This window comes from Comamonas sp. lk (genome assembly GCF_900564145.1).
Lineage (GTDB): Bacteria > Pseudomonadota > Gammaproteobacteria > Burkholderiales > Burkholderiaceae_C > Comamonas.
The window spans coordinates 1-56,755 of sequence record NZ_UOOB01000002.1 but is presented as its reverse complement, the minus strand read 5'-3'; the positions used below and the strand labels follow the sequence as shown (position 1 = coordinate 56,755).

At 60.3% G+C, this 56,755-nt stretch carries 47 protein-coding genes and 2 tRNA genes (1 of these 49 cut by a window edge); 16 read left to right on the top strand and 33 right to left on the bottom strand.

Translation table 11 applies throughout. From position 1 onward, the window contains the following. Positions 1-835, bottom strand: the 5' portion of a protein-coding gene (locus EAO39_RS19030) for an FAD-binding oxidoreductase (protein ID WP_120971295.1). 587 nt of this gene lie to the left of the window's left edge; only the first 835 of its 1,422 coding nucleotides appear in the window; it begins with the start codon at positions 833-835; its stop codon lies off the left edge, out of view. 328 nt (positions 836-1,163) lie between these two features. On the opposite strand from EAO39_RS19030, the gene EAO39_RS19025 reads away from it, so the two are divergent. The 3 genes from EAO39_RS19025 to EAO39_RS19015 all read left to right on the top strand — a co-directional run bounded on the left by EAO39_RS19025 (position 1,164) and on the right by EAO39_RS19015 (position 4,334). After that, a complete protein-coding gene (locus tag EAO39_RS19025; protein ID WP_120971294.1) occupies positions 1,164-1,562 on the top strand; it encodes a nuclear transport factor 2 family protein in 399 nt (132 codons plus the stop codon). A gap of 743 nt (positions 1,563-2,305) precedes the next feature. Then, the gene (locus EAO39_RS19020) at positions 2,306-2,710 is read left to right on the top strand and encodes a nuclear transport factor 2 family protein (RefSeq protein ID WP_120971293.1); all 405 of its coding nucleotides are present in this window, start codon (positions 2,306-2,308) and stop codon (positions 2,708-2,710) included. A 187-nt stretch (positions 2,711-2,897) separates the two neighbouring features. Further along, positions 2,898-4,334 (top strand): amino acid permease, encoded by a 1,437-nt coding sequence (locus EAO39_RS19015; RefSeq protein WP_120971292.1) that lies wholly within the window; start codon positions 2,898-2,900, stop codon positions 4,332-4,334. 54 nt (positions 4,335-4,388) lie between these two features. Here the strand turns inward: EAO39_RS19015 and EAO39_RS19010 are convergent, their stop codons facing one another. Continuing rightward, the gene (locus EAO39_RS19010; RefSeq protein WP_120971291.1) at positions 4,389-5,918 is read right to left on the bottom strand and encodes a PLP-dependent aminotransferase family protein; all 1,530 of its coding nucleotides are present in this window, start codon (positions 5,916-5,918) and stop codon (positions 4,389-4,391) included. A 344-nt stretch (positions 5,919-6,262) separates the two neighbouring features. Between EAO39_RS19010 and EAO39_RS19005 the strand changes: the two genes are divergently transcribed. The 3 genes from EAO39_RS19005 to greB all read left to right on the top strand — a co-directional run bounded on the left by EAO39_RS19005 (position 6,263) and on the right by greB (position 7,262). Next, a tRNA-Arg gene (locus EAO39_RS19005) sits at positions 6,263-6,339 on the top strand. Positions 6,340-6,527: 188 nt separating this feature from the next. After that, positions 6,528-6,604: transfer RNA gene (locus EAO39_RS19000), tRNA-Arg, on the top strand. 91 nt (positions 6,605-6,695) lie between these two features. After that, positions 6,696-7,262: a transcription elongation factor GreB gene (gene greB, locus EAO39_RS18995; RefSeq protein ID WP_120971856.1), complete on the top strand. Its 567-nt coding sequence runs from the start codon at positions 6,696-6,698 to the stop codon at positions 7,260-7,262. Between the two features lie 160 nt (positions 7,263-7,422). Here the strand turns inward: greB and EAO39_RS18990 are convergent, their stop codons facing one another. The 5 genes from EAO39_RS18990 to EAO39_RS18970 form a co-directional block, all read right to left on the bottom strand. Further along, positions 7,423-8,766, bottom strand: a complete 1,344-nt coding sequence (locus tag EAO39_RS18990; RefSeq protein ID WP_120971290.1) for a lytic murein transglycosylase — start codon at positions 8,764-8,766, stop codon at positions 7,423-7,425. Between the two features lie 136 nt (positions 8,767-8,902). Beyond that, entirely contained in the window at positions 8,903-11,158 is a 2,256-nt protein-coding gene (locus EAO39_RS18985; RefSeq protein WP_120971289.1) for a bifunctional (p)ppGpp synthetase/guanosine-3',5'-bis(diphosphate) 3'-pyrophosphohydrolase, read from the bottom strand. 104 nt (positions 11,159-11,262) lie between these two features. Continuing rightward, a complete protein-coding gene (gene rpoZ / locus EAO39_RS18980) occupies positions 11,263-11,466 on the bottom strand; it encodes a DNA-directed RNA polymerase subunit omega (RefSeq protein ID WP_120971288.1) in 204 nt (67 codons plus the stop codon). An 18-nt stretch (positions 11,467-11,484) separates the two neighbouring features. After that, complete coding sequence (gene gmk, locus EAO39_RS18975) at positions 11,485-12,114, bottom strand: guanylate kinase (protein WP_120971287.1); 630 nt, start codon at positions 12,112-12,114, stop codon at positions 11,485-11,487. A 42-nt stretch (positions 12,115-12,156) separates the two neighbouring features. Beyond that, positions 12,157-13,050 (bottom strand): YicC/YloC family endoribonuclease, encoded by an 894-nt coding sequence (locus tag EAO39_RS18970; RefSeq protein WP_120971286.1) that lies wholly within the window; start codon positions 13,048-13,050, stop codon positions 12,157-12,159. 89 nt (positions 13,051-13,139) lie between these two features. Here EAO39_RS18970 and EAO39_RS18965 point away from each other — a divergent pair, with 89 nt between their 5' ends. The 4 genes from EAO39_RS18965 to hemW all read left to right on the top strand — a co-directional run bounded on the left by EAO39_RS18965 (position 13,140) and on the right by hemW (position 17,191). After that, positions 13,140-14,174 carry a serine/threonine-protein kinase gene (locus EAO39_RS18965; protein WP_120971285.1) on the top strand — a complete coding sequence of 345 codons (1,035 nt, stop codon included), beginning with the start codon at positions 13,140-13,142 and terminating at the stop codon, positions 14,172-14,174. After that, a complete protein-coding gene (locus tag EAO39_RS18960; RefSeq protein ID WP_120971284.1) occupies positions 14,171-15,076 on the top strand; it encodes a PP2C family serine/threonine-protein phosphatase in 906 nt (301 codons plus the stop codon). Before EAO39_RS18965 ends, EAO39_RS18960 begins: the two co-directional genes overlap by 4 nt. A gap of 124 nt (positions 15,077-15,200) precedes the next feature. After that, positions 15,201-15,800, top strand: coding sequence for an RdgB/HAM1 family non-canonical purine NTP pyrophosphatase (gene rdgB, locus EAO39_RS18955; RefSeq protein ID WP_120971283.1), 600 nt, complete (start codon positions 15,201-15,203; stop codon positions 15,798-15,800). Between the two features lie 146 nt (positions 15,801-15,946). Continuing rightward, positions 15,947-17,191 (top strand): radical SAM family heme chaperone HemW, encoded by a 1,245-nt coding sequence (gene hemW, locus EAO39_RS18950; RefSeq protein ID WP_120971282.1) that lies wholly within the window; start codon positions 15,947-15,949, stop codon positions 17,189-17,191. Between the two features lie 66 nt (positions 17,192-17,257). Here hemW and EAO39_RS18945 read toward each other — a convergent pair whose 3' ends face one another. The 5 genes from EAO39_RS18945 to EAO39_RS18925 form a co-directional block, all read right to left on the bottom strand. Continuing rightward, complete coding sequence (locus EAO39_RS18945) at positions 17,258-17,602, bottom strand: I78 family peptidase inhibitor (RefSeq protein WP_120971281.1); 345 nt, start codon at positions 17,600-17,602, stop codon at positions 17,258-17,260. Positions 17,603-17,759: 157 nt separating this feature from the next. Next, positions 17,760-18,890: an SPOR domain-containing protein gene (locus EAO39_RS18940; RefSeq protein ID WP_120971280.1), complete on the bottom strand. Its 1,131-nt coding sequence runs from the start codon at positions 18,888-18,890 to the stop codon at positions 17,760-17,762. A gap of 93 nt (positions 18,891-18,983) precedes the next feature. Then, entirely contained in the window at positions 18,984-20,297 is a 1,314-nt protein-coding gene (fahA, locus tag EAO39_RS18935) for a fumarylacetoacetase (protein ID WP_120971279.1), read from the bottom strand. Between the two features lie 108 nt (positions 20,298-20,405). Then, a complete protein-coding gene (locus EAO39_RS18930) occupies positions 20,406-21,212 on the bottom strand; it encodes a 3-hydroxybutyrate dehydrogenase (protein ID WP_120971278.1) in 807 nt (268 codons plus the stop codon). Next, entirely contained in the window at positions 21,209-21,952 is a 744-nt protein-coding gene (locus tag EAO39_RS18925) for a GntR family transcriptional regulator (RefSeq protein ID WP_120971277.1), read from the bottom strand. Before EAO39_RS18925 ends, EAO39_RS18930 begins: the two co-directional genes overlap by 4 nt. A 264-nt stretch (positions 21,953-22,216) precedes the next feature. Between EAO39_RS18925 and EAO39_RS18920 the strand changes: the two genes are divergently transcribed. Further along, the gene (locus EAO39_RS18920) at positions 22,217-24,421 is read left to right on the top strand and encodes a hypothetical protein (RefSeq protein ID WP_120971276.1); all 2,205 of its coding nucleotides are present in this window, start codon (positions 22,217-22,219) and stop codon (positions 24,419-24,421) included. Between the two features lie 76 nt (positions 24,422-24,497). Here EAO39_RS18920 and EAO39_RS18915 read toward each other — a convergent pair whose 3' ends face one another. The 7 genes from EAO39_RS18915 to EAO39_RS18885 form a co-directional block, all read right to left on the bottom strand. After that, the gene (locus tag EAO39_RS18915) at positions 24,498-25,952 is read right to left on the bottom strand and encodes an FAD-binding oxidoreductase (protein WP_120971275.1); all 1,455 of its coding nucleotides are present in this window, start codon (positions 25,950-25,952) and stop codon (positions 24,498-24,500) included. A gap of 2 nt (positions 25,953-25,954) precedes the next feature. Further along, a complete protein-coding gene (gene hpaI, locus EAO39_RS18910; RefSeq protein ID WP_120971274.1) occupies positions 25,955-26,764 on the bottom strand; it encodes a 4-hydroxy-2-oxoheptanedioate aldolase in 810 nt (269 codons plus the stop codon). Between the two features lie 41 nt (positions 26,765-26,805). Next, on the bottom strand, positions 26,806-27,762 hold the full coding sequence (locus EAO39_RS18905; protein WP_120971273.1) for a hydroxyacid dehydrogenase: 957 nt from the start codon (positions 27,760-27,762) through the stop codon (positions 26,806-26,808). Positions 27,763-27,773: 11 nt separating this feature from the next. After that, positions 27,774-28,775 (bottom strand): tripartite tricarboxylate transporter substrate binding protein, encoded by a 1,002-nt coding sequence (locus EAO39_RS18900; protein WP_120971272.1) that lies wholly within the window; start codon positions 28,773-28,775, stop codon positions 27,774-27,776. Positions 28,776-28,933: 158 nt separating this feature from the next. Then, on the bottom strand, positions 28,934-30,409 hold the full coding sequence (locus EAO39_RS18895) for an NAD-dependent succinate-semialdehyde dehydrogenase (protein ID WP_120971271.1): 1,476 nt from the start codon (positions 30,407-30,409) through the stop codon (positions 28,934-28,936). Positions 30,410-30,447: 38 nt separating this feature from the next. Then, on the bottom strand, positions 30,448-31,971 hold the full coding sequence (locus EAO39_RS18890; protein WP_120971270.1) for an altronate dehydratase family protein: 1,524 nt from the start codon (positions 31,969-31,971) through the stop codon (positions 30,448-30,450). A 46-nt stretch (positions 31,972-32,017) separates the two neighbouring features. Continuing rightward, on the bottom strand, positions 32,018-33,013 hold the full coding sequence (locus EAO39_RS18885; protein ID WP_120971269.1) for a tripartite tricarboxylate transporter substrate binding protein: 996 nt from the start codon (positions 33,011-33,013) through the stop codon (positions 32,018-32,020). 131 nt (positions 33,014-33,144) lie between these two features. Between EAO39_RS18885 and EAO39_RS18880 the strand changes: the two genes are divergently transcribed. Beyond that, positions 33,145-34,077 (top strand): LysR substrate-binding domain-containing protein, encoded by a 933-nt coding sequence (locus EAO39_RS18880; protein WP_120971268.1) that lies wholly within the window; start codon positions 33,145-33,147, stop codon positions 34,075-34,077. Positions 34,078-34,254: 177 nt separating this feature from the next. On the opposite strand, the gene EAO39_RS18875 is transcribed toward EAO39_RS18880, so the two are convergent. The 5 genes from EAO39_RS18875 to EAO39_RS18855 form a co-directional block, all read right to left on the bottom strand. Then, positions 34,255-35,262, bottom strand: coding sequence for a DNA/RNA non-specific endonuclease (locus tag EAO39_RS18875; protein WP_120971267.1), 1,008 nt, complete (start codon positions 35,260-35,262; stop codon positions 34,255-34,257). A 106-nt stretch (positions 35,263-35,368) separates the two neighbouring features. Continuing rightward, positions 35,369-36,451 (bottom strand): XdhC family protein, encoded by a 1,083-nt coding sequence (locus EAO39_RS18870; RefSeq protein WP_120971266.1) that lies wholly within the window; start codon positions 36,449-36,451, stop codon positions 35,369-35,371. 160 nt (positions 36,452-36,611) lie between these two features. Next, positions 36,612-37,913: a cytochrome c gene (locus EAO39_RS18865; protein ID WP_120971855.1), complete on the bottom strand. Its 1,302-nt coding sequence runs from the start codon at positions 37,911-37,913 to the stop codon at positions 36,612-36,614. A gap of 23 nt (positions 37,914-37,936) precedes the next feature. Then, a complete protein-coding gene (locus tag EAO39_RS18860; protein WP_120971265.1) occupies positions 37,937-40,225 on the bottom strand; it encodes a molybdopterin cofactor-binding domain-containing protein in 2,289 nt (762 codons plus the stop codon). A 2-nt stretch (positions 40,226-40,227) separates the two neighbouring features. Beyond that, on the bottom strand, positions 40,228-40,839 hold the full coding sequence (locus EAO39_RS18855) for a (2Fe-2S)-binding protein (RefSeq protein ID WP_120971854.1): 612 nt from the start codon (positions 40,837-40,839) through the stop codon (positions 40,228-40,230). Positions 40,840-41,204: 365 nt separating this feature from the next. On the opposite strand from EAO39_RS18855, the gene EAO39_RS18850 reads away from it, so the two are divergent. Continuing rightward, positions 41,205-41,471: a hypothetical protein gene (locus tag EAO39_RS18850; protein ID WP_120971264.1), complete on the top strand. Its 267-nt coding sequence runs from the start codon at positions 41,205-41,207 to the stop codon at positions 41,469-41,471. A 70-nt stretch (positions 41,472-41,541) separates the two neighbouring features. Here the strand turns inward: EAO39_RS18850 and EAO39_RS18845 are convergent, their stop codons facing one another. The 5 genes from EAO39_RS18845 to EAO39_RS18825 all read right to left on the bottom strand — a co-directional run bounded on the left by EAO39_RS18845 (position 41,542) and on the right by EAO39_RS18825 (position 47,648). Then, the gene (locus EAO39_RS18845) at positions 41,542-41,919 is read right to left on the bottom strand and encodes a hypothetical protein (RefSeq protein ID WP_120971263.1); all 378 of its coding nucleotides are present in this window, start codon (positions 41,917-41,919) and stop codon (positions 41,542-41,544) included. A 263-nt stretch (positions 41,920-42,182) separates the two neighbouring features. After that, complete coding sequence (locus EAO39_RS18840) at positions 42,183-42,749, bottom strand: hypothetical protein (protein ID WP_120971262.1); 567 nt, start codon at positions 42,747-42,749, stop codon at positions 42,183-42,185. A gap of 436 nt (positions 42,750-43,185) precedes the next feature. Continuing rightward, positions 43,186-44,670, bottom strand: a complete 1,485-nt coding sequence (locus tag EAO39_RS18835; protein WP_120971261.1) for an MBL fold metallo-hydrolase — start codon at positions 44,668-44,670, stop codon at positions 43,186-43,188. A gap of 86 nt (positions 44,671-44,756) precedes the next feature. After that, positions 44,757-46,145, bottom strand: coding sequence for a DUF1254 domain-containing protein (locus EAO39_RS18830; protein ID WP_120971260.1), 1,389 nt, complete (start codon positions 46,143-46,145; stop codon positions 44,757-44,759). Positions 46,146-46,274: 129 nt separating this feature from the next. Then, on the bottom strand, positions 46,275-47,648 hold the full coding sequence (locus EAO39_RS18825; protein ID WP_240467125.1) for a DUF1329 domain-containing protein: 1,374 nt from the start codon (positions 47,646-47,648) through the stop codon (positions 46,275-46,277). A 554-nt stretch (positions 47,649-48,202) separates the two neighbouring features. Here EAO39_RS18825 and EAO39_RS18820 point away from each other — a divergent pair. After that, positions 48,203-49,465 carry a putative Na+/H+ antiporter gene (locus EAO39_RS18820; protein ID WP_120971258.1) on the top strand — a complete coding sequence of 421 codons (1,263 nt, stop codon included), beginning with the start codon at positions 48,203-48,205 and terminating at the stop codon, positions 49,463-49,465. A gap of 519 nt (positions 49,466-49,984) precedes the next feature. Here EAO39_RS18820 and EAO39_RS18815 read toward each other — a convergent pair. Beyond that, positions 49,985-50,902 carry a LysR family transcriptional regulator gene (locus EAO39_RS18815; protein WP_240467124.1) on the bottom strand — a complete coding sequence of 306 codons (918 nt, stop codon included), beginning with the start codon at positions 50,900-50,902 and terminating at the stop codon, positions 49,985-49,987. Between the two features lie 49 nt (positions 50,903-50,951). Next, positions 50,952-51,965, bottom strand: a complete 1,014-nt coding sequence (locus EAO39_RS18810) for a tripartite tricarboxylate transporter substrate binding protein (protein ID WP_120971257.1) — start codon at positions 51,963-51,965, stop codon at positions 50,952-50,954. Positions 51,966-52,076: 111 nt separating this feature from the next. On the opposite strand from EAO39_RS18810, the gene EAO39_RS18805 reads away from it, so the two are divergent. Together EAO39_RS18805 and EAO39_RS18800 are read left to right on the top strand one after the other, a co-directional pair. After that, positions 52,077-53,834, top strand: coding sequence for an IlvD/Edd family dehydratase (locus tag EAO39_RS18805; protein ID WP_120971256.1), 1,758 nt, complete (start codon positions 52,077-52,079; stop codon positions 53,832-53,834). A gap of 6 nt (positions 53,835-53,840) precedes the next feature. Further along, a complete protein-coding gene (locus EAO39_RS18800) occupies positions 53,841-54,521 on the top strand; it encodes a GntR family transcriptional regulator (protein WP_120971255.1) in 681 nt (226 codons plus the stop codon). 9 nt (positions 54,522-54,530) lie between these two features. On the opposite strand, the gene EAO39_RS18795 is transcribed toward EAO39_RS18800, so the two are convergent. Beyond that, complete coding sequence (locus EAO39_RS18795) at positions 54,531-55,346, bottom strand: 3-keto-5-aminohexanoate cleavage protein (RefSeq protein ID WP_120971254.1); 816 nt, start codon at positions 55,344-55,346, stop codon at positions 54,531-54,533. 12 nt (positions 55,347-55,358) lie between these two features. Next, complete coding sequence (locus tag EAO39_RS18790) at positions 55,359-56,345, bottom strand: 3-hydroxyacyl-CoA dehydrogenase NAD-binding domain-containing protein (RefSeq protein ID WP_276209326.1); 987 nt, start codon at positions 56,343-56,345, stop codon at positions 55,359-55,361. Between the last annotated feature and the right edge of the window lie 410 nt (positions 56,346-56,755).

The following is a 56,755-nucleotide window of genomic DNA, read 5'->3' as shown; positions in this document are numbered from 1 at the left end:
GATTGCGGTGCAGACCGTTGCTGGTGTAGCCGCCGGTGGCAAAGCCGACGGCACGTGCCTTGACGGTGCCGCCCGGTGTTTTGAGGTAGTGCACGCCATTGCGTGATTCCATACCGATGACGGGGCTGGCAGGGTGTACTTTCACACCCAGTTCACGGGCCTTGCGCAGATAGCCGAAGGCCAGCTTGAGCGGGTGAACGCCGATGCCGTCGGGTTCATGCATGGCACCACGGCAATCGGCATCATCGACGTAATCGCGGCGGACTTCGTCAACGCTGAGCATGCGGGCGTCATAGCCGAAGACATCGCGCATGACGCGGGTCTCGTTGCGCAGGAAATCCATTTTTCTGTCGCGATGGGCAATGTACAAATGCCCGCCTGGCTGCGGCTCGCATTCGGGGAATTCCGCAACCAGCTTCTTGAAGGTGTCAAAGCCTTCGCGGATCTCGGCATCCAGCTTCAGGGCCACGTCCTTGCCCCAGCGTTCAACCCACTGTGAGCGGTAGAGACGACCGCTGGCATTCTGGCCCTGGCCGCCGTTGCGGCTGGTGCAGCCCCAGGCGGTCTGGTTGGCATCGAGAACCACGGCGCGGATGCCGTGCTCGCGGGCCAGAAAGAGGGCGGTGGACAAGCCCGTGAAGCCGGAGCCCACGATGACCACATCGGCCTCGATATCCTGGCAGATGGGGCCGTCATCTTCGGGGGGGCGGCCTGCCGTTCCCACCCAATAGGTCGGCGCGTAGTCGGTTCCGTGCCCTGGATTGGGGGCAACCAGAGGGTCGTACTGCGGATCGTAGGGACGCAGGAGGCTGGGGCGAATGTCCTCGGCTTTCATGGCGATTGTCTCCTTGTGTGGCAGCGCTTGAAGCGTCGCTCTATAGCTATGGAATTGAGGGAAGCAAAGCCAGTGCAGATGCCGTTGCAGGCCACTGCATGGAGTGATGAACGCAGCATAGCCAGCCCTTTGCGCTGCTTGTTAGGGCCACGGAACAGGTTTTGATGGAGCCAGAAGTGCGTGCTCTGTCATCTGGACCTAACGATTGGTAGGAACTGGTTCTAACGAGTCTGTGCGGCGGCTGCCTACCATGGGTCATCGATAACTCGATGATGCAGCGCTACACCCCAAGAAGTGCTGCCCTCAGACCCACCATCAGGAGACTCCATTGACCTTCCCCCAGCCTCAACCCGATGCCCAGTTTCTGGCGCGCTTTGCCGACGCCTGGAATCGCCACGATATCGACGCGCTGATGAGCTTCATGGCCGATGAATGCGAGTTCCATGCTGTGGCTGGCCCCGATTTGATGGGGCGCAGCTTTGTCGGGCGAGATGCGGTGCGCGAAGGATTTCAAATGGCCTGGCAGGCCTTTCCCGATGCCGCCTGGGTCGATGGAGAGCATTTTGTGCAAGGCGAACGCGGCGTCTCGGAGTGCACCTTCAAGGGAACCAAAGCCGATGGCCAGCGTGTGGAAGCGCGCATGGTCGATGTCTTCACTTTCCGCGACGGCAAGATTGCCATCAAGAATGCTTTTCGCAAGGACAGGCCAGCGATCGCTGCAAGCTGACTAGCGGCAGCAGAAGCAGCGTCTCGTGCAGCAGGTGTGGGAGAGTTTGAAAGCCGTGCGTCTGGCTTTGCTGCAAGCCTGCGCAGCGCTTTGGGGGCTGGCAAAACAGTACACATAGAAGTGAGCGCGGTGCCTGTTGCAACTGCGCGGCATTGTGCACGCTGCCAGCCTCATCCATGACCCATAGATCACACTCCTATGCTGTGAAAGAAATCGGCAGCCATGGCTGCGCCCTCGTGATATTCGCCGCGTGATGGCTTGCATGCTGTGCAGCCCCCTGGCCAATGCATGAACTTGACAAGCCATGCGTCAAGCCCCGATTGCTTTCTTCAAAACCTGCGCAAGCACCCGGCTGCGGGCACTGATTTTCTGAGCGCGTTCGTCTGCGATGACCGCACTGAGCGTGTTGACTTGCTCCTATCGTTTTCACCTAAATGACGACGAAGAAGCGGCCTTGGAAAATGCCCATACTCGGCTCCAAAAGAGGCTGCGAGAGACGTTGGTTCTCGCAGGAGAAGCAGCCTTTTCTCAAGCCGCTTTTTCGTAGATATTTTTCGCATGTGCTCACCGTGCTGCGCTCTTCATGGTCTGGCCTTGGACTTAACGATAGAGCCAGACTGGTTCTACGAAATATGGCCCGTGCTACCTACCATGGCTTATCGGAATTTCAGGCATTTTTCGATCAGAAGGTGTCGCACTTTCAGTCGCAGACACCCATGACATTGAACCAATCTGGAGAGTACATGAGCACTAAAGAATCCCAACCCGATGCCCAGTTCCTGGCACGTTTTTCTGATGCATGGAATCGTCACGACATCGACGCACTGATGGGTTTCATGGCCGATGAGTGCGAGTTTCACGCCATTGCCGGACCGGACCTGATGGGGCGCAGCTTTGTGGGACGAGACGCCGTGCGTGACGGCTTCCAGCTGGCCTGGCAGGCGTTCCCCGATGCTGCCTGGGTCGATGGCGAGCATTTTGTGCAAGGCGAACGTGGCGTTTCGGAGAGCACCTTCAAAGGCACCAAGGCCGATGGCCTGCGCGTAGAGGCTCGCATGGTCGATGTGTTCACCTTCCGCGACGGCAAGATTGCCGTCAAGAACGCTTATCGCAAGGATCGTCCGCCAGTGGCGCTCGCCAGAGCCTAAGTCAAGGCATGGTGCCGCGCACTTCTGTGCAACAGCAGATTGCGCGGCATACAGAGATTTCAGCAGATATTTTCAAGCACCATAACTGAACGACCACGGCAACAAGCTGCATGAGCGGCAGGACTGAATTACACACACAAAGCCGTGGCGTCTGACATTTTGATGTCAGCAAGACAGGAGACAAAAAATGATTGGAAATCAGCGTTCATCGTCTGATGGGTTGTCACACGGCCTCAAACAGCGGCACATGACCATGATTGCCCTGGGGGGCGTCATCGGAGCCGGGCTTTTCGTTGGCAGCGGCGTGGTCATCAAGTCTGCAGGGCCTGCAGCCATCATCTCATTCCTGATCACCGGGCTGCTGGTGGTTCTGGTCATGCGCATGCTTGGCGAGATGGCTTGCTCCATGACGGGTGGCTCTTTTTATGAGTACGCCCGCGAAGCCTGGATAGACAGGCCTGCCGTGGGGCAGCTGGCGGGCTTTCTGACGGGCTGGATGTACTGGTACTTCTGGGTCATCGTTGTGGCGCTGGAGGCCGTGGCGGGGGCTGAGCTGGTGCGCTACTGGCTGCCCGATGTGCCGACCTGGAGCATCAGCCTGATCCTGCTGATCATGATGACGCTGACCAATCTGGTCTCGGTCAAATCCTTTGGCGAATGCGAGTTCTGGCTGGCCTCCATCAAGGTGGCTGCCATTGTGGTGTTTCTGTTCATTGCCGGCGTCTACGTGCTGGGATTGACGCCGGGAAGCAATGGCATGCATATCGCCAACCTGAGCAATAACGGTGGATTCATGCCCAACGGCATTGTTCCGGTGCTCACCGGTGCTGTGGCGGCCACAGGCTTTTACTTTGGTGCGGAAATCGTGACGATTGCCGCTGCTGAAACTGCAGAGCCTCAGAAGGCCGTGGCCAAGGCAACCAGCTCGGTCATCTTGCGCGTGCTGGTGTTCTATGTAGGCTCGGTATTGCTGGTGGCCTGCCTTGTGCCATGGAGCTCTGCAGGCATGTCCACGCCGTATGTGAGTGCCTTGGAAGCAATGGGTGTGCCGGCCGCAGCCCAGATCATGAATGCCGTGGTGTTGACGGCCGTGCTGTCGGCTCTGAACTCCGGTCTCTATGCCTCCTCGCGCATGCTGTTTGCGTTGACCCGCCGTGGCGACGCACCCAAGGTGCTGGCCCGGGTCAGCCGCAACGGCGTGCCGGTCTACGCGATTCTGGTCGCCACCTTGTTTGGCTATGGCGCCATCGTGATGTCGTACATCTCGCCCGACAAGGTGTTCGCTTTCCTGGTGAACTCCTACGGCACGGTGGCCATCTTTGTCTACATTCTGATTGCCATCTCGCAACTGCGTCTGCGCTATCGTCTGGAGAGTGAGGCACCGCATTTGCTCAAGGTGCGCATGTGGTGCTTCCCCTACCTGACCTGGCTGGCCATTGCAGGCATGGTGTCCATCGTGGTAGCCATGGGCTTTATCCCCGAGCAGCGCATGCCGCTGGCACTGGGTGTGGCCAGCCTATGTATTCTGTTGCTGGCCTATGGCGTGCGCCAAGCCCTGCGCCGCGGCGTGGCACAGGATGGTTTGCTGGGCGACCTGGCGCCACCGAAGCTGCGCAAGAACTGAGCGCTTTAGTTCCAATGCAAAAGGCCCCGGACCTCGAGTCCGGGGCCTTTTTGCTTACATGCTGTGCATTGCGTCGGCCAACGCCTTGATGCCTTGGGCGATCTTGTGGGTGGGGATGGACTGGTAACCCAGGCGTATGAAGTTGCCCGTGTTTCTGGTGGCCGTGAAGAACACATCACCGGGTTCGATCAGCACGCCATGCTCGGCAGCCTGAAGCGCCAGGGCCTGAGCGGGGATATGGTCTGGCAACTGTACCCAGCACGAGCCACCGCCGCGCACCGGGGTGATGCGACATTCGGGCAGATGCAGGGCCATGGCCGCCGTCAACTCAGCATGACGCTCTTTCTGGGCCTGACCCAGGCGGCGCAGCTGGGCTTCGTAGTGGCCCAGCGAGATGAACATGGCCAGTGTTCTCTGGATGAAGGTCGAAGGGTGGCGGATCATGAGGCGACGCAGAGCGCGCAGCTCCTTGATCAGCTCAGGCGGCGCCACGATATAGCCCACGCGCAGGCCCGGTGCCATGCTCTTGGAGAGGCTGCCTATATAGATCACGCGGTTGCTGCGATCCAGACTTTTGAGTGCTGGTATGGGCTGCTCATCAAAGCTGCTTTCGCTTTCGTAATCGTCTTCGATGATGATGAGGTCATGCTTTTGTGCGACGTCCAGCAAAGCTTCGCGCCGCTCCAGCGGCATGGTGACGCCGGTGGGGCACTGGTGGCTGGGCGTGACGTAGAGATACTCCAGCTTGCGCATGGCATTCACGATGGGCAAGCCATCGCCGTCCACGGGAATGGGAATGACTTGCGAGGTGCGGCTGCTGAAAATATTGCGCGCATCGGGGTAGCAGGGGTCTTCGATGCCGATGGACGAGCCTTCGCGCATCAGCAAGTCGGCCACCATGTACAGCGCATGCTGGGCGCCGACGGTGATGATGATTTCATCGGGCGAAGCCCAGACGCCGCGGCGCGGCAAGATCTTGGTCTGCACCTGCTGGATCAGGCTGTCGTCATCGCGGGTGATGTGATCGGGTGCCCACATGTGAATGTCCACCACACCCAGAGCCTTGAGGCAGCACTCCCGCCATGCTGCGATGGGAAACAGTTCCTTGTCGAACTGACCGTAGAGGAAGGGATAGGGAAAGCGCTGCCAATCGTCTTCCTTGACGATGCTGCGCTGCCGGCTGGGCCGCAGCCACAAGCGGCGGGACCAGTCCGTATTCGCTTGGGGATCGGCGTTTTTTCCGGCTGGCGTGTTGCGTTCGGCTCCGTAAGTGCGGCCTTGCAGCACATCGGGGTGAATGAAGTGGCCTTTTCTCTCGCGGCTCAGCAGGAAGGCTTCTTCGGTCAGCTGCTGGTAGGCCATGACCACGGTGATGCGGCCCACACCCAGATGCTTGGCCAGCTCCCGGCTGGAGGGTATAGGTTCGCCCGGTGCCAGCACGCCGGTGAGGATGGCGTCCACCAGCATCTCGCGGATCTGGCCTTGCAAGCCTAGGGCCGGTCTGGCGCTGCGGCGAAACAGTTGTTCCCACATGGCGACCGAGGGCGGTATCCGGGAGGGGGCTTGTTGGATATCTGTTGTCATTTATTGTTGTGCATTCACTGTCTCAGCGCATGCGGGGCATGGTCTGAGTTGTCTCTGGGCGCACGGCACGATACGCATGGTGCGAGTCTTGATCGTGCTGCTGCCTTGTTGATCGGCCACTGCGGGCTGGTCAGCTCTGCCAATATAGGACAGAGTCGATGTGCGTTCAGCAAGTGCGGCTTTCCTGGCGAGAAGCAGGCGCAACCGGCCGCTCACTCGGTTTTTGAAGACGCAGGCTTGAGAGGGTAGGAGCGCTGAGAATCCGGGGCTCTTTGCGCCTCTTTTTTCATTTTCTTGTGCGTTTTCTTCTTGGGTCGAATTTTGTGTATATAATTCGAGTCTTGGCGGCTGTAGCTCAGCTGGATAGAGTACTTGGCTACGAACCAAGGGGTCGTGGGTTCGATTCCTGCCAGCCGCACCAAACGCATACCCTCAGAACTGAAAAGTTCTGAGGGTTTTTCGTTTCTGCAGTGTCCAAAGGAAGCGCTTTGGTTTGCACGTCTGCTGAAGTTGGACTTGCTCCCTAGTCTTCTAAATTTTTTTGTCTATTGGAAGAAATGCTGAGTTTCTTCAAAACGGGCTTCAAAAGCGCGTTACAATAGTGGCTTAGCGGCTGTAGCTCAGCTGGATAGAGTACTTGGCTACGAACCAAGGGGTCGTGGGTTCGATTCCTGCCAGCCGCACCAAACGTCAAGCCTCAGAACTGAAAAGTTCTGAGGCTTTTTCGTTTTTGTCTGCTTGGGCGCCGTCATCGCGGTTCTGTGTGAAGATCGCCCCATGAGCAAGGCATTTACCAAAGAATCAGACGGCGACGAAGACGACGAGGTTGGCGCGCTGCCGCCGTTGCCCGCAGGCGGCAAGAACTACATCACGCCCGCAGGCTATCAAAGCCTCAAGACCGAGTTGCTGGATCTGATCGACAACGAGCGGCCCAAGATCGTGGAAATCGTGCATTGGGCTGCCAGCAATGGCGATCGCTCCGAAAACGGCGACTATCTGTACGGCAAAAAGCGTCTGCGCGAAATCGACAGGCGCATCCGCTTTCTGACCAAACGCATGGAAATTGCCGAAGTCGTGAACCCTGCCGTGCATGCGGGCAGCGATCAGGTCTATTTCGGCGCGACCGTGACCTATGTGGATGATGAAGGCGTGGAGCGCACCATCACCATCATGGGCATTGACGAAGCCGACAGCGCCCAGAACCAGGTCAGCTGGATTGCGCCGGTTTCCCGAGCCTTGCTCAAGGCGCGGGTGGGCGATGAGGTGGCTTTGCCCACGCCTGCCGGTGTGCGCATGCTGGAAATCCTGGAAGTGAGCTATCCGCAGCCGTCCGACCAGGGCTGATCCGCTGCAAGAAAAAAAGCGCTGTCCGGGTTCAAACCCATGCGGCGCTTTCATTTGAGGAGCTGCTAGCGCTAATTATTCATAGGTATCAGCATTGTTCGTGTGTGATATCTATGAATATCAAGCGCAGGCAGCTATTGTTTTTGCTGTCGTGCCTGTCTCAGTTGGCGAATTGAAGACGCTGCAGCAACTCCAGCGTGGGATAGCCATCGGCAACCAGGCCCTGGGCTTGCTGGAAGCGGCGCAGACCGGCGCGAGTGGCTGGACCCATGACGCCATCGGCAGCGCCGGCCGAAAAGCCGCGTGCATTGAGTGCGGTTTGCAGCGCTAATGTCTGATCGCGCGAAAGCGCGGCTAGATCGCGGGGCCAGTCGGCCTGTACGCCGCCGTTGCCAGCCAGCTGCTGAGACAGCAGGCCCACTCCCAGTGCGTAGTTGACCGAGTTGTTGTAGCGCAGGATGGCCTTGAAATTGCTGCCCACCATGAAGCTGGGGCCGCGTGCACCTGCGGGCGCAATGATGCTGGCGCCCGCCATGTTGGGTAGGGCTTGGCTGTTCATGCTTTGTACGCCTTCGGCGGCCCAGTCGCTGCTGTTCTGGCGGGTCGACATATCTGCGCGGGCGTAATCGAAGCCGGCGGGCAGGCGTACTTCCACAGCCCAGGGCTCGTTGCTGTTCCAGCCTGAATGGGCCAGGTAGTTGGCGGTGGAGGCTGCCACATCGGCCATGGAGCCCCAGATGTCCCGGCGGCCATCGCCATCGGCATCCACGGCATATTGCAAAAACACGGAAGGCAGAAACTGCGTGTGGCCCATGGCGCCGGCCCAGGAGCCCAGCATGTGTGCGGCGTCGATGTCGCCCTTGTCTATGATGCGCAGCGCAGCGATCAGCTCTTTTTGTGCCCATTCGGCCCGTCGGCCTTCAAAGGCCAGGGTGGCCAATGCGTCCACCGTGGAGAAGTTGCCGAAGTTGCTGCCGTAGTTGCTCTCCATGCCCCAGATGGCTGCAACCACCGGTGCGGGAATGCCATAGCGCTTGGCGGCGGCTTGCAGGGGGGCGGCATATTCCTGCAGCTTGGCGCGCCCGTTCTTGATGCGCGGCGCAGAGACTGCGCTGTCTAGGTATTGCCAGGGCGTGCGCGTGAATTCGGGCTGGGCGCGATCGAGCCCGACGATGCTGGGCCGCAGCTTTGCCTGGGCCAGCACCGAGTTGACCGTGGCCTGGCTGATGCCTGCAGCAAGTGCTTGGGGCAGAAACTGGGCTTTCCAGCGTTCAAAGTCCTGGGCCCGCAGGCGAGGCTCATCGGTTGGCGAGGTGCTTGCCGCCGACGCCGTGCTCTCGCTCGGTGTAGCGGCCGATGAGGCGCTGGCTGTGCTGGAAGGGGTTGGAGTGGCTTGGGGCTCAGGCCTGCTGGCGCAGCCGGCCAACACGGTAGCGGCCACGGCAGCCGCTAGTGCCAATGAGCGGGTGGAGAAAAGCTGGGGCGGAAAAGCGAGTTGGGGCATGCAAACATTGTCGCCCGCTCGCTGCCTGCCCATGGCTTCGGGCCTGTGGGATGAGGCTGTTCAGTCGCAGAAAATTGTAAAAAAGCCGCTTTGGCTGGCAAAGCGGCTTGTGGCGGATTGTGAAAAACCGCAGCGTTCAGGCAATGATGCGGGAGGCCCGGAGCACGGAGTGCACGCGGCGCAAATTGCGCAGTGCATTTTCCACCTGCTGGGCGTTATTGACCGCAATCACAAAGCACAGATCGGTGGTGCCCATGGCGGCTTCGTCGGTCATTTCCACGCGAACGATGTCGGCTTCGGCGTTGGACAGTTCTGCCGCTACGCGGGCCAGCACACCCTTGTTGTTTTGCACCGTCACCACGATGCCCGACTCAAACAGGCGGGTGACATCGTCGGCCCAGTCCACCGTAATGAAGCGCTCGGCATCTTTTTCACGCAGCTTGATGACATTGTGGCACTGGGCATGGTGAACGATCAGGCCCTGGCCACCCAGATAGCCAAGAATGGGATCGCCGGGCACGGGACGGCAGCAGTGCGAGTAATGGACTGTGCTGCTCTCGTCTCCGTTGAGGGTGACGGCGCCCTGGAAGGGGCGGTTGCTGGTGTTGAAGCGCTCTTGCGTGATCAGCAAGGCATCGGGGCGCACGCCTTGCTTGGTCATGGCGGTGGTCATGCGCGCCGCAACCAGCGAAGCAATGCGGCGGCCCATGCCTATGTCCACCATCAGATCGGCGGGGGTGCGGTTGCCGGTGATGCGCAGGATTTCATCCCAGACTGCGCGGTTGGCATCGTCCTGGAGCGGGATGGCATCAATGCCCTCGGCTCGCAGTGCCTGTGCCAGCAGGGTTTCGCCCAACTGGCCGGCTTCCGTCTGGGCTGCGTTCTTGAGATAGGAGCGAATCTTGGAGCGGGCACGGCCCGTCTTCACAAAGCCCAGCCAGGCCGGATTGGGCGTGGCCGTCTCGGAGGTGATGATCTGCACCACATCGCCGCTCTTGAGCTCGGTGCGCAGCGGCACTTCCTCATCATTGATTTTGGCTGCCGTGGTGCGGTTGCCAATCTTGCTGTGGATGGCGTAGGCAAAGTCCACCACGGTGGCGCCGCGCGGCATGGCCATGATTTCGCTCTTGGGCGTGAACACGTAGACGGCGTCGGGAAACAGATCGACCTTGACGTGGTCCCAGAACTCGGAGGCATCGCGCGTCTCGTTCTGGATATCCAGCAGTGATTGCAGCCATTGGGTGCTCAGCTGTTCGGAGTCGCTGCCCTTCTGGGCTTTGTACAGCCAGTGGGCCGCCACGCCAGCTTCCGCCACGATATTCATTTCTTCCGTGCGGATCTGGAACTCTATGTTCACGCTGGAGGGGCCGACCAGCGTGGTGTGCAGCGACTGGTAGCCATTGCTCTTGGCAATGGCGATGTAGTCCTTGAAACGCCCCGGCATGGGCTTGTATTTCTGGTGCAGCACGCCCAGGGCGGTGTAGCAGTCCAGTGTCTGCGGCACGATGATGCGAAAGCCGTAGATATCGGTGACTTTGGCAAAGCTCAGCTGGCTTTTGAGCATGCGCTGGTACAAGGAGTACAGCGTGCTTTCGCGGCCAATGAGGCGTACATGCATGCCGCGACGGGCAAATTCTGCATTGACTTCTTCCTGCACGCGCTGCACCAGGTCGCGGCGGCGGGTGCGCGAGCGGTTGATGGCTTTTTCCAGCGTGGCGTAGCGCCAGGGATGAAGATGCTTGAACGCCAGATCCTGCAGCTCGCGGTAGGTCTGATTCAGCCCCAGGCGATGGGCGATCGGGGCGTAGATTTCCAGCGTTTCCGACGAGATGCGGCCCCACTTGGCGCGCGGCATATCGCCCATGGTGCGCATATTGTGGGAGCGGTCGGCCAGTTTGATGAGGATGACGCGCACATCCCGTGCCATGGCCAGCAGCATTTTTCTGAAAGACTCGGCCTGGTTTTCCTCGCGGGTATTGAACTGCAGCTTGTCCAGCTTGGTCAGTCCATCGACCAGCTCGGCCACATCCTCGCCAAAGCGCTCTTCCAGATCGGCCTTGGTGACGCCGCAGTCTTCCATGGCGTCATGCAGCAGTGCAGCCATGAGGGCAGGGGCATCGAGCTTCCAGTTGGCGCAGATACTGGTGACTGCAATCGGATGGGTGATGTAGGGGTCGCCGCTGCTGCGCCACTGATCGCTGTGGGCCTTGTCGGCGAACAGATAGGCTTGGTGAACCCGGTTCGCGCTGTCCAGATCCAGATAACCCAATTGCTCCATCAAGCCCGCAAATGCAGCAGCGGACACGCTGGCTGCTTGCTCAGCAGACATGCGCTGAGGTTTGGCTTGTGCCGGGGTAGGAGGAGCAGTGATCGAGTTCTGGGCCGCTGTCATATGCCTTAAATGTAGCGTGCAAGCGGTGAGTGCAAACTTGCAGGTACAAAAAAGCACCGTCAAGCGGTGCTTTATTGTGCGCTGTGGTGCTGCAATGCAACAACTTAGCCTGGTACCTTCTTCAGCATTTCCACGCCGACTTTGCCTTCGGCAATTTCGCGCAGAGCAGTAACGCCAGCCTTGTTCTTCGTCTCAATCTTGGGCGTGTGGCCTTGATTGAGCATGCGGGCGCGATAGGTCGCGGCCAAAACGAGCTGAAAGCGATTGGGGATTTTCTCCAGGCAATCTTCTACAGTGATGCGTGCCATCAAGTTCTCCGGGTACGGTCAGTTGGATTCAGGGATATTGAGCGACTCGAAGGTGTCGGCGCGTACACGCCGCTGGGCCGCATATTTGAGGCGCTGGGCGTGAATAATCGCCTTCAGATCAAAGAGAGCGGCCTCAAACAGTTCGTTGATTATAACGAAGTCGAATTTTGCGACCTGAGCCATCTCCTGCTCGGCATTTCTCAGGCGCAGCTCAATGACTTCAGGGGCGTCCTCGCCGCGGTTTTCCAAGCGGGCGCGCAGTTCATCCCAGCTGGGAGGCAGGATGAAAATCAAAATGGCATTGGGAAAGGCCTGCTTGACCTGCAAGGCGCCCTGGAAGTCGATTTCCAGCAGCACGTCAGTGCCGTCCTTGATGCGTTCTTCCAGAGACTTCTTGGCAGTGCCATAGCGACGCCCGTGCACATTGGCCCACTCCACGAAGGCGCCATTGGCCACCATGGTGTCGAACTCCGAGTCGGGCACGAAATAGTATTCGCGGCCGTGTTTCTCCTGGCCACGCGGCGGGCGCGTGGTGTGGGAGACCGAAGGGTAGACGCGGGCGTCGAATTCGCGCAGGGCGCGCACGAGCGATGATTTGCCGGCACCGCTGGGTGCCGACACGACAAATAGATTTCCGGGATGGTCCATGACTTTTTGCGTAGAGCGGTGGTTACGCAGAGGTAATTGGGCTTATTCGATGTTTTGCACTTGCTCGCGCATTTGCTCGATCAGCACTTTCATGTCCACGCTGATGCGGGTCAACTCCAGTGTGGCGGACTTGGAGCCAAGGGTATTGGCTTCGCGGTGCAGCTCCTGGATCAGGAAATCCAGGCGCTTGCCTATGTCTCCGCCCTTTTTGAGCAGGCGCTCGATCTCGTCCAGGTGCGAACCCAGACGGGTCACTTCCTCTGCCACGTCGATGCGGATGGCAAAGGCGGTGGCTTCGGTCAGCGCACGGTCTTGAGCGACTTCCGGCGATGCCGTACCTTCGCTCAGCGCCATGGCTTCCTTCCAGCGCTCCAGGAACTTCTGGCGCTGCTGCTCGACGAGCAGGGGTACCAGAGGAGTGGCGGTTTTGGCCAGTTCGCGCAGCTGCTTGATGCGATCCAGCAGCATGACGGCCAGGCGTTCGCCTTCGCGTGCCCGGGCTGCAAGCAGCTCGGTCACGGCTTGCTCTGCCAGGGCCGGAGCGATCTCGCTCCAGTCGTTGCTGGGGCCGCTGCTGCCGGAGCACAGACGCAGAGCGTCGGCAACGGAAAGCTCGCGGGCCTTGGGCAACCAGGCCTGGATGGAATCCTGCAGGTTGACCAGGCGTTGCAGCTGGGTCGCCGAAGGAGCGGAAAGGGCTTGGTTGTCGTTGCTGTCTATGGCAGCACGAACTTCGACCTTGCCGCGCTTGAGGCGCGCGGTCAGCAGGCTGCGCAGCGCCGGTTCAAGGGCGCGAAGTTCGTCGGGCAGGCGGAAGGACAAATCCAGGAAGCGGCTGTTGACCGCGCGGATCTCAAGGCCGAGGCGGCTGCTGGCCTGTGGCACTTGACCACCCTCAACGGAGGCGCTGTGCTGGGCACTGGCGTATCCGGTCATGCTGTAAACTGGCATTGGACTTTTGATGGATGCTTGCAATTGCACGATTATCCGGGTTTCGCATCATCCTTGAGGTTTACCGGTAAAAAATGTCTACAAAGATCAAGCCAGCGCCTTTGCCGCCTGGCAGCACAATTGGCGGCTACCGGGTGGTGCGCAGGCTGTCCTCGGGGGGATTCGGCATTGTTTACCTGGCTCTGGATGTCGAGGGCAATCAGGTAGCAATCAAAGAATACCTGCCAGCTTCGCTAGCCACCCGTGCCCCGGGCGAGCTGCAGCCGATAGTGGCCCCTGAAAAACTGTCGCTATACCGCCTCGGGCTCAAGAGCTTTTTCGAGGAAGGGCGCTCGCTCGCCCAGATTTCACATGCCTCCGTGGTGAGCGTGCTGAATTTCTTTCGCGAAAACGAAACCGTCTACATGGTGATGAACTACCTGGAAGGGGCCACCCTGCAGGATTTCATCGTCACGGCCAGAGAGCTCAAGACGGAGAAAGTGTTTCGCGAGTCCACCATCCGTTCGCTGTTCGACGAGGTGTTGCGCGGGCTGCGCATCGTGCACCAGCACAAGATGCTGCATCTGGACATCAAGCCGGCCAATATCTTCATCACCCCGGATGACAAGGCCGTCTTGATCGACTTTGGCGCGGCGCGCGAAGTGCTGTCCAAAGAAGGCAATTTCATCCGTCCCATGTATACCCCCGGCTTTGCTGCGCCCGAGATGTATCGGCGCGACACCACCCTGGGGCCCTGGACAGATATCTATGCCATCGGTGCCTGCATCTACGCCTGCATGCAGGGCATACCGCCCAATGAAGCGCCTCAGCGCCAGGAAAAAGACCGGCTGTCGATGGCTTTCGGCAAGCTGCGCGGTGTCTATTCCGACAACCTCATCGAGGTGGTGGAGTGGTGCATGGCCATGGACCCACTGTCACGGCCGCAATCCGTGTTCACGCTGCAAAAAGAGCTGAGCCGAGAAGGCGAGCGCCGCTTCACCAAGCTCAGCGTGGCCGAGCGCATGCGCCTGCAGCTGGATACCTTGGTGCACGACGCCAAGAAAAACATACAAAAGATCAGCGGCTCCGGCGCTTTGCCGGGGGCTGATGCCAATGGGCGCAAACCATGAAGTTCTCGGTATTCGAGCTCAGCCGCCGTGGCGGACGTGTCATCAACGAAGATCGCATGGGCTACAGCTACACGCGGGATGCCGCGCTGTTTGTGCTGGCCGATGGCATGGGCGGCCACCCCGAAGGGGAGGTCGCGGCCCAGATTGCACTGCAGGTGGTGTCGGTTCATTTTCAGAAAAAAGCCCGGCCCGGTCTGGACGACCCGCGGGCTTTTCTGGAGGAGGCGCTTTTGCAGGCCCATCGCCAGATACTGCGTTACGCCAGCGGCAAGAACATGGTGGATACGCCGCGCACCACGCTGGTGGCTGCCGTGGTGCAAGATGGCGTGGCAACCTGGATTCACTGCGGCGACTCCCGTCTGTACTGGGTGCGCGGCAGCGAATTGCTGGAACGCACGCGTGATCACTCCTATTCCGAGATGCGCGAAGTGTCCAGCCTGGTCAACCAGGCCAACCGCAACGTGCTCTTCACCTGCCTGGGCTCGCCCTCCAAGCCGATTTATGACCTGAGCGATTCCAGGCCGCTGGAGCAGGGCGATCAGCTGCTGCTGTGCTCGGACGGCTTGTGGAGCAGCGTGCAGACGCAGGAGATGCTGCAGTGTCTGGAAAAGCAGCCGGTGGCCAAGTCCGTGCCGGCGCTGGTGGAGGCTGCGCTGCGCCGTGCCGGCGATTCCAGCGACAATGTCACCGTTCTTGCCATGGAGTGGGAAACGCCCAGTGTTTGCGAACCCTCGTCTGTCTCAACCCAGGAGATTGATGTGTCGGGTTTTGAATCCACGATACAGATGGGGCCGCTCGATGCGTGCGAGGATGAGCTCAATGACGAGGCCATTGAACGCTCAATCGCCGAGATCAATGAAGCCATTCGCCGTTCTGCCGAGCGGCAAAAAGTCAGATCCTGAGTCGCAGGCTTGCTGCCCGCAGCCTGCCATCGCTCACCAGTGCTGCCGGTGCGCAGACTGTGATCTGCTACTTAATATATAGCTATATACGCAGCCTTTAATTGGGTTTGCGTGGATTTTTATCATGAAAATTGTATTGGCCTCCAATAATCGCGGCAAGCTGGCCGAACTCCAGGCCATGTTTGCTCCCCTGGGTGTGGAACTGATTTGCCAGGGCGACCTGTTTGAAGGCGAAGCGCCCGAGCCTTATGGCACGTTTGTGGAAAATGCCTTGTCCAAGGCGCGTTTTGCCGCCGAGCACACCGGTCTGCCCGCGATTGCCGACGACGCCGGCCTGTGCGTGGACCACTTCGGTGGCCTGCCCGGCGTGGACACCGCTTACTACTGCACGCAGTTCGGTTACGAGAAAAGCGACGACAACAATGTGCTGGCGATTCTGGAGCAGCTGCAAGGCGTGGAGAACCGCCGCGCCGCCATGGTCAGCACGCTGGTCGCCGTGCGTTCACCCAAGGACCCCGAGCCCCTGATCGCCGTGGGCCGGGTGCAAGGTCTGATCACCACCGAGCGCCGGGGCAACCAGGGTTTTGGCTTTGATCCCGTGATGTATCTGCCTGAAGTGGGCATGACGTTTGCCGAGATGAGCCCCGAGGTCAAGCATGCGCACAGCCATCGCGGCCGTTCTTCGCAGAAAATGCTGGCCATGGTGCGAGAGCGCTGGTTATAAATTAGTCCCCCTGAGCCGCTTTGCGGCTTCCCCCTCTCTCTTCGGGAGGGGGACGATGCCCTCGCTGCGGGGCGGCCCTTGCTTGGCATCTCTGGCTCGGGGCGTGCCAGTTTGAGCTGCATCGGTTCTGTCGAGAACTATTCCCCATGATTCCTATACAGCCCCACACTACCGATGCCGCCGAAGTCGCCGTTCAGCGCGATATTCAGCATTACATGCGCCCCGGCACGCTGCAGCTGGGCAGTTTGCCGCCGCTGTCGCTGTATGTGCACCTGCCCTGGTGCCTCAAAAAATGCCCGTATTGCGATTTCAACTCCCATGAGCATCGCAAGGGCGGTGCGGCGGCCTTGCCTGAAGATCGCTATATCGACGCCCTGATGGCCGACCTGGAAAGCGCGCTGCCGCTGATCTGGGGGCGCACGGTGCACAGCGTGTTCATGGGCGGCGGCACGCCCAGCCTGTTTTCACCCGAAAGCATAGACAAGCTGATTGCCGGTTTGCGGGCACGGCTGCGCATGGAGCCCGATTGCGAAATCACCATGGAGGCCAACCCCGGCACCTTTGAGAAAGACCGCTTCAAGGCTTTCCGGGCAGCGGGGGTGAACCGCCTGTCCGTCGGTGTACAAAGCTTTGATGACCGCTTTCTGCAGTCCGTAGGCCGAGTGCATGACGCGGCCCAGGCTCAGGCTGCGGTGCGCGAGGCGGCCGACAATTTCGAGACCTTCAACATCGATCTGATGTATGCGCTGCCCGGCCAGTCTCTGGCGGATCTGCAGCGCGATGTGGATACCGCGCTCTCGTTTGCGCCGCCGCACCTGTCCATCTACCACCTGACCATCGAGCCTAACACCTACTTTGCCAAGTACCCACCCGTGGTGCCCGAGGACGATACGGCCTACGACATGCTGGATCTGATCACCGCCAGCACCGGCACGGCGGGCATGCAGCGCTATGAGGTCTCGGCCTATGCCAAGCCGGGTCACCAGTGCTTTCACAACAGCAATTACTGGCAGTTTGGTGACTATCTGGGCATCGGCGCCGGCGCGCACAGCAAGCTCAGCTTTGCCCACCGCATAGCTCGCCAGGTGCGTTTCCGTGACCCGAACCGCTATATGGACATGGCGCTGGCCGGCACGCCGCTGGCCCAGGACAGCGAGGTCAAGCGCGCCGATCTGCCGTTTGAATACATGCTCAATGCCTTGCGCCTGCGCGAAGGCTTTGCCCTGCAGACCTTTATGGAGCGCACCGGCCTGCCCATGTCCTCCATTGCCAAGGGACTGGACGCGGCGCATGCCAAAGGCTTGATCACCCGCGATCTGGGGCGTGTCGTGCCCACCGAGCGCGGTTTTGACTTCCTCAATGACCTGCAGGAGCTGTTTCTGGCGGTGTGAGCCTGTCGGCAGGACCCCAAAAAAAGGACGCATCTTGCGTCCTTTTTTGATGGCAGCTTGCGCGCTTTAACCGCAGCGCAGGGCGATGATCTTGCCGGCCTCATTGGTGATGACGTTGAGCCGCTCCTGGTTGTATTCCATGGTGGCGGGCTGATTCTCGCGCAGCACGCGCACCATGTAGGAGCCCGATTTCTTGCGGGCTGTTTCCAGGGTGGAGGCCGCCGTGTTGTGGCCGATGAACGATTGCACCGCCTGCGCATTGCAGATCTGCGTGGGGCGTGGTGCGGGCGTGGCCGCCGTATTGCCGACAGGGCCGCCGGTGCCGGCGCAGGCGGACAGCAGCAGGGCAAGACTGAGCGTGCCAATCGTGCCAAGGCTCAGACGGGAGAAAGGGAGATTTGCAGCGGGCATGGTGAGGGCATCGTCGTTGTTCTGCGCACACCATAGCGCGACTGAGCGCCGCTATCGGCTTGCTTAGGGTAAGCAGGTTGAGCAAAGTGCAAGCTCTTGCAAATGATTTGCTATGAATATAAGAGCTTTCACCGATTATTCAGCAAGGGCTTGATGCTTATTCGTGCTGAAAAATACTGGTTTGCAACTTCAGCGGTTTGAGCTTGCGAACGGCTCTTTCAGCCCGCTTCTGGCTGTTGAACGGGCCTGAGCGAATGCGGCTGACATCGCCTTTGTTGCTGGGCAAGGTCTGCACCAGGGCCGGCAGCTTGGATTTTTCCATCAAGGCCAGGGCCTGGCCCGCTTCGTCCGGATCGGAGAAGGTGCCCACATTCACGTAAAAGCGGCCGGGTTCAAGCCCTGTATTTTCGCTGGCGGCACTGGGAGCAGGCTCGGCAGCCGGGGGCTCTGTAGGCAATGCCTCTTCGCTTGGCTCTGCCGGTGTCGCTGGAACCTCGGGAATGACGGGCGCAGCAGGGACTTCGGGTTGGACAACTGGTGGCGGTGGGGCGATAGCGGGTGCGCGTGCGGCTTCGGGCGCAGGGCTGCTCGTGGTCTGGGGCAGCAGTGCCAGACCTGCTCCGGCAGCCGCAGCCAGCGGCAAGGCCAGTACCAGCAGGGCCAGGGCTTGGTGTCTGGGCGTGATGGCCTGTGCCGCCAGTTGGGCGTGGGCCTGGGCCACGGTGGCGCTGCTGCTCACGGCCTCCAGGGTCTGGGCGCGCACTTTGCGCCAGTACCAGCTATTGCCCATCAAGCCCGGAACAGCCATGGTCAGCAGCCACAGTGCGCCGGCCAGGCCATAGCCCATGGTGGCCGGCATCAAGGGGCGCAAGCCCCAGAACCACAGGGCCGCCGTGGCCAGCACGGCCAGCAGATACCAGGCTGCCTGGCGCCACAGGCCGCGCAGACTGCACCAGGCCAGGGTAAAGCAGGCGGCGGCCATATTCCAGCTGGGCAGGCCCCGGTTCAGTGCATCAAAGCGTTGAAACTGGCGCAGATAGTAATCGGCCGAGTGTTTGCCCAGGCGGCTGGCGTAGAGGCGGGGCAGCAAGCCGGTCTCTGCTGCTGCAGGTTCTGGTTGCGTGTCATCGCCCAGCTGGCTGCGGTTCAACTCGTTTTGCATGGAGTAGGCCGCCGCCGCAAATGCGCCGGCTACCGAGGCCGGCAGGCGGCTGTTGCCATGAGGAGGGGCGGCGGCATCGGCTGGAGCCAGTGCGGGGGCTGAAGATGGGTCCGAGGCGGCAAACATGCCGCAATTGTGGCATGCAGATATCGCCGCAGGTATTGCGGCAAGCCTTGAAAAAACCGGTGTTGCGCCGTTTCTTTCAAGGCTTGAAGGCCGTCAGGCCTGGCGCGCAGGCAGCACGGTGGCGCGGCATTCGCCAAAGCCTATGCGAGCAGCACCGGGCTTTTCGCACCAGCCGGTAAAGACCACGGCATCGCCGTCCAGCAAAAAAGTGCGGGTTTCGCCATTGGGCAGGGTCAGCGGCTTTTTGCCGCCTTCGGTGATTTCCAGCAGCGCGCCGGCTTCGGACGTGGTGGGGCCGGAGAGCGTGCCCGTGCCCAGCAGATCGCCGGGCTGCAGATCACAGCCGTTGACGCTGTGGTGGGCCATCAGCTGGGCCATGGTCCAGTAGGCGTGGCGGTAGCTGGTCTGGGTGATCTGGGCGGCAGGCTGGCCGGCTGCACGCATCTGGGGCGTCTGAATGGCGACGGTGAGCTGCACATCGAGCGCGCCCTGTTCGCGGTTGGCCTGCGAGCTCAGATAGGGCATGGGCTGGGGATCTTCGGCAGGGCGGGTGAAGGCCGTGCGGTAGGGGGCCAGCGCTTCCAGAGTCACGATCCAGGGCGAGATGCTGGTGGCGAAGTTCTTGGACAGAAACGGGCCCAGGGGCTGGTATTCCCAGGCCTGCACGTCGCGGGCCGACCAGTCGTTGAGCAGGCACAGGCCGAAGATGTGGTTCTCGGCCGCTTCAATGGCAATGGCATCGCCCCAATGGTTGCCTTGGCCGGTGTAAATGCCCATCTCCAGCTCATAGTCGAGACGGTTGCAGGGCTTGAGCACGGGGTCGACGTCGGGAGCCTTGAGCTGGCCGTTGGGACGGTGAAAATCCACACCCGAGATGCGGATGCTGGAGGCGCGGCCGTGGTAGCCGATAGGCACCCACTTGTAGTTTTCCATCAGCGGATTGGTGGGGCGAAACAGCTTGCCCACATTGGTGGCGTGATGGACCGAGGTGTAGAAGTCCGTGTAATCGCCGATCCTGGCGGGCACGGTGTATTCGACTTCCGCCTGGGGCACGAGGCAAGCCTGAAGAGCGGCTTGCTGGGCCGAGCCCAGGCGCAGACCGCGCGACAGGGCCAGGCGCAGGGCCGCGCACTGGGCGGGGCTCATGGCCATCAATGCGTTGAGCTGGGCTTGCGCTGCCGCCTCGACCTGGGCTTGCACTTCGGCACCCAGAGCCTGGGCATCGCGCACGGCGGCCATGTCCAGCACCTGATCGCCAATGGCGACGCCGCCACGGAAGGCTTCGTTCTTGCCGCTGCGGCGGAACACGGCAAACGGCAGGTTTTGAATGGAGAAGTCGCTGCTGCCGGTATTGGCAGATGCCACCCAGCTTTGCAGGGCCGGGTCGTGGGTTTCGTTCAAAGCCATTGTTGTCTCCTAGGATTGATATACGTGAAATCGGCTTGAAGCGCTTGTCGCATATGCGCTGTCAGCTATTGATTTGATTGTTGTTGTCGTTGTTGTCGTTGTTGTCGTTCAAGCGGCGGCAAAGCCTCCGTCCATGTTCCAGTGGGCGCCGCGTACCTGGGCTGCGTTGTCGCTGGCCAAGTAGCTGGCCAGCGAGGCCACCTGCTCCACCGTCACAAAAGCCTGTGAGGGTTGCTTGGTTCCCAGCAGCCGGCTGGAGGCGGTGTCGGCATCCAGCACCTCGCGCTGGGCCAGGGCATCGATTTGTGCCTGCACCATCGGGGTCAGCACCCAGCCGGGGCAGATCGCATTGCAGGTCACCGGCGTGGTGGCCAGCTCCAGGGCCACGGATTTGGTCAGTCCTATCAGCCCGTGCTTGGTGGCCACATAGGCGGGCTTGCGCGCCACGCCCACCAGGCCGCTGACCGAGGCCACATTGATGATGCGGCCCCAGCCCTTGGCCAGCATGGCCGGCGCGCAGGCCTGAATGCTGTGAAACGGCGCCGAGAGATTGACGGCCAGCATGGCGTTCCATTGCGCTGGCGGAAACTGCAGCACTGATTCCACATGCTGCATGCCGGCGTTGTTGACCAGAATGTCCACGCTGCCCAGCTCGCTGGCAATGCGCGCCGCCAGCGGGGCAATGTCCTCGCCCTGGCTCAGATCCAGTGCGTAGTAGCGGGCCGGTACGCCCAGGGCTTGCAGCTCGGCCAGCAAGGCATGGGTTTTCTCGTCTGCGGCCGAGCGGCCGTGCAGGGCAATGGCGGCACCGTCGCTGGCCAACTGCTGCGCGATGGCCCAGCCAATGCCGCTGGTGGAGCCGGTGACCCAGGCCACGCGGCCGGTGTGGGGACGAGGTTGCGAGAACTGGGTCATTTGAGCAAGTCCATTTCCATGTGCACGTACTCGCTGATGAAGCGCACCTTGGCCCAGTAGATGATCAGCCCCTGCGGATTGCAGGCCCAGCGCAGCGCCTGCATCAGCGGCGTGCCCAGCTGCACGCTCAGATGCTGGGCAATCAACTCATCGGCCGGGGCCACGCTCAGGTGCTGGCGCGCCGTGGCAATGCGCGAGGGGTGGCTGCCCAAGGCCTGGGCCAGCGTGGCGCGTTGGAGCTGGGGCTGAATCTGGGCGTAAAGCGTTTGCTCCAGGTACAGCTCGGAGAGGCAAAAGCGGTCCTCGCCATGCGTGTGCACGCGCAGCAGATGCACATAGGCGGGGGCCATTTCGCCTGGCAGGGGGAAACCGGACGGAATTGGCGGCACGGAATCCTTGATCGTGCGTAGCGTGGTCTGCTGAATCTGCTCGCCAAAGGCAACCAGCTCCTTCCAGCTGGTGGGCAGCAGAAAGGACGGCGGCTTGTAAGGCTGGCCCATCACCCGGGTGCCGCCGCGCTTGCGCGTTTCCAGCAAGCCTTCATCGACCAGTGCATGCACGGCCATGCGAACCGTGGTGCGCGAGACCTTGTGCAAATCCTCCAGCTCCTCCACCGTGGGAATGCTTTGCCCCACACCCCATTCACCGGTCGTGATCTTGTTGCGAAACAGACGTGCCAGCTGCAAATACAGCTTGTCGCGAGTCTGGGCGCTTGCAACGGGGGGCGTGGGCTGTGACATAGGCAGAGCGAGGATGAAGTGGATGAATAAATAAAGTACTTAAAAAGATACTTTATTTTCGCATGACTACAAGGCCTTCCTGCACACAGGGGACTTCGTGGCAAAGATTAAAGGCCAGTCTGGCTGCATCAATTGACAAATGTCACCATTTTCAGGGTCGCAAAGAATTCTAAACTCTACGTTTTTGATAGCTAAGTATGTAATCTGCACGTGCAGCAACATGTTTTTTCAGTGGCGATACGCGCCCGAGGAGTTGGGGTTTTCATGCAGCAGCAGTACGCGTGGCAGTTTTTCCGCGCCGGTGAGGTGGATCAGGTCGTCATCCGCAACGGGCAGGACATTGCCCATCTTGGTGAGCTGGATCAGAAGTTGTGGGTGGCGCTGGCTTGCCCTACCCGGGGCATTGAGTTCGACAGCGCCACGCTGGACTTGATTGACGAGAGCAAGGATGGTCGTATCCGCCCGCCCGAACTGGTGGCTGCCTGCGAATGGGCCGTGGCTCGCGTGCGCGATCCGCAGGTGCTGGCCGATGGGGGCGATGTGCTGCAACTGTCCAGCATCAACGATCAGACCGAAGCAGGCGTCTTGCTGCTGGCCGAGGCCAGGCGCGTGCTGGCGCTGGCGGGCTGCCCCGAGGCCACGTCGCTGACGCTGGCCCAGGTGCAGCAGCGCCTGGCTTCGTTGCAGGCGCTGCGTTTCAATGGCGATGGCGTGATCTCGGCCGCCACGGCAGACGGTGACGAAGCGCTGGCGGCATTGATTGCCCGGATTCAGGACAGCTATGGTGCCGTGGAGGGTTGCGACGGCGTGCCCGGTATTGACCGCAGCAAGGTCGAGGCTTTTTTTGCCGATGTCCAGGCCTTGCAAGCCTGGTTTGCGCTGGCTGCCGAACTGGGTTGCCAGTTGCAGCCCCGCGCGCTGGCGCTGGCGGCGGCCGAGGCCGTGAACGCCGTACAGGCCAAGGTGGACGATTTTTTTGCCCGCACCCGCCTGGTGGAGTTCGACGCCAATGCCCTGGCAGCGCTGAACCCCACGTCAGAAGGCTATGCAGCCCTGGGTGCCCAGGTGCTGAGCAACACCTCTGCGGGGTTGGCAGCGTTGCCGCTGGCCGCCGTGAGCGGTGAGCGCAGCCTGCCGCTGGTGCATGGCGTGAACCCTGCCTGGGCGACTGCCTTGCAGACCTTGCGCGAGCAGGCCGTGGCCCCGGTGTTTGGCCAAGCGCTGAGCGCGTTGACCGAGGCGCAGTGGGAAGAACTCAAGGCCACGCTGGCCCATTGCCAGCAATGGCTGGCATCTTGCCCGGCCACGCCGCTGGGCACCTTGGCGGAGGCCGAAATCCATGCGCTGCTCCATGGCGGGCTGCAAGCGGCCGTGACGGAGCTGCTTGACCACGATGACGCCGAGAAAGAGCACAGCCTGCAGGCCGTGGCGCTGGAGAAGCTGATTCGCCTGCAGCGTGATCTGCTGCCGCTGCTCAACAACTTTGTCTCCTTCTCCAGCTTTTACCGCCGTGAGGGGGCGGCGTTTCAGGCCGGCACCTTGTTCCTGGATGGCCGCAGCTGCGATTTGACGGTGGAAGTGGCCGATGCCGCTTCCCATTCGGTGCTGGCTGCCATGGCCAAGACCTATCTGGCTTACTGCGAATGCAAGCGTGCAGGGGTGAAGAAAACCATAGTTGCCGCCTTTACGGCCGGCGATGTGGACTTTCTGTTTGTGGGGCGCAACGGCGTGTTCTACGACCGTGCGGGCAATGACTGGGATGCCACCATTATCAAGCTCATTGACAACCCCACCAGCATTGGCCAGGCCTTTTTCTCGCCCTACAAAAAGTTTGTGCGCATGATCGAAGAGCAGGTGGCCAAGCACGCTGCCGCCAAGAACGACGTCGTCAACGCTGGCCTCAGCAACAACGCCGCCAAGCTGGTGACGGCGCCCAAGGATCTGGCTCCGGCCCCCGCTGCTGCGGCTCGCAAAACCGATGTCGGCACGGTGGCCGCCATTGGCGTGGCCTTGGGTTCTTTGAGCGCCGTGATCGTCGGGATTTTTGGCAAATTCATCGAGTTAGGCCCTTGGATTCCCGTTGCCATCCTGGGCATGATTCTGGCCATTTCCGGGCCCAGCATGCTGATCGCCTGGCTCAAGCTGCGCCAGCGCAGCCTGGGGCCGATTCTGGATGCCAGCGGCTGGGCCATCAACGGTCGCATGAACATCAATCTGGGTCTGGGCCGCAGCCTGTCGCAAACGGCCAAGGTGCCGGGCAATGCCAAGCGCAGCTATGCAGATCCCTATGCGGACACACACGGCCTGCGCAACGCTTTGTGCGTGCTAGGACTGGTCGTGATCGCGGCTTTGCTGGCCTGGCGCATGCATTGGCTGGACGGCATGCTTTCGCCAGACTGGCAGCATGCACCAGCCAAGGTGCAGAAGTCTGCCGCGCCAGCTCAGGCTGCGGGTCCGCAGGGGCGATAGCACTCCAGCAGCGGAGTCGGCGGACAGCTGCCGGCTCCGCTTTTGGCCCTGGCCCCAGCGGCCGAGGCCCGCAGCGTTACGACGCAGCGCTTGGTGCCGGCAGCACCTTGGCGGGATTGAGCAAGTTTTTCGGATCCAGTGCCTGCTTGATCTGCCACATCAACTCCAGCTCCACGGGTGTCTTGCACAGCAGCAGGTCGTCGCGCTTGGCCACACCTATGCCATGCTCGGCCGAGATGGAGCCATTTTGCTGGTGCGCCAGTCCGTCCACCATCCGCGAGACGGATACATAGTGTTCGGACAGGAACTGCGCAGCCGAAGCATGCTTGGGGCGCAAGGGGTTGAAGTGCACATTGCCATCGCCCATATGCCCGTAGATCACCATGCGTGCGTCGGGTGCCATCTCCAGCACCTGGGTCGATGCTTGCGCGATGAAGTCCGCCACCTTGGACAAAGGAATGGAGATATCGCATTTGATGCTGCCGCCCTCGCGCGTCTGGGCGTCCGAAATCTCCTCGCGCAGCCGCCAGAAAGCCTGGGCGTCGGCGATGCTGGCAGCGATGGCTGCGTCGTTGATCAGGCCTCCAGCCATGCCTTCCTCGAGGATGCGCATCAACGTGGCATCCAGAGTCTGGGCATCGCCACCCGAGCTCAGCTCGATCAGCACCATCCAGTCGTGCGCTTCGGGCAGGGGAGAGCTCCACTGCGGCATGGACTCCAGCACCAGGCTCAGCGCCGGGCCTGAAATCAGCTCAAAAGCCGTGACCGCCTGGCCGGCAATGCGCTTGGCTTCGGTCAGCAACTGGACGGCCGCATGCGGGTCTTTCACGGCGACCCATGCCACCGCCGTGGCGCTGGGCAGCGGCATCAGCTTGAGCACGGCGGCAGTGATGATGCCCAGCGTGCCTTCGGAGCCAATGAACAGTTGCTTGAGGTCGTAGCCGGTGTTGTCCTTGCGCAGGCCGCGCAGCGAGGAGTAGATGCGTCCATCGGGCAGCACGGCCTCGATGCCCAGGGTCAGGTCGCGCATATTGCCGTAGCGCAGCACGGCCGTACCGCCGGCATTGGTCGAGAGATTGCCGCCGATCTGGCATGAACCTTCGGAGCCTATGCGCAGCGGAAACAGGCGGCCGGCGGTTTCGGCTGCAGCGCGCGCGGCCTGCAGCGTGACGCCGGCCTGCAGCGTCATGGTGTCGTTGACGCTATCGATCTCCTGCACCTGATTCATGCGGCGCAGATTGAGCACCACGGCATCACCGGCGGCGTCTGGCACGGCACCGCCCATGAGCGAGGTGTTGCCACCTTGCGGCACCACAGGGATGTGGTTGCGGGAGCACAGCGCCAGCACTTCGCTGACCTGCTCGGTGGTAGCCGGCAGCACCACCGCCAGGGCCTTGCCGTGGTAGAGCTTGCGGTAGTCGGTGGTGAAGGGCTGCATGTCGGCCGAGGCATCGAGGCAGGCCTTGTCACCGACGATGGCGCGCAGACTTTCGAGGAGTTGTGTGGGGGAGATCTTGGAAATTTCAGTCATTTTCAGTAGGCTCCGCGCGCTTCGGCGGAAATGGCCGGGGCGGCCGGCTTGCCCAGAAAATCGGCAGCCAGTCGGCGGGCGGCATTGGCGTAGAGCAGCAAGTCGACGCCGACCGCGACAAAGGTGCAGCCGAGTTCAAGGTAGCGTCTGGCCAGCGTGGGGTCCGAGGTGAGCGTGCCGGCCGCCTTGCCTGAGGCCTTGATGGTGCGCATCGCCGCTTCGATGGCGGCCTGCACCTCGGGGTGACCGGGGCGTCCGCGATAGCCCATGGACGCGGCTAGGTCGGCCGGGCCAATGAAGACGCCGTCCACGCCGTCCACCGCGCAGATCGCTTCCAGATTGGCCAGCGCCGCTACCGTCTCTACCTGTACCAGCAGGCAGACTTCCTCGTCGGCGACATCGAGATAGTCGCTGCGTGCGCTCCATTGCGAGGCGCGACCAACCGCGCTGCCCACGCCGCGAATGCCCAGCGGCGGATAGCGTGTGGCCGACACCAGGCGCTGGGCCTGCTCTGCGGTATCGACCATGGGCACCAGCAAGGTCTTGGCGCCTATGTCCAGCAACTGCTTGATCAGTGCCGTGTCGCCGTGGAGCACGCGTACCACAGGCTGTGTCTTGTGAGCCGCCACGGCCTGCAGTGCGGCCAGGGTGGAGCGAAAGTCATTGGGTGCGTGTTCGCCGTCAATCAGCAACCAGTCGAAACCCGTGCTGGCGCTGACTTCGGCCATGTAGGGATCTGCCATGGAAAGCCAGAGGCCGACCTGAGGCTGCTGAACGGCCAGTGCGGCCTTGAAGGGGTTGTTTGCGGGCATGTGATAGCTTGGTGGAGGTGAAGGTCGGGCGCAAAAGCGCCTCAGGCGACCCGGTGGAGGGCGGGCAGTGCGGTGTGGGTCAGATGGTCCACGATGTTCTGCGCAGTCATGGTGGCGACCTGCAGGCCTGCATCGCGCGTCACGCCGGCCACATGGGGAGTTAGAAGCACCTGGGCCAGTGTTGCCAGTGGGTGGGTGGCGGGCAGGGGCTCGGTATCGAAGGTGTCCAGGCCGGCGCCGCCGAGTTGGCCGCTGCGTAACGCGTCGATGAGTGCGGCCTCATCCACGACGGGGCCGCGCGCGGTGTTGATGAGAAGGCTGCCGCGTGGCAGCAGGGCCAGCTCGCGTGCGCCGATCAGGCCCCGGCTGCGCTCGGTCAGCGGGCAGTGCAGGCTCAGGATGTCGAGTTGGGGCAGCAGGCGGTGCAGCTCGGCCTCGGTGGCAAAGCCGTCGGCCTGGCCCTGAGGCCGCAGCACCAGCACTCTGGCGCCCAGGGCGCTGGCCAGTTGCGCAGTCGCGCGGCCTATGCTGCCGTAGCCGACGATGCCCACCGTGGCGCCGCGGAAGTCGCGGCCCTGCCAGGTGCTGCCGGCCCATTCGCCGGCGCGCACCATGCGGTCCAGCTGCGGCAGCTGGCGCGTGAGCGCCAGCATCAGGGCCAGGGCATGCTCGGCCACTGCGCCGGCATTGGCACCGGGTGCCACGGCCACGGCAATGCCGTGTGCGCGCGCCGCTTCCAGGTCCACGCTGTCCACGCCGGCGCCGTTCTTGGCCACGATGCGCAGCGCCGGCGACGCTGTCAGCACACGGTCGGTGATGGGGGCAGAGCCGCGCAGCACGATGGCCTGCGCGCCGGTCTCGGCCAGGCGCGCGGCCAGTGCGTCTTCGCTGAGGCTGCCGGGCAGAAAATGCAGTTGGCCGCCGGCCTGCTGGATGATGCGCTGCGCAGGCTCGGCCCAGTGCGACGCGGTGACTAGAACGTGGAAGTGTGGGGACATGGGTGCGAAGCTCAGTCGATGCGAATGCCTGCCGATTGGATCACCTTGCCGTAGCGGCTCCATTCGTCGGTGGTGAAGCTGGCCAGCTCCTGGGGCGAGCCGGGCCGGGTGCGCACGCCGAGCAAGGCGAACTTTTCTTGCACCTCGGGCAGCTTGAGCACCTGGGTGAGCGAGGTGTTCAGGCGCGTCAGCACTTCCTTGCTGGTCTTGGCCGGGGCGTACAGCGCATACCAGGCGTTGACCTCGAAGCCCGGGTAGCCGGCCTCGGCGAAGGTGGGCACATTCTGGAGTTCGGGCAGTCGCGATGCCGAGGCTACGGCCAGGGCGCGCACCTTGCCGCTCTTGAGCAGCGGCGAGGCGCTGGTCAAAGTGTCCAGGATCATGTCCAGGCGCCCGCCCATCAGGTCCATGGTGTGGGCGTTGCCGCCTTTGTAGGGCACATGGTTGATCTGCAGCTGGGCGCGCTGCTTGAACAGCTCGGCGGCCAGGTGCAGGGGCGATCCGTTGCCGGAGGAACCGTAGTTGAGCTGGCCCGGCTGCTTGCGTGCCGCTTCCACCAGGGACTTGAGGTTGGTGTAGGGCGAGTCCTGGGCCACGACCAGGATCATGGGCACCACGCCGATCATGCCTATGGGCGCGAAGTCGGCCACCGCGTCGTAGCCGGGGCGGGCGTACAGGTGGGGGCTGACGGCATGGCTGGCCAGCGAGCCCAGCACCAGGGTATAGCCGTCGGCCTGCGCCTTGGCGGCTGTCGCGGTGCCGATGGTCGTGCCCGCGCCGGGCCGATTGTCTATGACCACGGGTTGTTTGAGGTCCTCGCCCATCTTCAGGCCGATGAGGCGCGCTACCGCATCGTTGGCGCCTCCGGCGGGGTAGGGAACGAGTAGGGTGACCGGCTTGGCGGGGTAGGCGTTTTGGGCATGGGCCAGCGGCGCAGCCAGCGGGCAAGCCAGGGCTGCGGCGCACAGTAGCAGGCCACGGCGGCTGAAGCGGGAAGAGGTGGAAGAATTCATGGTGCTTGTCTCCTGTTGTGATTGCTCTTACGGCATGGGGCAGTACCCCGGGTGCGCAGGGACCCGCTCCATGCTGCGGGCCCTGCGTTGATCTCAGTGCTTTGCTGTGGTCTTGGCTCTCTCGTTGCGTTCAGATGCGGGCGGTCGGGCCGCAGGCTTCAGGCGTCCAGCCCGCCCTGGCAGACGTATTTGGTGTGCAGATAGTCGTCCAGGCCGTGGGTGGAGCCCTCACGGCCGTAGCCAGAATCCTTCACGCCACCAAAGGGTGCGGCCTCGGCGGCAAGCGCGCCTTCGTTGATGCCGACAATGCCGGTTTCCAGTGCATCGGCCAGGCGCCAGATGCGGCGTGTGTCGTTGGAATAGAAATAGGCGGCGAGTCCGAACGGGGTGTCATTGGCCTGGGCGATGACTTCGGCTTCGTCGGAAAAACGTGTCAGTGGTGCAATCGGGCCGAAGGTCTCTTCGCTGGCGCAGGCCATGCTGGCGTCTGCACCCGCCAGCACGGTGGGGGCGAAGTAGTTGGTGCCGAGCGCAGGCAGGCGCGTGCCGCCGGTGAGCACGACTGCGCCGCGCGCCACGGCATCCTGCACATGGCGTTCGATCTTCTCGACGGCGCGCGCATTGATCATGGGGCCGATCTGTGAGCCCGCATCGCTGGCCGGGCCGACCTGCAGCGCGGCCACGCGGGCCACCAGCAATGCGGCGAAGCGGTCGTGTACGGCCTCGTGCACAAACACGCGGTTCGGGCAGACGCAGGTCTGGCCGCCGTTGCGGAACTTGGCCGCCATCAGGCCTTCGACGGCCGCTTCAAGGTCGGCATCTTCGAACACGATGAAGGGCGCATTGCCCCCAAGCTCTAGAGAGAGCTTCTTGAGCGTGTCGGCCGAGCGGCGTGCCAGATGCTTGCCTACCGGCGTCGAGCCGGTGAAGGTGATTTTTCGCACGCGTGCGTCGTCAAGCCAGACGTCAACTACTTGCGGCGTGTGCTCGCGCGATGCCGTCACGATGTTCAAGACTCCGGGTGGCACGCCGGCCTCTTGCGCCAGAGCGACCAGTGCCAGCGAAGTCAAAGGCGTGTCCTCGGCGGGTTTGCAGACCACGGTGCAGCCCGCAGCGAGTGCCGGCGCGATCTTGCGCGCAATCATGGCGGCGGGAAAATTCCAGGGTGTGATGGCGGCGACCACGCCTACCGGTTCTTTGAGCGCGAACATGCGCCGCCCCGGAACCGGCGCCGGAATCACTTCGCCGTTGGCGCGTGTGGCTTCCTCGGCAAACCACTCGATATAGCTGGCCGCATAGCTGACTTCACCGCGTCCTTCGGCCAGGGGCTTGCCCTGTTCGCGCGAGATCAGTCGGCCCAGGTCTTCCTGATGCGCGAGCACCAGATCGTTCCAGCGCTTGAGAATCTGCGCGCGCTGCTTGGCTGGTGTCTTGCGCCATGCAGGAAAGGCGGCATGGGCGGCATCGACGGCAGCACGTGCCACGGCGGCATCGGCGTCGGGAATGGATGCGATCACGGCGCCGGTGGCCGGATCGGTGACATCGAAACTGGGCCCGACTTCAGGACGCTGCCATTGGCCGGCGATGAAATGGGTACTGCGTTGCAGGTCGGAGCGCGAAAGAGTCAAAGGCATGGCGTGGGGAAATTTGAGAATGTGGGGTGGGCGAACAATCAACTCACAATGCCCAGGTGCCAGGGCACGAACTCGTGGTCGCCAAGGCCGAGCAGCTCGCTCTTGGTTGGTTCGCCAGAGGCGTGCCACAGAATCTGCTCGAAAATGCGCTGGCCCAGTTCGGGCACGGACAGCTCGCCGTCAATCACCACGCCGCAGTTGATGTCCATGTCTTCTTCCAGGCGGCGGAACATCGGCGTGTTGCTGGCCAGCTTGATGGTCGGTGCGGGCTTGCTGCCGAACATGGAGCCGCGCCCGGTGGTAAAGCAGATCAGCTGGGCTCCGCTGGCAATCTGGCCTGTCGCTGCCACGGGGTCGTAGCCGGGCGAGTCCATGAAAACGAAGCCGGCTTCCTTGATTGGCTCCGCATATTCGTACACGGCGCGCAGCGGCGTGGTCCCGCCTTTCATGGCCGAACCCAGCGATTTCTCGAAAATATTGGCCAGGCCGCCGGCCTGGTTGCCGTGGCCGACCACGCCGTTGAACTGGGCGTTCTGGCCTGCTGCATAACGCTCCCACCAGGCCAGACGATCGAGCAGTTTTTGCCCGACTTCCGGAGTGGCTGCACGGCGTGTGAGCATGAACTCCACGCCATGGATCTCGGGTGTTTCGGACAGGATGGCCGTGCCGCCGTGGCGCACCAGCAAATCCATCGCGGCGCCTAGCGCGGGGTTGGCGGTAATGCCGGAGAAACCATCGGAGCCACCGCATTCGAGTCCGATTTTCAGGTGCTCAGCGCTGACTTTGGTGCGCCGCGCGGTATTGGCTTCGGGCAGCATCTCTTCGATGGCGCGGATGCCGGCCTCGATGGTCTGGCGCGTGCCTCCGACTTCCTGCATCACCAGCGTGCGCAGCAGGCGACCGGAATCGAGACCCTGAGAGTCGAGCAGCGCATCGACCTGGTTGCGTTCACAGCCCAGGCCCACGATGAGCACACCGGCCAGGTTGGGGTGGCGTGCATAGCCAGCCAGCGTGCGGCGCAGCAGGTCGAAATGCTCGCTGGGGGAGGACATGCCGCAGCCGCTGGACTGCGCAAAGGCGGCTACGCCATCCACGTTGGGAAAGGCCGCCAGACGTTCGGGCGTGAAGTGCGCTGCGATGCGCTTGATCACGGTGGCCGAGCAATTCACCGACGACAGAATGCCGATGAAGTTGCGTGTGCCGACGCCGCCACCGGCTCGCTCGAAGCCCATGAAGGTCGCGCGCTGCGCCTGGGGCACAAAGTCCACCGGGCGCACATCCTGGCAAAAAGCCGGGTCGCGGTAGCTGTCCACCAGGGAGAGGTTGTGACTGTGCACATAGTCGCCGGCTTGCAGGTCGCGCGCGGCCACGCCGATCATGGTGTCGTACTTCAACACCGGTTCGCCGGCCGCAATGGCCCGCGCTGCGATCTTGTGGCCGGCGGGAATCTGCGCCCTGGCGCGCACGCCGAATTCGGCAATCACCTCGCCCAGGGCAATGGCGGTCTTGGCAACCAGTACGTTGTCGTTCGGGTGCAGACGAAGCAGGGAGCTGTGGTTCATAAGTAGGAAAGCTGCAAGCGGATGGGACAGGGCAATGGCTGGGGGATCAGCCCTTGACCATCAGCTCCTTGAGGCTGAGCTTGCGTATCAGCTCGGTCTCTTGCTGGTAGACGGCCTGTACGTATTTGCGATAGTCGGGGCCGTCCTGGTACATGACCGGCGCATCGATGCTCTCGGCCACCTTGCGGAACTCCTCGCTGTTGACGGCCGTGCGGAAGACGTCGCGCAGGCGTTTTTCGATGGCGGCGGGCAAGCCCTTGGGCGCACCGATGCCGTTGGGCGCTTCCACCACCACGTCAAAACCCAGCTCCTTGAGCGTGGGTGTGTCCTTGAAGCGCGGCGTGCGCGCCTCGCCCCAGGTGGCCAGCAGGCGCATCTTGCCGGCTTCGACATGGGGTGCCCAGGAGGAGCTGTCGGCCAGCAGGTCGACCTGGCCGCCCAGCACGTCCTGCAAGGCCGCCGAGCCGCCCTTGTAGGCGATGGCGTTGAAGCGCACGCCGGCCGCCTGTGCGAACTGCTCCATGCCCACATGGGTGGCACCGCCGATGCCGGCATGCGCATAGGTGATGACGCCGGGCTGGGTCTTGGCTTTGGCAACTACGTCGCGCAAAGACTTGAACGGAGAGTTCGCGGGCACGGCAATGCCAAAGGTCTGGCCCGAGGTGCGGGCGAGATAGGTGAAGTCCTTGAGCGGATCGAGCTGCACCGTGCCCAGCTGGGAGAAGCGCGTCACGGAGATCGGTATCTGACCAATGGTGTAGCCGTCCGGGCGTGCGGAAGACAAGGCCTTGGAGCCGATCATGCCGGAGGCGCCGGCGCGGTTTTCCAGTGCAATGGGCTGGCCGAGTTCGCGTGCCGCGATCTGGCAGATGACGCGCATGGAGCGATCTGCGGTGCCGCCTGCCGGCCAGGGACAGATGAAGGTGATGGGGCGCTCGGGATACTCGGCGGCGAGCACACGTGTCGATGTGGTGCTCAAGGCAGCGGCGCCTAGGCTGCCAAGAACGATTTGGCGCCGAGTCATGGGGCGTGGGGTGAGCATTCTTGTCTCCGAATGATTGTTTTAGGGTCAGCCCCGCGGATTATTCTGAAGATAATGATTGCAATCTAATGAAATAGCGGACTCGCTTCATAACTTATAGGTTATGAAGTTCCAGATCCTGCAAACACCCCATGAGCCAGATAGATCGCGTTCTGAGATCCAACCTGAAGCTGCGCCACCTGCAATTGCTGGTGGCGCTGGACGAGTTTCGACACCTGGGACGGGTGTCTGAGTTCCTGTCCATCACCCAGCCCGCGGTATCCAAGATGCTGGCGGAGATCGAGAAGATGTTCGATCTGCAACTGTTCTTGCGTTCCACGCGGGGTACGGAACCCACCTCCCATGGCGTCACCGTGGTGCGCTTTGCCCGCTCGGTGCTTGCTGATTACCAGCGCACGCGCGATGAAATCAGTGCGCAGGCCAGCGGCGGTGTGGGGCGGACCAGCGTCGGTGCCATGGTAGTTGCCTTGCCCAGTCTGCTGATGCCGGCCATCTTGCGGGTCAAGCAGCGCTCTCAGCTGACGACGGTCATGGTGGAGGAGGGCGATCTCACGCGGCTGCTGCCCAGGCTGCGGGTGGGGGAGCTGGACTTGATCGTGGGTCGGCTGGAGCCCGGTTATGCGTCGCCGGATCTTGAAACCGAGTCTCTTTACCCGGAGCCGATGTGCATTGTGGTGAGCCCCGAGCATCCCTTGGCCAACAACTCCCAGCCGAGCTGGGAACGACTGGCGCAACTGCCTTGGGTGGTGCCGCCGCCCTGGGCTTCATCCCGCTCCAAGCTGGCCCAGATGTTCTACAAGCACCAGTTGCTGCCGCCGACGGACATTGTGGAAACCTCGTCCTTTTTGGTCACGCTCTCGAGCATGCAGCAGCGGCCGGCCATCGGTTTTCTTGCGCGCAGCGTTGCCGAGCATTTCGAGCGCCAGGGGCTGCTGTGCATTCTGAACCTCAAGGTGCCGATAGAGCTGCCGCATGTGGGCATCATCACGCTGCGCGGTCGAGCGAAAACGCCGGCCAGCCAGTTATTGGTGGACAGCTTGCGCGAGACGGTGGCATCGCGCTAAGCCCCTGGGGCTGGGCATTGAAAAGCGATGCCGCAAGCGTTGCTGGTTGCGGTGCAGCTTGCTCTTGATTGGTGAGCATATTGCGATTGTAAATAATGGATTTCAGATCGATTCGTTGCTGAAATCAAAATAAATCAAGCGCTATAAGCTCTCTTTTTATTGATTGCGGATTGGAGATCAGGCGCGCGGAACGCGAATGGACGACAGCAGCGGCATGCCGGTGCGCCGCGTGAACTCTTCGTAGCTGATGGGGCTGTCCATCCGGGTGTCGGCGCTATTGGCCTGCCAGTGCGCCCAGCTCTGGCCGGTGCTGGCGTCATACACCAGCTTGAAGATATGGCTGGGTACGGCCACCTTGCCGGGGCCAATCGTGGGCGCATTCCTGGCAAATACCGGGCCGGTAAACACATAGACATCGCCTTTGGCGCGCAGCGCGTATTTGCGCGTGGCCTGCTCGACCTGGCTCCAGGCGCCGCCGTTGTGCACCTGGTTTTGCGGCACCATATTCGCCAGGCTGAAGCTCTGGGCCATGGCCTCGGGCGTGCTCATGTCGGCGGCCGGCGCCATATGGCCGCGTGAGTAGCCCGAGCGTTTGTAATCGTCCAGTTCCGAGCGTTCGGCGCGCGGCAGGCGCGCGTCGGCATAGAACTTGTCGCTACGCTCCAGACCCTGGCCTTGCTGCAGCGTGCTGCGGTTCAGGCGCTCGACCACGAACACCGGGGTCTTGGTCAGCCCGTTGTGCAGCACGGCAAAGCTGCTGAAGCACAGCTCGCGTTCATGGGTTTGCAGCTGCAGGGCTGGCGCTTGGCCGCCAGGAAAAAGCTGCGTGCAGTGGCTGAAGCGGCTGGTCTGGCTGCCCGCTTGCGCAGGGCTGCGCGAGACCGTGCCGCCCACACTGGGAGAATGGGCAGCTCCCGAGGTGGAGTTGCCCGGCAACTGCGGCCAGCCGTTTTTGCGGAAAGCGTCCAGCGTCGGCAGATGCAGCGCCGCCAGCGCCTGGTTGATGAGCTTGTCTGCCGACCAGCCGGGGTTGAAGCCGCAACTGGCAATCTGAAAGCTGGCCAGGGCCGTGGTGGCGCAGGAGATCGCAAAGCGTTTGGTGCGGGAAAAACTGAATAAGGCCGATTTCCTGGAGGCCGCGCCGCGCTTGCGCGCCGGCGTTTTCTTGTTCTTGGCGGTGGTCATGCGGGCGCAATGGTACGCCGCCTTGGTGCTTCCAAAAGCATAGTGCGGCCTTTGGGCCGCACTTTATGGGACGGGCAATGAAACCGGGTGTTTCAGTGCCCGGATTTCAAGGCTTGGGCGCGGCTGCCGCCGGCTCCAGCATCTGGGCCACAGCGCATTGGGTGCTGGCCTCGTTCATGGCCACATCGTGCTCTTGTTTGGCCGTTTCCACCGACATGATTTGGGGCAGGCTGACGCCGTTTTTCACGGCCAGGATTTCGGCCATCACGCTGACGGCAATCTCGGCCGGGGTCTTGCTGCCGATATACAGGCCAATGGGGCCGCGCAGCAGGGCCAGGGAGGCCTCGGTTTCGCCGAAGTGCTCCTTCATGCGCTCGCGCCTGGACTGGTTGTTGCGGCGCGAGCCTATGGCTCCCACATAAAAGGCCGAGCTATGCAAGGCTTCAAGCAGGGCCAGATCATCCAGCTTGGGGTCATGGGTGAGGGCAACGATGCAGCTGCGCGCATCGGGTTTGAAGGCGGTCACCGCGTCGTCCGGCATGTCGCTGACCTTGCGGACCTGAGGCACGGCCCAGCTGCCCATGTATTCCTCGCGCGGATCGCAGACGGTGACGGTAAAACCGTTGAACAAGGCCATGGTGGCCAGATACTCGGCCAGGGCGCCAGCACCGATCAAGAGCATGCGGTAGCCCGGGCCCAGATGGTTGGTCAGGGTATGGCCGTCAAACTCCAGCGTGCCGGGCTGCTGGGTGGGGGTCAGGGCGACGTGGCCGTTGCCGCAATCCACGGCGCGCTGGACCAGCGAGCCGCCTTCGAGCTGCTGGACCAGATCCTGCAGGCTGGCCGCATCCGGGTTGAATTCGAGCAGCAGCTCCAGCGTGCCGCCACAGGGCAGGCCAAAACGGTGGGCTTCGTCGGCACTCACGCCATAGCGTGCCAGCTGCGGCGGGCCGTCGGGAATGCCGGCATTGCGGTTCAGTGCCTGGGTGTAGCGCGCAATCAAATCATCTTCTATGCAGCCGCCCGAGACCGAGCCTATGGCCCGCCCGTCTTCGCGCAGCGCCATCATGGAGCCCACGGGTCTTGGCGAGGAGCCCCAGGTGCGAACGACGGTGGCCAGCAAGGCGCGTTGACCGGCTGAGCGCCAGTCCCGCAATGCCTTGAGCACCATGACATCGATGTTGTCCATTGATCGCTTCCTTGTATCGAACACCTGCTCGCATATTGGCGTTTGGCAGGTGTTATTTCTATGTATGTGAACCCTAAACGGAACCCAAAGTGCATGCATGAAAAAGGCCTTCCCGGGCCTGCAAGCAGACGCCGGGAAGGCCTGGCTTTCAAGCAGCGGGTCAGTGGGTCTGTGCTGCCGTCTGCTTGCGCAGCTTGCCCACCTGGTTTGGCAGGTCGCTCCACTCGCCCATGCCGTATTGGGCACGCATGGTGTTGAGCAGGGTGGCGATCTGCGCATCGCTCAAGGCATGGCGGAAAGCGGGCATGGTGCCCAGGTCCGCATGGGCCGGCTTTTGCACGCCTTCGAGCACGGCCATGATGGCGTTGTCAGGCGAGGCGGCGTGCAGACTGGTGCTCAAAGCCAGTTGCGGGCGTACGCCAAAGGTGCTGGCCGAAGGATCGGCACGGTGGCAGGCCATGCAGGCGCCCTGGTAGAGGCGATAGCCTTCGGCGTCCAGTGCCAGCTTGGGGGTAGCCGTCTTTTCCTTGATCATGGCTTGCGCGTCGCCGGGTGCGGCGTTCGCATCGCGGTAAGACATCAGGTAAGTGGCAACCGCGTCCAGATCCGCATCGGATTGCTGGCTCAGGCCGTGAGCGACCGGCGCCATGGGACCGGCGGCCACGCCGTGGCGTTCCGAGAAGCCGGTCTTCATATAGCTGAGCAGATCGTCCTTGGTCCAGGGCAGGGGCGAGGGCGATTGGCTGGTCAGGGCCGGAGCGTCCCAGCCTTCGGCGCTACCGCCTGTCAGGTGGAACTCTCCGGTCTTTTCCGCAGCCAAGCCGTTGCGCGGCGTATGGCAGGCGCTGCAATGGCCCAGGCCTTCGACCAGATAAGCGCCGCGGTTCCATTCGGGCGGCTGCTTTTCATCGTCCTTGACCACGCCGGGCTTCAGATACAACCAGTTCCAGGCGGCAATGCCACGGCGCACGTTGTAGGGGAAGTTCAGTGCCGTCTTGGGCGGTGCGTACTCCACTGCAGGCTCGCTCATGAGGTAGGCGTAGAGCGATTGCATATCCTCATCCGTCACCCGAGAGAAGGCGGTGTAGGGGAAGGCGGGATAGAGGTAATTGCCTTCGCGGTCCACACCATGGCGCATGGCGCGCTCGAAGGCCTCATAACTCCAGCCGCCAATGCCGGTCTGGACATCGGGCGTGATGTTGCTGGTGTAGATGGTGCCAAAGGGGCTGGGCATGGCCAGACCGCCGGCATTGGTCTTGCCGTTGGGTACGGTGTGGCATACCGCGCAGTCGCCCATGGCCGCCAGCAGCTTGCCCTTGGCAATTTGCTGGGGCGAGAACTCGGCCGTGGGAATGCTGGCCTGCGGCGCAATCTCGCCCTGATGGGTGAGGGCCAGGCCGGCGGCGGCCAGTACCACCACGAGTGCGGCGCCACCCACCACGATTTTTTTGAAAGTGTTCATCTTGATCGTCTCTGCTTTGTGGGTCACTTGGATGCGGTCTTGGCTGCCTTGAGCGCAGCCAGCACGCGGCTGGGCGTGAACGGCACTTCCAGCAGACGGATGCCGGCAGCATCGAAGACGGCGTTGGCCACGGCAGCCGCGCTGGGCACGGAAGCCGATTCGCCGGCGCCCATGGGCGCTTCGTCGGGACGCTCGACCAGCAGGGAGTCGATCTCGGGCAGTTCGTCAAAGCGCAGGATGGGGTAGCCGCCCCATTCCAGCGAAGTCACGCCGCTCTTGTCGAAGGTGACAAATTCCTTGAGCACGCGGCTGGTGGACTGCACCACATTGCCGTGCACCTGATGGCGCACGCCTGCGGGGTTGACCATGGCACCGGTGTCCTGTGCCACAAAGACCTTGTCCACCTTGACTGTGCCGGTTTCACGATCCACGGTCACATCGACCACCCAGGTGGCCCAGGCTGCGCCATAGCCGGGGAATTTGCTATGGATGTAGCGCGCATAGGCAAAACCACGGCCTTTGACCAAGCGTTGATCGTCGGGGGCTGGCGTGCGGTGGGCTGGGCCTGCAACCCAGTTGCACTGCTTCTTGGCTTCGGCAATCAGCGCCACGGCGCGCGGGTCTTTGAGGTAGCGCAGGCGGTACTCGATGGGGTCGGCTTTGGCCAGATAAGCGCACTCATCAATCCAGGATTCATGCGCGAAAACATTGGGCAAGGCGGAAACGCCGCGCATCCAGGAGGCGCGCACGATAGGCACGGCATCCTGCGAAATCATGCGCATCTTCGGATATTCGTACTGCGGAATCGCCGTGCGGTCACCCATTTGCTGGGCATCGATCTTGGCGGAAACCTTGCCCGTCAGGATCAGGGCCAGCGCGGAAGCGTTGTTAGACGGGTAGCAGGTGCGCAGCTCGTAGGCAGTCACATTGTGTTGCTCGTCCATGCCGCCGCGCACGCGGATCAGCTGGCCGGTGCCCTTGGGCTCCCAGCCGGACTCCTGCTCGCGCATCAGCTGCACGCGCACAGGCTTGCCGCCGACAGCGGCAGACATCAGGACGGCATCGGAGCAGACGTCGTCAGCGCAATTGCGGCCGTAGCAGCCGGAGGCTTCCAGGCGGGTCACGTTGACGTTGTCGGCGTTCACGTCCATGAGCTTGGAGATGTCCTTGCACACGTCGTGAGGGTTTTGCGAACCGGTCCAGACCTGAATCTGGCCATTGCCCACTTCCGCAATCGCGCAGGATGGGCCAATGGAGCCGTGGGCGTGATAAGGCCAGACATAGTCGCGTGTCAGCTGAATCTTGGCTTGCTCTACTGCCTGGAGCGAGCCTTCGTCTTCTTGCAGTACGCGATCGGTCTTGCTGTGATCGACCAGGGTTTGGTGCAGGCCGTTCAGGGACAGGTCGGGCAGACCGGCCCATTCCTTCCAGGTGACCTTGAGCTGGTGCATGGCCGCAATGGCCTGCTCTTCGCGCTCGGCGACCACGCCGACGAAGTCGCCCTTGATCACGACCTTGACGATGCCGGGCAGGTGGGCGATGGACTTTTCATCGACCGAGACCAGGCTGGAGCCCAGAGGAGCCGTGGCATCAGCGCCTGTATAGGGGGGGCGAATCACGCGGCCGTGCAGCATGCCGGGCACGCGCAGATCGTGGATGTAGGTGAGCGCGCCCAGCACCTTATTGGGAATGTCCACGCGTTGCACCGACTTGCCTACGTACTCAAAGCCCGACTTGCGCAGCGCGATCTTTTCGTCTACTTCGATCTGCAGATCCTGGCCTTGCACCAGCTCGCCATAGCCAAAGCGCTTGCCGCCGGCGATGACAAAGCCTTTTTGCGTGGTGATGCGCTCGGCAGGAACGCCGGATTTCTCGCTGGCCAGTTTGATCAGCAACTGGCGTACCTGTGCTGCGGCGTGGCGCATGGGCAGGGACGAGACCTGAATGGTGTTGCTGGCAATCGTGGGGCCGAGGTCGGGGGTGCGGGCTGTGTGGCCCAGCACCATGGTCACGGCGGAGAAGTCCACATACAGCTCGTCTGCCACCAGCTGACCCAGCGCCGTGCGTATGCCTGTGCCCAGGTCCACGTGACCGTTGTAGGCGGTGACGGAGCCATCGGCACCAATGGCGATGAAACTGTCCACCAACTTTGCCGAAGGAATCGCAAAAGCGCCCTTGGCGGCTGCTTCGGGGGCAGTCTGGGCCATCAGCAAATGGCCGCCGGCCATGGAGCCGACCATCAGCATGCCGCCGGCCTTGAGCAGTTGACGACGGGTGAGTTGTGCTTGATTGTCTTTGGTAAAGAATTTCATGATCAAGCGGCCTTTTGTTCTTTGGATGCGGCAGCGGCGGGAATGGCTGCACTGCGGCCCTGCGCAATCAGCTCGCGGGCACGGGCTGCGGCCTGCATGATTTCCACATGAGTGCCGCAGCGGCACAGATGACCCGACAAAGCGTGTTTGACTTCGTCATCGCTGGCCTGGGGCTTCTGGTTGAACAGGGCCACCAGAGCCATGATCATGCCGTTGGTGCAGTAGCCGCACTGTGCGGCCTGCGCATCGACAAAGGCCTGCTGAACCACATGCAAAGTGAAAGTGCGCGCTGCAGTTGCAGGCATTGCGCTCTTGTCTGCACTGACATCCAGCACGGCTGCATTGCGCAAGGCTTTGGCTTTGGCGTCCTGGCTGGCTTCGGGAGAGAGGCCTTCCAGCGTGGTGACTTTCTTGCCTTGAACCACGCTCAGAGGCACAGAGCAGGAGCGCGCCACCTTGCCGTCAATCAGCACGGCGCAAGCGCCGCACTCGCCCAGGCCGCAACCAAACTTGGGGCCGTTGAGCTGCATGTCATTGCGCAGCACATAGAGAAGAGGTGTATCGGGAGCTGCGCTAGGCGCGTCCACTTCCTGGCCGTTCAGGGTGAATTTCATGGCATCCATCGTGTTGGGTTTTATGTATAGTCAATTATAAGACTCACATGAATTGCTTGCTTGATGGTGCAATGCGGCGAAGAATTCACGGTGTTTGAATGAAATGCGGCAATACAAAGAAGGCGGCGCTGGGGGCAAGCGCTGCAAACCCTGGAGGGTTTATCTGTTGCGCACGGCTGGGTCGGCTGCCATGAGCTGTGCCGCACTGGGCAGTGCACATAAGCCAAACAGGTTTTAGGTGGAGAAAATCCGTGCGAAGCGGCTTTGCAACAGATTCCTACAACAAGGTTTTCTTTTGAGGTTCATTCTGGGCGCATGGCAGGCAGGCTTTGGCTTGCTGTTCGTCACTCGGAAGTAGTAAAACCATGCAACAGAAAAAAGTCTCAACAGTGGTGCCGATAGCGAAGTTGGCGTCTGAGAGACTGGCAATGACAGCGGCGGTGCAAAAGCGTATAGCCTCTTTAAAAGGCGAGATGCACCCTTTGGCTCAAAAGCAGTACAAGTCTGTGTACTGGCCGCTCCAGATGGGGCAACTTATCAAAAGTCTGAATTTCAGTCAGCAGCAGTGCAAATGTAATAAGCGGCAGCCGGAGGATGAGATGAGTTCCCTGCCAACTATGCAAATGCATTGAGCGTTGAGACTGGCGGACTCACTTGGTACGACCCCACAGCTTGATTGCCCGCCTTGTGCGGGCAATCTTTTTAGCAGCTCTCGGGAATGCTGGCTGCAGCCGCCCCCACCGTAGCAATGCCGGGCTGGGTAAACAGGATTTCCCGATTCTCTGCATCCATTTGCTGCACCACAATCGCTCCGTCGTCATGAAGATAGACGCGCACCGAGGCTTCTTCATCCAGATCCCAGTATGCAACTGCGCTACCCACGCCGTTCCAGCCATGTGCTTGGCTGAAGCTGCGGCGGCGCAATGCCTTGATCAGCGACTCGGGGGCTCCCAGTTCACTGTTCACCGCAATCCATAGATCAATGACCATGTCATGGGCCGTCTGCTGTGAGCTGCAAGGTTGTGCGGCTTGCAGACGGGAAATCCATGTCTGCAGGCGTGCGGCAAAAGGGTAGATCATGGTTCAGGCGTAGGACTGCTGGATTCGGAAATTGGATGTAGTCATTTAACTTACACCAAGAATGTATTTGGCCTGCACCTAAATTACCAGCTAAAACAGAAGATACACAAGCTTATTGTTACTTTTCCAGTTTCTCGGCACCAATTTTTCGCCTGGGTGCTTGAGCATTGTGCGGACGGAAACTTGCTGTATGCGTCATATCTCGCGATGACACGGGCCACAAAAAAAGGGCCTTGCGGCCCTATGAAATCAAGTCGGTGCGCTTACTGTCCGTATTGGCGTTTGGCATCGGTGATGCAGGTTTCCTTGGCATTGCCAGACAGTGCATCGCAGCGCTGCTTGACGGCCTTGTAGTCCGCTTCGCGTGTCTTGTCGCTGGCATCCTTGCGGGCTTGGGCCAGGTCGGAGGGCTTGGCACCGGGGTCATGGCTCACTTGCGCGACCTTGGCTGCTTCCAGGGCCTTGATGTGATTTCCCTTGGCATCCTTCTTGCAGACATCCTTGTCATTGCCGGCCAAGTCGTCGCATTTTTCCTTGGCTACGTCATAGTCTGCATCGGCCTTGGCTTTGGCCAGCTTGTAGCGATTGCTTTCGTTGGCAGCAGCTTTGTAGTCCAGCTCGGCCTGGGCGACTTTCTCATGGCCCTTGGCTTGTTCCGAGCACACATCCTTGGCATTGTCTTTGAGCGCCTTGCATTGTTCCTTGGCTGATTTGTACTCGGCTTCGATCCTGGCCTTCTCCGCCTTGTGTTCAGCTGGCGTCAGAGCAAAAGCTGAGCTGACCATGAAGGCCGCAGTACAAACGGCGAAAAGCTGAGGGCGAATTTTCATAGGATTCTCCTAATGGGTTTTGCGGCCTGAAAAAGCAAGTGGCTATAGAAATTCCATAGCGCCCAAGCCTTATGCACAGACCATTTGATAGACCTTCGCCAGCGAGTGCGACGAATTTTCAGTCTAAGAAGGTCAAGGCAAAACAGCTGTCAGGCATCCAAACGGAGCGCAGTGGGGATGTGCCTACGTTGTTACGTCCTCTCTCTGGCGCAGGTAACAAGCGAGACCTCTTGGCAGACATACGCTTACCTTTTTGGTAGTGTTTTTTTGAGAAGACAGTCTCTTTTCACGTTTTCAGTGTGACGTGGCCCAGTACCAAGGACGTGCCTGGAGCGACCCATAAAACACGAACTATTGCTGTCGCTAGCGAAATTTCCAGAAGCTCAAGAAGGCCTGAGCAAGGTATAAGGGCACCTGGCCCAGGCTTGATGGCGAGCTACCTGACCGCTGCTTTTTGGCTCACGGCGGTAGGCTTAGGCTTGAGGCCGTTGAGCTTGAGTTGCAGGTGCACCATGTGCTCTGCATACACCAAGGCTTCCTGTGTGGGCAGCGGCTTGGCCACACGCTTGGAGTAGACATCCAGCGCCCCTTGCACCACGTCGGGGTCATTGCTGTCGGCATACCAGGCCCAGTCGGCCAGATGGGATGCCAGCTCCGGGTTGCTTGCTGCCAATGCCTGAGCGCGTTTGATCAATTGCTTGGCACCACCGGCCATATGGGCCAGTTCCTGTGCTTCCTTGACCAGCGGCGCAGGGCTCCAGTGCGAGGGAACGTCATCCCACCAGCCGCTGTACTCGCTGACCACCATGCGGCCAATGTTCTTGGCCGAGACATACAGCTCCCGTGCATCGGGGCGCTTGGCCAGCTCGGGCGGCAAGGCCACCTGGTCGATGACCAGATCGCGGCGCTCGCCGCTGTTCAGGCCGGTGACGACCTGGGCTGAAATGGTATCCAGCATCTGTGCCTGGGCGGGCAGTCGGTCCTGAATTTCCTCGGGCGTGGTGATGGCCGGTCCATGGGCTGGCAGCAGCAGCTGGGGCTTGAGGGCAGCCATATCGCGCAATGCCTGCGCCCATTCTTCGGGGTAGCGCTGGCGGCGCTTGCCATTGCCTGCATTGGGTAAAAAGCCCTGGAAGTAGTCGGCGCTGACCACGGTTTGGCGGCGAGGGACTGCGACCCAGATCTGGTCCTCGGTCTCGCCGCGTGCATGGGTCAGAACGAATTCCTCGCCACCGATCTTGAGCGTGGTTTTTTCATGAAAGGTCTGAGTGGGGCGTACTGCGCTGTCCCAACTGCGCGGCACATCGGCCACGCTCTGCTGGTTGTTGCGGGCGATCAGGCCGTTGCTGCGCATGTCCAGCTCCATCTGGCTGATGAAGCGCTCTTCGGCCACGATGCGGGGCTTTTGATCAAGCAGGGCCCAGGCGCCAAAAGCATGATCGGCATGGAAGTGGGTGAGGATCACCGTGTGCAAAGGCTTGCTGCTGATTTTCTTCAGCGTCTCGGCCAAGGCGGGGCCGGCGGGGGCGTAGCCGCTGTCCACCAGCACCAGACCTTCGTCCGTCTCAAAGACCACCACATTGACTATGGGAAAGCGCAGCAGCCAGGTGCGGGGCGCGACGGCCTCGATCTTGAGCTTGGCGCGTGCATCATTTATGGCAGCCTGGTCGGTGCGGCTGTACATGCTGTTGGCCACCGCATAAGAGAGTTCGGAACCAAAGCCCCCGCCTTCCACGATGGAGCGGGCCATCTGAGGGTTGGCTTTGAAGACCTGGGCTCTGGCAGCGACAACCGCTGGATTCTTGGCACCAGAACCTCCGCGGTCATCCTGCTCATGGGCGAACGCATTGCCTGCATATAGCTGGCTCAAGGCCAGGGAGGCAATCAAAATATGTTGGCGCAAATGCTGTGTCATCTTCATTGATTTTTTAGCTAATCAAAAAAACCTGCCTGCATTGCAGGCAGGTCGGATGGGCAGTGTTTTTTTCTGAATCGCTCTTGCCGGAACTAGGGTTGAACCCGTTCGACAGGCTCCAATATCCAGGACGGATCCAGCACCTCGGGCCAGGGCTGGTAGGCGCGGGCCATCAGATAAAAGCGATTCTGGGCGGGTGTGGGCAACCAGTTGGTGCGCTTTTCGGTGCCGGGGTCATTGGGTTGCAGCCAGATGTCCAGACTGCCATCGGCATTGAATTTCATGCCCTTGGTGCGGTCGCCAATCGAATAGCGGTTGATGGGGTTCTCAACCATGTACTGGCCGCCGGTCACAAACTCGTAGAGGGAAATGGACCAGAACGCATCGGCAGGCAAACGACCCTGAGGCAGGTGCAGGCGGTAGCTATTGCCTGTGCCCAGTGGCTGGTTGCTGCCGTCCACGCTGGCAGCAAAGTAGGTGGCTTCTGCGGCTTCCACACCCAGAATGCCGCCAGACATGGCGGCTGACGAGGCGCGCATGGCGTAGTTGTTGCCAAAACCGTCCGGCAGGCGGTAGGGCGTCCAGCCATTGCGGCGATTGGGATCGGCGGTCTTGCGGGCGGCGTTCAGGCGATTCTTGAGTTCGTTTTTTTCTATATCGGGTGCCAATGCCAGCCAGCGTTGCTGTACCGATTTGGGCAGCTTGTCCCAGCTGCAGTTTTGGCCGCAGATGCCAACCTGGGCAAAGCGCTCCAGCAATTTCTGTTCGGTGCCCGGTGGCGGGTTGCGCATCAGAGCTTCGTTGGCCACATCCACAAAGCGGCCCCAGTCCTGTGCCAGGGGCTTGATGCGCGGGCTGTCCTCGGCGGCCTGCAGCACGGGCTTGATGCTGAAGCCGTCCTGCACTGCATGTGCGGCTTTGAGGTCATCCTCTCCGGTCACCAGCACGCGCATATTCATGTAGACGTCGCGGGTGGGCGCGCGCACGATCTGGTCTGCCTGAGGAAGCTTGCCGTTCCAGCGTGGGCCTACCAGAGCAATCTTGCGTGCCGATGTACCGCCATTGCGCTTGCCCACGTAGGCAAAGGTATTGAGGTCGGTACCAATCATGGCAATCACGTAATAGCGACCATGGGTCTCGGGCACCGAGAGAATGACAGGGGATTTTTCCAGGTCCAGCCAGTTGGTGGAGTAGAAGGTGTCACGTATGGGGCCGTTGGCCCAGCGATCCTGCGGGGTAGCGAGCTTGCGCGAGTGGCGGAAGTGGTTGAGCGTGGTGGCCGTGGTCGAGCCTTTGACCTCCAGCGCTTCATGCCGCATTTTCATGAATTCCTGATAGGGGTAGGCATAGAGCATGGCCTCGCGGATCAGGCTGTCCAGCGCTGGGTCGCCGACCTCCTGGGCCTTGGCTGCTACCCCCATCGTCAAGGTCAATGCGGCGGCGGCAAAAGCCAGCAGCCCGCGCTTGCGAAACTGGTGCATGGTGTTTAGTGGACTTTTTGTTTTGATGACCCAGGCAGTGCTTTGCAGCCTGCCTGGGTTTGTCTCTCTTCAAGCGGCTGGCCATCCATCGATGTCAGCCGTATTCAGCCGCGTTGCGGCTCGACCCGATCAGGTGCCGGCGTTGCGCGCAGCTTCGGGTGTGAACATGGAGGGATTCATGTCGCCCTTGTTCAGAATCGGACCCTTGGGGCGTTCCTGGAACAAGTTGTATGCCACATAGCCGCCAGCATTCAGGTCGTGATAGAAGCTGGAGCCTGCATGCCATGCACTGGCATCAAAGGCATAGTAGTAGTTGATGAAGGCATGCTGCCATAGTTGACCGCGTGCATCGTAGTAATCGCTCATCACTGCTTGACCTGTGTCTTCATCGATGAAGAGCACGCGCTTGCCGTAGAGGTGGCGATAACCTTCCTTCAGTGTGGCTTCCAGCACCCAGACGCGACGCAGTTCATAGCGCATGAAGTCAGGGTTGGCATGGCCGGGCTTGAGCAGGTCTGCATACTTCACGGTGTTGGCGTGAATCTTGTACGCATTGGCTGGAACAAAGATTTCCTTTTTGCCCAGGTTTTTCCAGTTGTAGCGTATGGGTGAGCCGTTGAAGAGACGGTCGGAGTCGATGGTCATCTTGGCACCCACACCGCCGCCCATGGGTTGGTCAAAGCCGTACTCGGGAATCTGGCGCACGCGGCGGGTGCCGGGGTCATAGCTCCAGCCCAGACGCTTGTCCTTGCCGAAGTTGACTGGCTCCATGTTCACGCTGACCCCGCCTTTCTCACGTTCGGGGAGCTTGATGGCGTTCATGCCCTGGGCCATGGCACCTTCCAGCGGCTTGCCGGCCACGTCGGGCGAGTTCACCAGGCTCATGCTGCGGTTTTCGGCGCGGCCAAAGACGGCAGAGCCATCCAGCAGCACATAGGCGTTGTCACGCAGGGTCTGCTCGGTAAACGCGCGGGCATTAAACAGATTATTGAAGCCCAGCTCGTTCCCGTTCTTGGGGAATGGGAAGGGAATGCCGCCTTTGACCGCATTTTCCACGCCCATTCCGTCGGCACTCAGCACGGCATCCTGGGCATTTTTCTTGACGGATGCGCAGACATAATCCGGATAGCGGAAGTCACGGTGACCTTGATAGACCGGAATGCGGAAAGTCTTGGGATAACGCTCAAACATGGCCTTCTGGCCGTCGCTCAGTTGAGCGGCGTATTTGGCCAGGTTCTCTGCCGTGATTGAGAACAGCGGCTTTTCATTGGCATAAGGGTCCACCGGGTGCTGGCCCACATGCGGGGTGTACTGAATGCCCGGGGGAGTACCCAGCCATTTGCCGGTGTACTCGGGAACGCCGCTGGCCGTTCCTGCCTTTTCGGCACCCACGCAAGTCAGCGATTTGCCCAGCTTTTCAATTTCTTCGGGAGTAGCCTTGGCAGAGGCCACGCCCGCCATGGTGGCCGTCACGGCAAAGGCCAGCAGTGTACGAAAGCTCATTTTTGTCTCCATCACAGTCTTTCCAACGAAACGAGGTACTAACAACCCAATGAGAAGTCGATCCGCCAGGGGGCTTGCCTAGTCCAAGCTGGCTAGCTCCTGGCTCCGGATCGATAAATTCATTGTTCGAGCAAGTCCTGCTGCTATCCATCGTTCATTGGGACTAGGTTGGATGACTTAAAAAAGTCGCTCCAGAGACAAAAGTCGCTTGACAGGAATCATGACCAAGGGAAAACCTGTGCCGCTAAATCAGAGAAAAACGGGGTGAACCCGGCTGATGTCATGGGCGCGATACGGTGCGGCGGCTTGAGGCGGGGTATGCGGAGCCGATGTGGAGAACGTGATGCGGCGTGGCCGGCCAAAACGGTATCCCTGTCGACTTGCTTGGGCACAGGACTTTTCTCGCATAAGACCAAGGAGCAGCCGGTTCACTTCAGACTCCAGGGGTTTAGGTCTGGCCTTTAAAATTGCGCCCGGGTGGCATGTCATTGGGGCGTACCAGGAAAGTAGCGAAGGTCGGGCCGCCTCGCTGCGTTGCTACGACCACTGATTACATGTTCGATCTGCCTATCGAATGGATTGCTGCATCCATTTTTGCCCTTGCTCTGGCGCACACTTTTGCTGCCAAACAGTTTGAGCGCCTCTCTCACCGTTTTCCTCGCCACTCTGGCTTGTTCCACCTGCTGGGCGAGGTAGAGGTCGTCTTTGGCTTCTGGGCCATTGTGCTGATCGTGCTGATGGCGCTGTCTTCTGGCGGCAGCAGTGCTTTGCAGTACGCAGAGTCACGCAACTACACGGAGCCACTGTTTGTGTTTGTGGTGATGGTGATTGCGGCCTCCAAACCCGTTCTGGCCACGGTCATGTTGCTGGTGAACGCCATTGCGCGTTGGGCCCCGCTGCCTACGCCGCTGGCATCCGCCTGGTTGGGCCTGGCGGCCGTGCCTTTGCTTGGCTCCCTGGTGACGGAGCCGGCTGCCATGACCATTGCGGCGCTGATGTTGGCGCCCCAGATCTTCCGTTCCCATGTGCCCGAGAGCCTGAAGTATCTGGCCTTGGGCGTGCTCTTTGTGAATGTCTCTATCGGCGGAACGCTGACCTCCTATGCCGCGCCGCCCGTGTTGATGGTGGCGACAACCTGGCAGTGGGACAGTGCTTTCATGTTTGCCACCTTTGGCTGGAAGGCCGCATTGGCCGTGCTGGTCAATGCCAGTGTTGCCACGTTCTTGTTGAGAAACCATCTGCGTCCGAGCTTGCCAGGCAATGAAGACTTGCCCACTGACGTGCGCGTACCGCTGTCGGTCGTAGCCGTTCATCTGCTCTTGCTGGCTGGAGTCGTGCTGTTCGCACACCATCCCGTGATCTTTCTGGGCCTGTTCCTGATGTTTCTGGGTTTCACCCAGGCCTATGACAAGCACCAAAGTCCGCTCATCCTCAAGGAGGCCTTGCTGGTCGGCTTCTTTCTGGCGGGACTGGTCGTTCTGGGCGGCATGCAGCAATGGTGGCTGCAGCCGATTGTGTCGAGCTTGAAGCCTTTGGAACTCTTCATCGGAGCAGTGGGCTTGACCGCCATCACGGACAACGCGGCATTGACCTATCTGGGCTCTTTGATTGCCGGCATCTCCGATGAATCCAAGTACATGCTGGTGGCCGGTGCCGTGGCTGGCGGTGGTCTTACCGTCATCGCCAATGCGCCCAACCCCGCCGGTGTGGCCTTGCTCAAACGAGGCTTTGCGGACGAGACGGTAAGCGCTGTGGGGCTGCTGCTTGGCGCCTTGGGGCCTACGGCCGTTGCGGTGGCGGCATTCATGTTTCTTTGAGCCTGCCACAACCAGAGGATGGATTTGCCTGGACTACCTTTGTGCAGCTGGACAAGTCCGGCCTGTCTTTGTGTATTGCGGGTGATCCACCTGATTTTGACCCTGATTGAGGTACCAACAAAAATACCAACCAAAAGCTGGGTTGTCTTGGAATGGGATGCGACTACATGCGACAAAGAAAAACCCGCTTCCCTATGAGAGAAGCGGGTTTTGAAGCGATTGTGCCGTTAAGTATTTGCTGGCCTAAAAATAAAGCATAACTTGGCCGCGCCTATAGGAACAGGGCACAGCTCTCCCGATCGAAATAAACCATAAAGTGGCCAAAGGGAAAGAAATAAAGCATAAGTTGACCAAGCGTGGTATTGAAAAAATTGCTTGTCTGCCAAGGGTTTTTCATTTGAGAGGGCTTAGCTGATCAGCAGGTGTTCACTTAGCATGTCTTGTAAGACACAAGTCGTGAAGCACGCAGGAATGATGGATGGACCGACTTCAGACTTAGCAAGTCAGTGCTGCAGGGGCTCAGCGCTTCAGGAGCATTGACAGACTGGTTTTAAGCATTTGGCTCAATTCTTGTGCAGCAAGGCTTGGAGATGCATGTCTGCGGGTCACGATACCCAGAGGGCGTTGAATACCGGGAGCTGATAAAGGGATGTGTGCGAGCCGTTCTGCCTTTAGCAAAGAGATCGCTGTTTCAGGCAACGCGCTGATACCTAGTCCCTCGCTCACCAGTGCGCCTATGGTCGCAATGTGATCAACCTCGAAAACGGGGGTGAATCGCAATCCTTTGCTGAGCAGATCAGCATCGATGTATTGACGCACGCTCGCTGAGCCGGACATAGAAACGTGTGGGTAGTCGAGTGTGTTTTCGAGGGAGATCGGCGGCTGCTTTGAACAAAGAGGGTGACCTTCAGGGCAAATCAGTAAAAACTCATCCGTGGTGAGTTGTTCATATGCCAGATCTTCTTGTTTTGGGTCTGCTGCTGTGAGCGCGAAGTCCACTTTCCCATCTCGCACCAGATCAAACGCAGGCCCTGACAAAGTATCGAGCAATGAGAGGCGTACTGCTGGATGCAATCTCGAAAATTCAGCAAATACCTTGGGTACCAGAGATGCAGCAAGAGAGGGAAGTGCGGCTACGGTGACGGACCCCGTTTTCAGCTGGATGGAGTCTGATACAGCACGCAATGCTCGCTGAGTGTCGCGCAACAACTCCTGCGCATGAATGATGAAAATCTGTCCGGCGTCAGTAAGCTCAACTGCGCGGGTTGTTCGTTCAAAGAGGCGTGCTCCAATTTGAGATTCAACGCGTGCAATCAAGGCGGACAGCGCAGATTGCGAAAGATGCACTTGAAGTGCAGCCTGGCCAAAGCTTCTGGTTTGGCTTAGAGCAATCACGGCTCTCAGGTCTTTGGTTGATAGGTTGGGTTCCACCAACATGAGTATAGGCAGCAGAGTCACGGCTTTTTTGTGACTCTGCGCTCTGTGCTTACTCAGCCTTAATGTTGCTGTCTTTAATCAGCTTGGCCCATTTGGCATATTCGGCGTTGATGATCTTGGAGGTTTCATCAGATGTGCTGTAAGTGGCAATGGCTCCTTGAGCCAGCATGGAGTCCTTGACGTCTTGTTTCGAGAGGATGGTCTTCAGCGCTTTATTGACCTTCTGAATGACAGCATCCGGGGTGCCTGCAGGGGCCGACAGCGCAAACATGGAGCTAACCTGCATTTCTGGAAGACCTGCATCCACCACAGTCGGGATGTCTGAGACAGAAGGTACGCGCTCCTTGGTTGTTGTAGCCAACGCCCTGAGCTTGCCAGCCTTAATCTGACTTTGTGCCGCAGGTACCGTATCAATCATTGCGTCGACCTGTCCGCCCAACAGGTCGGATAGGGCTGGTCCGCTTCCTTTATATGGAACATGAACTACATCAACCTGTGCCTGGCGCTTGAACATCTCAATAGCGAGGTGCTGAGGCGAGCCGTTACCCGCTGACGCAAAGGTGATGCCGTCAGGTTTGGCCTTTGCAAGCGCAATCAGATCCTTAACGGATTTGGCCTGAACGTTTGGATTGACGACAAAGACGAGCGGGACGGTACCCACTACCGAGATATGAGAAAAGCTCTTATGAATATCGAAGGGCGTCACTGCGGGCGTCAGCGCTGCATTGATGGTGTGACTTGTGAACGCACCCATTAGCAGGGTGTAGCCATCCGCAGTTGATTTGGCAACTTGTCCTGCACCAAGACTGCCACCTGCACCGGCACGGTTGTCGACAACGAACTGCTGGCCCAAGGAGTCAGACAGTTGTTTAGCCAGCACGCGGCCGATGACATCAGTCGCGCCGCCTGGCGCGTAGGGAACAACAAGTCGCACAGGCTTGTTGGGGTAGTCAGTTTGCGCCTGAGAAGTGCCGATGGCGGCAAATGCGAGCAGCACTGTCGCAGAGATGGCCGGCAAGGTTGGGCGACTAGCGCTGTGAGTTTTGTGATTTGAAGGTGTCATAAGGTCTCCTTTAGGGTTTTCAAGTACGCGTTTTCTTATGTGAACGCTCGATTTTTTCTTAAATCAATAATATTATTAATAATCAATGAACCAACCGTGGTTAACCCTCCCATGACGAACAAGCCAGGCCAACAACCAACGATCCATCCAGAAGCTGCCTCTAGCGGTATCTCCAAAGGGCTCACCAACTACGGAGATCGTGGCTTCTCTCTCTTCTTGCGCAAAGCCTTTATCAAGGGCGCTGGCTACACCGACAAGGCTCTTGAGAGGCCGGTCATCGGTATCACGAATACGGGTAGTTCCTACAACCCCTGTCATGGCAACATGCCGCAGTTGATGGAGGCGGTGAAGCGCGGCATCTTGATGGCAGGAGGCCTGCCAATGGACTTTCCGACCATCTCGCTGCACGAGAGCTTTTCTCAGCCGACGAGCATGTACTTGCGTAACCTTATGTCTATGGACACCGAGGAAATGCTGCGTGCTCAGCCAATGGATGCTGTGGTGCTGATTGGTGGATGCGATAAGACCGTGCCTGCGCAACTGATGGGAGCTGCATCGGTGGGCTTGCCTGCGGTCCAGCTGGTTACTGGTTCCATGCTGACGGGGTCCCACCGCAGTGAGCGGGTAGGGGCCTGCACCGACTGCCGTCGCTACTGGGGTAAGTTCCGAGCCGAAGAGATTGATGGTGAAGAAATTGCCGACGTCAATAACCAATTGGTGGCGAGCGTCGGAACATGCTCGGTCGCGGGTACGGCCAGCACCATGGCTTGTATTGCTGAGGCTCTTGGCATCGGCATTCCTGGCAGTGCAACTCCGCCAGCTGTGACAGCCGATCGCATTCGTATTGCAGAGCGCTCTGGGGAAGTTGCGGTACAGATGGCCCGAGCAGGTCTGACGATCGACAAAATCCTGACCCCCGCTGCGTTTGAGAACGCCATGCGTGTTCTGCTGGCAATGGGCGGATCGACCAATGCCATCGTTCATCTGGCCGCCATCGCTGGACGTGTGGGCTATGAACTGGACTTGAAGGCTCTGGATGTGATGAGCCGCAATACTCCCGTGCTGCTTGATCTCAAGCCCTCTGGCGATCACTACATGGAGGATTTCCATGCTGCTGGAGGCATGCATACGCTGCTGCGAGAACTCAAACCTTTGCTGCATCTGGATGCATTGACCGTGACAGGCCGAACTCTGGGTGAGGAGCTGGAAGCGGCAGGCCCGGGTTTCAAACAACATGTCGTGAAGACCTTGGATGCTCCCTTGTTTCCACAGGGTGGAATTGCTGTTTTGCATGGCAACCTCGCTCCGGGTGGCGCCATCATCAAGCAGTCGGCAGCGAACCCAGAGCTCATGGAGCATGAGGGCCGAGCCGTCGTTTTTGAGAATGTTGAAGACCTGGCGGCACGCATTGATTTGCCTGACCTTGACGTCAATGCCAATGACGTGCTCGTTCTTAAAAACATCGGGCCCAAAGGTGCGGCTATGCCTGAGGCCGGTTATCTGCCCATCCCCAAGAAGCTGGCTGCGCAGGGGGTGAAGGACATGGTTCGCGTCTCCGACGGGCGCATGAGTGGAACAGCTTTTGGCACTATCGTTTTGCACGTAACGCCAGAGGCAGCCATTGGCGGGCCCCTGGCATGGGTTCAGACAGGCGACAGAATCCGACTTTCTGTGCGAGACCGCAGCATCGAGTGGCTGGTCAGCGATGAGGAGCTCGCCTTGCGTCAGAATGCCAAGCCAGTTCAAGTGCCTACAGCTGATCGAGGCTATGCGCACTTGTTTAAGAAGACGGTGCTGCAAGCTGACCGTGGTGCCGACTTTGATTTTCTGACCGCCACGGAACGCAAGGGTTCCATTCCAAGGAGTTAAGTCCATATGCCGACGGGCGTCCATGCCAATGAGCGCCGTCCTTCCGGGGACGGTGCATCTGCCATTGCAGCGACATTGGAAGAAGATATTGTTCTGGGCCTTCTGGCGCCCAAGGTGCGTCTTGTTGAAGACGAATTGATGGAGAGATTTGAGGCCAAGCGTCACGTTGTGCGTGAGGCTTTGAATCAGCTGGAGAGTGCTGGGCTGGTTGAGCGCAAGCGAAATATCGGCGCTTTGGTGAAGGCTTTCAGCAAGGCTGAAGTCGTTCACCTCTATGAAATGCGCGAGCTGCTCGAAGCTGAGTCGATGCGGAAAATTCCGCTGCCCTTGAACAAGGATGCATTGCAACAGTTGCACAGAATTCAGGCTGGGCACGATGCTGCCATCCAGAATCAGGAGCCGCGCAACATCTTCCGGACCAATCAAGAATTTCATCGGCTTCTGTTTGCCCAATGCGGCAATGCTTTTCTTTCTCAATCCATTGAGGACTTCGCACGCAAAACGCATGCGATTCGCTTTGGTGCCTTGATGTCGAGAGAGCGCCAATTGCAATCTCAGAAGGAACACCATGAGTTGTTGGCGGTTTTGGCTGAAGGTGATCGAGAACGACTGATCAACCTGACCATTGCGCATCTCGTACCTCCAAGAGACCATTACTTGAAGGCACAAGAAATGCTTTTTGCTTGAAGCCGTGGCTCAATTCAAAAAAATGCTGCGAAGGTCCTGAGCCGTCGCGAGCGGCCGGCCCAATGCAGCAGCGCCTTGGGAAACCTGGGCCACTAAGGCCGCGTTATTGGGTGCTTGGGTTCCATTCTTGAGAAACAGGTTGTTCTCGAAGCCAACTCGCGCATGCCCCCCAAGGCTGGCTGCAGCAATGGCGCATGCATTCTCCTGAGGTCCGAATGCACACATGGCCCAGGGATAGCTACCGTCGTCGGCTTCAAGAAAAGGCAGCAAGTCTGTTGGGGATGAGGTTTGACCGGCGGAATAGCGGCCCAGAACAAAAAACAAAAACCATTTGTTTTCTGGAATGACACCGTTTGCGCGCAGACGTTGCCAGGCTTGCAGGTCGGCCACGTCGTACAGAATCACCTGCGTCATGACATTGCTGTTTTTCAGCCAGGTGAAAAATGCCTGGATGTCAGACTCCGGAACTTCAGGCTTGAGGATCTCACGCAAGCCCACAGAGATCGCTTCAGGTGCGACATCTCGTGCGACTTGCATTTGCTCATAAGGCTGATAGACCTGTGCCGCCTCAGTTGTGATCTGGACAACCAATTCTTGTCCCACAGCCTTGCGGACAGCGGCAGTTGCTTCCAGATAAGCATGGGCATCCAGCAAATGCTTGCCGTCTGGCTTGCGCACATGCATATGAATCATGGCGGCACCAGCATCCAAACATTGCTTGGCGGTTTGAGCTAAATCGGTGGCCGTCAGCGGAACATTTGGATGCTGATCTTTAGTCTTGTACGCTCCATTGGGTGCGACAGTGATGATGAGAGGTGTACTCATGCCTGCGTCTCCTTATTGCTCAACAGCGTCGCCGACTGGAGGCAGTTCGCTTTTGAGGATTTCGAGGCCAGCAAGCAAAATCTTTTGATAGCGTTGCTTCTCTTTGGCAATAGTCTCAGGCGTCCACTTGAAGAAGCCTTCGCCAGTTTTCATACCGAATTTGCCTTCAACTACTTTTTGCGACAGGCATTGGCTCGGCTCTTTGTTTGCCGCAAGTGAGGGGTACATGGTTGCGCCTGCGGCGCAGTGCACCTCAAGACCCGCGTGATCCCGTTGTAGTACAGGTCCAGCCGCCAGAAAGCGAAAGCCAAAACCAAAACGTACGGCGGCATCTACATCTTCAGGCGAGGCCACTCCAGCATCAATTAATGAGAAGGCTTCGCGTGCCAGCGCGTGCTGGAGACGATTTGCCAGGAAACCAGGTAAGTCCTTCTTGACCAGCACAGGGACCATGCCGCACTGGCGCATGAACGAGTACAGGTTTTGAGCGCATTCTGTACTGGTCGATTCACCGCACACCACCTCCACGAGTGGTGTCAGGTGCGCTGGCATGAAGAAGTGCAGGCCCACCATACGATCTGGAGTTTGCAGACCTTCAGCAATTGCAGTGATAGGGAAACTGGAGCTATTGCTGGCCAACAAAGCGTCCTTGCGAGCATGTTGCTCCAGCTGAGCGAATAGTGTTTGCTTGATATCCAGCCGCTCAGGAATGCACTCGATGACAAGGTCCACTGTGCTCCAGTCGATATCGTTCAAAGAAGCGACAACGGATAACTTGTCTTGGTGTTGCACAGCCCCTAGCTGAGTCAGGCCGTTTTGAACCAGTTCGGGAACTTGGGCTCCCCGTTCAGCGTTGGACTCAACAACGGTTGTCTTGCATCCGCCGCGGCACAGTACGACGGCAACGTCTGCACCCATAGTGCCACCACCAACCACAACGGCATGAGAGCGGGAAGGGCGAAAGAAGTGCTTAGGTGCATTGAAATTTGTCTGCTCCAACTGATATCTCCATGTGCTAAGAGTCTTGAGTTGGAGTGTGTTCGGGATGAATAAATTTGTTAAGCAAATTTATTTTGATGATTGTCCTGTTTTATCGATCAATTTAATGAACGTAGCTTTGCTGCGAGTGCTCATCTTTGAGCTGTCTCCACTGACAAGAGGATCGTTGCTCATCGTCTAGATATGCCGTGTAGTTTTCAGATTAGGAGTGGCACTTGAGGAAGCATCTGAATACGTAATCATGGCTAGTTGACCTAGCCGCTAGCCAATATGCTGACCCTATGTGAATCGACCAGATTTTTTTAGATAGCTGCCAGCCTCACGGAATTACGTCTCTCAAACTCTATTGGAGACAGACCATCAGCAGACGAATGTCTGCGAATGGGGTTGTAGAACATTTCGATGTAGCT

Excerpts from the sequence above, each read along its gene's own strand:
- EAO39_RS19020 (WP_120971293.1), top strand. The coding sequence starts at position 2,306 with ATGAGCACTAAAGAATCCCAACCCGATGCCCAGTTCCTGGCACGTTTT.
- EAO39_RS19015 (WP_120971292.1), top strand. The coding sequence starts at position 2,898 with ATGATTGGAAATCAGCGTTCATCGTCTGATGGGTTGTCACACGGCCTC.
- EAO39_RS19010 (WP_120971291.1), bottom strand. The coding sequence starts at position 5,918 with ATGACAACAGATATCCAACAAGCCCCCTCCCGGATACCGCCCTCGGTC.
- greB (WP_120971856.1), top strand. The coding sequence starts at position 6,696 with ATGAGCAAGGCATTTACCAAAGAATCAGACGGCGACGAAGACGACGAG.
- EAO39_RS18990 (WP_120971290.1), bottom strand. The coding sequence starts at position 8,766 with ATGCCCCAACTCGCTTTTCCGCCCCAGCTTTTCTCCACCCGCTCATTG.
- EAO39_RS18985 (WP_120971289.1), bottom strand. The coding sequence starts at position 11,158 with ATGACAGCGGCCCAGAACTCGATCACTGCTCCTCCTACCCCGGCACAA.
- rpoZ (WP_120971288.1), bottom strand. The coding sequence starts at position 11,466 with ATGGCACGCATCACTGTAGAAGATTGCCTGGAGAAAATCCCCAATCGC.
- gmk (WP_120971287.1), bottom strand. The coding sequence starts at position 12,114 with ATGGACCATCCCGGAAATCTATTTGTCGTGTCGGCACCCAGCGGTGCC.
- EAO39_RS18970 (WP_120971286.1), bottom strand. The coding sequence starts at position 13,050 with ATGACCGGATACGCCAGTGCCCAGCACAGCGCCTCCGTTGAGGGTGGT.
- EAO39_RS18965 (WP_120971285.1), top strand. The coding sequence starts at position 13,140 with ATGTCTACAAAGATCAAGCCAGCGCCTTTGCCGCCTGGCAGCACAATT.
- EAO39_RS18960 (WP_120971284.1), top strand. The coding sequence starts at position 14,171 with ATGAAGTTCTCGGTATTCGAGCTCAGCCGCCGTGGCGGACGTGTCATC.
- rdgB (WP_120971283.1), top strand. The coding sequence starts at position 15,201 with ATGAAAATTGTATTGGCCTCCAATAATCGCGGCAAGCTGGCCGAACTC.
- hemW (WP_120971282.1), top strand. The coding sequence starts at position 15,947 with ATGATTCCTATACAGCCCCACACTACCGATGCCGCCGAAGTCGCCGTT.
- EAO39_RS18945 (WP_120971281.1), bottom strand. The coding sequence starts at position 17,602 with ATGCCCGCTGCAAATCTCCCTTTCTCCCGTCTGAGCCTTGGCACGATT.
- EAO39_RS18940 (WP_120971280.1), bottom strand. The coding sequence starts at position 18,890 with ATGTTTGCCGCCTCGGACCCATCTTCAGCCCCCGCACTGGCTCCAGCC.
- fahA (WP_120971279.1), bottom strand. The coding sequence starts at position 20,297 with ATGGCTTTGAACGAAACCCACGACCCGGCCCTGCAAAGCTGGGTGGCA.
- EAO39_RS18930 (WP_120971278.1), bottom strand. The coding sequence starts at position 21,212 with ATGACCCAGTTCTCGCAACCTCGTCCCCACACCGGCCGCGTGGCCTGG.
- EAO39_RS18925 (WP_120971277.1), bottom strand. The coding sequence starts at position 21,952 with ATGTCACAGCCCACGCCCCCCGTTGCAAGCGCCCAGACTCGCGACAAG.
- EAO39_RS18920 (WP_120971276.1), top strand. The coding sequence starts at position 22,217 with ATGCAGCAGCAGTACGCGTGGCAGTTTTTCCGCGCCGGTGAGGTGGAT.
- EAO39_RS18915 (WP_120971275.1), bottom strand. The coding sequence starts at position 25,952 with ATGACTGAAATTTCCAAGATCTCCCCCACACAACTCCTCGAAAGTCTG.
- hpaI (WP_120971274.1), bottom strand. The coding sequence starts at position 26,764 with ATGCCCGCAAACAACCCCTTCAAGGCCGCACTGGCCGTTCAGCAGCCT.
- EAO39_RS18905 (WP_120971273.1), bottom strand. The coding sequence starts at position 27,762 with ATGTCCCCACACTTCCACGTTCTAGTCACCGCGTCGCACTGGGCCGAG.
- EAO39_RS18900 (WP_120971272.1), bottom strand. The coding sequence starts at position 28,775 with ATGAATTCTTCCACCTCTTCCCGCTTCAGCCGCCGTGGCCTGCTACTG.
- EAO39_RS18895 (WP_120971271.1), bottom strand. The coding sequence starts at position 30,409 with ATGCCTTTGACTCTTTCGCGCTCCGACCTGCAACGCAGTACCCATTTC.
- EAO39_RS18890 (WP_120971270.1), bottom strand. The coding sequence starts at position 31,971 with ATGAACCACAGCTCCCTGCTTCGTCTGCACCCGAACGACAACGTACTG.
- EAO39_RS18885 (WP_120971269.1), bottom strand. The coding sequence starts at position 33,013 with ATGCTCACCCCACGCCCCATGACTCGGCGCCAAATCGTTCTTGGCAGC.
- EAO39_RS18880 (WP_120971268.1), top strand. The coding sequence starts at position 33,145 with ATGAGCCAGATAGATCGCGTTCTGAGATCCAACCTGAAGCTGCGCCAC.
- EAO39_RS18875 (WP_120971267.1), bottom strand. The coding sequence starts at position 35,262 with ATGACCACCGCCAAGAACAAGAAAACGCCGGCGCGCAAGCGCGGCGCG.
- EAO39_RS18870 (WP_120971266.1), bottom strand. The coding sequence starts at position 36,451 with ATGGACAACATCGATGTCATGGTGCTCAAGGCATTGCGGGACTGGCGC.
- EAO39_RS18865 (WP_120971855.1), bottom strand. The coding sequence starts at position 37,913 with ATGAACACTTTCAAAAAAATCGTGGTGGGTGGCGCCGCACTCGTGGTG.
- EAO39_RS18860 (WP_120971265.1), bottom strand. The coding sequence starts at position 40,225 with ATGAAATTCTTTACCAAAGACAATCAAGCACAACTCACCCGTCGTCAA.
- EAO39_RS18855 (WP_120971854.1), bottom strand. The coding sequence starts at position 40,839 with ATGAAATTCACCCTGAACGGCCAGGAAGTGGACGCGCCTAGCGCAGCT.
- EAO39_RS18850 (WP_120971264.1), top strand. The coding sequence starts at position 41,205 with ATGCAACAGAAAAAAGTCTCAACAGTGGTGCCGATAGCGAAGTTGGCG.
- EAO39_RS18845 (WP_120971263.1), bottom strand. The coding sequence starts at position 41,919 with ATGATCTACCCTTTTGCCGCACGCCTGCAGACATGGATTTCCCGTCTG.
- EAO39_RS18840 (WP_120971262.1), bottom strand. The coding sequence starts at position 42,749 with ATGAAAATTCGCCCTCAGCTTTTCGCCGTTTGTACTGCGGCCTTCATG.
- EAO39_RS18835 (WP_120971261.1), bottom strand. The coding sequence starts at position 44,670 with ATGAAGATGACACAGCATTTGCGCCAACATATTTTGATTGCCTCCCTG.
- EAO39_RS18830 (WP_120971260.1), bottom strand. The coding sequence starts at position 46,145 with ATGCACCAGTTTCGCAAGCGCGGGCTGCTGGCTTTTGCCGCCGCCGCA.
- EAO39_RS18825 (WP_240467125.1), bottom strand. The coding sequence starts at position 47,648 with ATGAGCTTTCGTACACTGCTGGCCTTTGCCGTGACGGCCACCATGGCG.
- EAO39_RS18820 (WP_120971258.1), top strand. The coding sequence starts at position 48,203 with ATGTTCGATCTGCCTATCGAATGGATTGCTGCATCCATTTTTGCCCTT.
- EAO39_RS18815 (WP_240467124.1), bottom strand. The coding sequence starts at position 50,902 with ATGTTGGTGGAACCCAACCTATCAACCAAAGACCTGAGAGCCGTGATT.
- EAO39_RS18810 (WP_120971257.1), bottom strand. The coding sequence starts at position 51,965 with ATGACACCTTCAAATCACAAAACTCACAGCGCTAGTCGCCCAACCTTG.
- EAO39_RS18805 (WP_120971256.1), top strand. The coding sequence starts at position 52,077 with ATGACGAACAAGCCAGGCCAACAACCAACGATCCATCCAGAAGCTGCC.
- EAO39_RS18800 (WP_120971255.1), top strand. The coding sequence starts at position 53,841 with ATGCCGACGGGCGTCCATGCCAATGAGCGCCGTCCTTCCGGGGACGGT.
- EAO39_RS18795 (WP_120971254.1), bottom strand. The coding sequence starts at position 55,346 with ATGAGTACACCTCTCATCATCACTGTCGCACCCAATGGAGCGTACAAG.